The organism is Treponema sp. JC4, from assembly GCF_000260795.1.
Classification (GTDB): domain Bacteria; phylum Spirochaetota; class Spirochaetia; order Treponematales; family Treponemataceae; genus Treponema_D.
Genome location: NZ_AJGU01000020.1, coordinates 1 through 43,791, shown reverse-complemented (window position 1 = coordinate 43,791; position 43,791 = coordinate 1). Strand labels below are relative to the sequence as shown.

General features: G+C 40.1%; 62 protein-coding genes. 37 read left to right on the top strand and 25 right to left on the bottom strand.

Translation table 11 applies throughout. The features are described 5' to 3' along the window. The first annotated feature begins 88 nt into the window (after positions 1 to 88). Positions 89 to 1,003 carry a hypothetical protein gene (locus MSI_RS08905; protein WP_009105966.1) on the top strand — a complete coding sequence of 305 codons (915 nt, stop codon included), beginning with the start codon at positions 89 to 91 and terminating at the stop codon, positions 1,001 to 1,003. 22 nt (positions 1,004 to 1,025) lie between these two features. After that, the gene (locus tag MSI_RS08900; RefSeq protein ID WP_009105964.1) at positions 1,026 to 3,629 is read left to right on the top strand and encodes an InlB B-repeat-containing protein; all 2,604 of its coding nucleotides are present in this window, start codon (positions 1,026 to 1,028) and stop codon (positions 3,627 to 3,629) included. Positions 3,630 to 3,749: 120 nt separating this feature from the next. Here the strand turns inward: MSI_RS08900 and MSI_RS14315 are convergent, their stop codons facing one another. Genes MSI_RS14315 through MSI_RS08890 form a run of 3 tightly spaced genes read right to left on the bottom strand, consistent with a single transcriptional unit; the run spans position 3,750 to position 5,143 of the window. After that, positions 3,750 to 4,088: a polysaccharide biosynthesis C-terminal domain-containing protein gene (locus tag MSI_RS14315; RefSeq protein WP_237706500.1), complete on the bottom strand. Its 339-nt coding sequence runs from the start codon at positions 4,086 to 4,088 to the stop codon at positions 3,750 to 3,752. Continuing rightward, positions 4,055 to 4,276: a hypothetical protein gene (locus MSI_RS15010; protein ID WP_237706499.1), complete on the bottom strand. Its 222-nt coding sequence runs from the start codon at positions 4,274 to 4,276 to the stop codon at positions 4,055 to 4,057. The genes MSI_RS14315 and MSI_RS15010 overlap by 34 nt, the downstream gene beginning before the upstream one ends. Positions 4,277 to 4,309: 33 nt before the next feature. Next, on the bottom strand, positions 4,310 to 5,143 hold the full coding sequence (locus tag MSI_RS08890) for a phosphotransferase (protein WP_009105959.1): 834 nt from the start codon (positions 5,141 to 5,143) through the stop codon (positions 4,310 to 4,312). Positions 5,144 to 5,317: 174 nt separating this feature from the next. Here MSI_RS08890 and MSI_RS08885 point away from each other — a divergent pair, with 174 nt between their 5' ends. The 9 genes from MSI_RS08885 (at position 5,318) to MSI_RS08850 (ending at position 11,556) form a co-directional block, all read left to right on the top strand. Continuing rightward, the gene (locus MSI_RS08885) at positions 5,318 to 6,109 is read left to right on the top strand and encodes a MerR family transcriptional regulator (RefSeq protein ID WP_009105956.1); all 792 of its coding nucleotides are present in this window, start codon (positions 5,318 to 5,320) and stop codon (positions 6,107 to 6,109) included. 206 nt (positions 6,110 to 6,315) lie between these two features. Next, complete coding sequence (locus MSI_RS14305; RefSeq protein ID WP_009105954.1) at positions 6,316 to 7,371, top strand: DUF3795 domain-containing protein; 1,056 nt, start codon at positions 6,316 to 6,318, stop codon at positions 7,369 to 7,371. Positions 7,372 to 7,385: 14 nt separating this feature from the next. After that, positions 7,386 to 7,961: a transglutaminase family protein gene (locus MSI_RS08875; RefSeq protein ID WP_009105952.1), complete on the top strand. Its 576-nt coding sequence runs from the start codon at positions 7,386 to 7,388 to the stop codon at positions 7,959 to 7,961. A gap of 43 nt (positions 7,962 to 8,004) precedes the next feature. Next, positions 8,005 to 8,892 (top strand): transglutaminase domain-containing protein, encoded by an 888-nt coding sequence (locus MSI_RS08870; protein ID WP_009105950.1) that lies wholly within the window; start codon positions 8,005 to 8,007, stop codon positions 8,890 to 8,892. Positions 8,893 to 8,913: 21 nt separating this feature from the next. Continuing rightward, the gene (locus MSI_RS08865; protein WP_039924616.1) at positions 8,914 to 9,831 is read left to right on the top strand and encodes a carbohydrate kinase family protein; all 918 of its coding nucleotides are present in this window, start codon (positions 8,914 to 8,916) and stop codon (positions 9,829 to 9,831) included. Between the two features lie 14 nt (positions 9,832 to 9,845). Continuing rightward, positions 9,846 to 10,382 carry a GNAT family N-acetyltransferase gene (locus MSI_RS08860; RefSeq protein WP_202799336.1) on the top strand — a complete coding sequence of 179 codons (537 nt, stop codon included), beginning with the start codon at positions 9,846 to 9,848 and terminating at the stop codon, positions 10,380 to 10,382. A 54-nt stretch (positions 10,383 to 10,436) separates the two neighbouring features. Beyond that, positions 10,437 to 10,961 (top strand): GNAT family N-acetyltransferase, encoded by a 525-nt coding sequence (locus MSI_RS08855; protein WP_009105944.1) that lies wholly within the window; start codon positions 10,437 to 10,439, stop codon positions 10,959 to 10,961. After that, entirely contained in the window at positions 10,962 to 11,096 is a 135-nt protein-coding gene (locus MSI_RS15145; protein ID WP_009105942.1) for a hypothetical protein, read from the top strand. 127 nt (positions 11,097 to 11,223) lie between these two features. Further along, a complete protein-coding gene (locus tag MSI_RS08850) occupies positions 11,224 to 11,556 on the top strand; it encodes a DUF3795 domain-containing protein (RefSeq protein WP_009105939.1) in 333 nt (110 codons plus the stop codon). A 174-nt stretch (positions 11,557 to 11,730) separates the two neighbouring features. Here the strand turns inward: MSI_RS08850 and MSI_RS08845 are convergent, their stop codons facing one another. From MSI_RS08845 to MSI_RS08835, 4 genes are read right to left on the bottom strand one after another with little or no spacing between them, the layout of a single operon-like run. After that, the gene (locus MSI_RS08845) at positions 11,731 to 12,195 is read right to left on the bottom strand and encodes a GNAT family N-acetyltransferase (RefSeq protein WP_009105937.1); all 465 of its coding nucleotides are present in this window, start codon (positions 12,193 to 12,195) and stop codon (positions 11,731 to 11,733) included. A gap of 32 nt (positions 12,196 to 12,227) precedes the next feature. Beyond that, positions 12,228 to 12,332, bottom strand: coding sequence for a 4Fe-4S binding protein (locus MSI_RS15190; protein WP_369759195.1), 105 nt, complete (start codon positions 12,330 to 12,332; stop codon positions 12,228 to 12,230). After that, on the bottom strand, positions 12,310 to 12,624 hold the full coding sequence (locus MSI_RS08840; protein ID WP_050983920.1) for a hypothetical protein: 315 nt from the start codon (positions 12,622 to 12,624) through the stop codon (positions 12,310 to 12,312). The genes MSI_RS15190 and MSI_RS08840 overlap by 23 nt, the downstream gene beginning before the upstream one ends. Next, positions 12,605 to 13,321, bottom strand: coding sequence for an HAD family hydrolase (locus MSI_RS08835; protein ID WP_009105935.1), 717 nt, complete (start codon positions 13,319 to 13,321; stop codon positions 12,605 to 12,607). The genes MSI_RS08840 and MSI_RS08835 overlap by 20 nt, the downstream gene beginning before the upstream one ends. Before the next feature lie 173 nt (positions 13,322 to 13,494). On the opposite strand from MSI_RS08835, the gene MSI_RS08830 reads away from it, so the two are divergent. From MSI_RS08830 to MSI_RS08795, 8 genes are all read left to right on the top strand, one after another. Continuing rightward, on the top strand, positions 13,495 to 14,184 hold the full coding sequence (locus MSI_RS08830; RefSeq protein ID WP_009105933.1) for an aspartate/glutamate racemase family protein: 690 nt from the start codon (positions 13,495 to 13,497) through the stop codon (positions 14,182 to 14,184). An 18-nt stretch (positions 14,185 to 14,202) separates the two neighbouring features. Beyond that, positions 14,203 to 14,850 carry a CatA-like O-acetyltransferase, family 3 gene (locus MSI_RS08825; protein ID WP_009105932.1) on the top strand — a complete coding sequence of 216 codons (648 nt, stop codon included), beginning with the start codon at positions 14,203 to 14,205 and terminating at the stop codon, positions 14,848 to 14,850. A gap of 91 nt (positions 14,851 to 14,941) precedes the next feature. Further along, positions 14,942 to 15,367: a hypothetical protein gene (locus MSI_RS08820; RefSeq protein WP_009105930.1), complete on the top strand. Its 426-nt coding sequence runs from the start codon at positions 14,942 to 14,944 to the stop codon at positions 15,365 to 15,367. After that, a complete protein-coding gene (locus MSI_RS08815; protein ID WP_009105928.1) occupies positions 15,364 to 15,822 on the top strand; it encodes a GNAT family N-acetyltransferase in 459 nt (152 codons plus the stop codon). Before MSI_RS08820 ends, MSI_RS08815 begins: the two co-directional genes overlap by 4 nt. Positions 15,823 to 15,829: 7 nt before the next feature. Then, positions 15,830 to 16,045, top strand: coding sequence for a hypothetical protein (locus MSI_RS08810; protein WP_009105925.1), 216 nt, complete (start codon positions 15,830 to 15,832; stop codon positions 16,043 to 16,045). Between the two features lie 3 nt (positions 16,046 to 16,048). Beyond that, complete coding sequence (locus tag MSI_RS08805; RefSeq protein ID WP_009105923.1) at positions 16,049 to 16,489, top strand: GNAT family N-acetyltransferase; 441 nt, start codon at positions 16,049 to 16,051, stop codon at positions 16,487 to 16,489. Between the two features lie 2 nt (positions 16,490 to 16,491). Further along, positions 16,492 to 17,004, top strand: coding sequence for an NUDIX hydrolase (locus MSI_RS08800; RefSeq protein ID WP_009105921.1), 513 nt, complete (start codon positions 16,492 to 16,494; stop codon positions 17,002 to 17,004). 18 nt (positions 17,005 to 17,022) lie between these two features. Continuing rightward, positions 17,023 to 17,472: a GNAT family N-acetyltransferase gene (locus tag MSI_RS08795; RefSeq protein WP_009105919.1), complete on the top strand. Its 450-nt coding sequence runs from the start codon at positions 17,023 to 17,025 to the stop codon at positions 17,470 to 17,472. 566 nt (positions 17,473 to 18,038) lie between these two features. On the opposite strand, the gene MSI_RS08790 is transcribed toward MSI_RS08795, so the two are convergent. Beyond that, positions 18,039 to 19,397: an MATE family efflux transporter gene (locus MSI_RS08790; RefSeq protein ID WP_009105911.1), complete on the bottom strand. Its 1,359-nt coding sequence runs from the start codon at positions 19,395 to 19,397 to the stop codon at positions 18,039 to 18,041. 93 nt (positions 19,398 to 19,490) lie between these two features. Here MSI_RS08790 and MSI_RS08785 point away from each other — a divergent pair, with 93 nt between their 5' ends. The 5 genes from MSI_RS08785 to MSI_RS08765 are packed head-to-tail and all read left to right on the top strand — an operon-like array spanning position 19,491 to position 21,882. Beyond that, a complete protein-coding gene (locus MSI_RS08785) occupies positions 19,491 to 20,123 on the top strand; it encodes a cyclic nucleotide-binding domain-containing protein (protein ID WP_009105909.1) in 633 nt (210 codons plus the stop codon). Positions 20,124 to 20,181: 58 nt separating this feature from the next. Next, entirely contained in the window at positions 20,182 to 20,652 is a 471-nt protein-coding gene (locus MSI_RS08780) for a GNAT family N-acetyltransferase (RefSeq protein WP_009105907.1), read from the top strand. A 4-nt stretch (positions 20,653 to 20,656) separates the two neighbouring features. Beyond that, positions 20,657 to 21,034, top strand: a complete 378-nt coding sequence (locus MSI_RS08775) for a VOC family protein (protein WP_009105905.1) — start codon at positions 20,657 to 20,659, stop codon at positions 21,032 to 21,034. A 1-nt stretch (position 21,035) separates the two neighbouring features. After that, positions 21,036 to 21,488: a GNAT family N-acetyltransferase gene (locus tag MSI_RS08770; protein WP_009105903.1), complete on the top strand. Its 453-nt coding sequence runs from the start codon at positions 21,036 to 21,038 to the stop codon at positions 21,486 to 21,488. A gap of 10 nt (positions 21,489 to 21,498) precedes the next feature. Continuing rightward, complete coding sequence (locus MSI_RS08765) at positions 21,499 to 21,882, top strand: VOC family protein (protein ID WP_009105901.1); 384 nt, start codon at positions 21,499 to 21,501, stop codon at positions 21,880 to 21,882. Between the two features lie 29 nt (positions 21,883 to 21,911). Here the strand turns inward: MSI_RS08765 and MSI_RS08760 are convergent, their stop codons facing one another. Then, the gene (locus tag MSI_RS08760; RefSeq protein WP_009105899.1) at positions 21,912 to 22,937 is read right to left on the bottom strand and encodes a low specificity L-threonine aldolase; all 1,026 of its coding nucleotides are present in this window, start codon (positions 22,935 to 22,937) and stop codon (positions 21,912 to 21,914) included. Between the two features lie 48 nt (positions 22,938 to 22,985). On the opposite strand from MSI_RS08760, the gene MSI_RS08755 reads away from it, so the two are divergent. Next, a complete protein-coding gene (locus MSI_RS08755) occupies positions 22,986 to 23,834 on the top strand; it encodes an MBL fold metallo-hydrolase (protein WP_202799334.1) in 849 nt (282 codons plus the stop codon). Positions 23,835 to 23,838: 4 nt separating this feature from the next. Further along, positions 23,839 to 24,759, top strand: coding sequence for a DUF1848 domain-containing protein (locus MSI_RS08750; protein WP_009105895.1), 921 nt, complete (start codon positions 23,839 to 23,841; stop codon positions 24,757 to 24,759). A 3-nt stretch (positions 24,760 to 24,762) separates the two neighbouring features. Here the strand turns inward: MSI_RS08750 and MSI_RS08745 are convergent, their stop codons facing one another. The 7 genes from MSI_RS08745 to MSI_RS08720 form a co-directional block, all read right to left on the bottom strand. Further along, complete coding sequence (locus tag MSI_RS08745) at positions 24,763 to 25,113, bottom strand: NifB/NifX family molybdenum-iron cluster-binding protein (RefSeq protein WP_009105894.1); 351 nt, start codon at positions 25,111 to 25,113, stop codon at positions 24,763 to 24,765. A gap of 5 nt (positions 25,114 to 25,118) precedes the next feature. Continuing rightward, positions 25,119 to 25,481: a Rid family detoxifying hydrolase gene (locus tag MSI_RS14300; protein WP_081481377.1), complete on the bottom strand. Its 363-nt coding sequence runs from the start codon at positions 25,479 to 25,481 to the stop codon at positions 25,119 to 25,121. A gap of 81 nt (positions 25,482 to 25,562) precedes the next feature. Continuing rightward, the gene (locus tag MSI_RS08740) at positions 25,563 to 26,084 is read right to left on the bottom strand and encodes an HD domain-containing protein (RefSeq protein WP_009105891.1); all 522 of its coding nucleotides are present in this window, start codon (positions 26,082 to 26,084) and stop codon (positions 25,563 to 25,565) included. Continuing rightward, complete coding sequence (locus MSI_RS08735; protein ID WP_009105888.1) at positions 26,081 to 26,725, bottom strand: DUF4405 domain-containing protein; 645 nt, start codon at positions 26,723 to 26,725, stop codon at positions 26,081 to 26,083. Before MSI_RS08735 ends, MSI_RS08740 begins: the two co-directional genes overlap by 4 nt. A 4-nt stretch (positions 26,726 to 26,729) precedes the next feature. Beyond that, positions 26,730 to 27,104, bottom strand: coding sequence for a cyclophilin-like fold protein (locus MSI_RS08730; RefSeq protein WP_009105885.1), 375 nt, complete (start codon positions 27,102 to 27,104; stop codon positions 26,730 to 26,732). 98 nt (positions 27,105 to 27,202) lie between these two features. Beyond that, on the bottom strand, positions 27,203 to 27,544 hold the full coding sequence (locus MSI_RS08725; protein ID WP_009105883.1) for a putative quinol monooxygenase: 342 nt from the start codon (positions 27,542 to 27,544) through the stop codon (positions 27,203 to 27,205). Between the two features lie 8 nt (positions 27,545 to 27,552). Further along, a complete protein-coding gene (locus MSI_RS08720; protein WP_009105879.1) occupies positions 27,553 to 28,101 on the bottom strand; it encodes a flavodoxin in 549 nt (182 codons plus the stop codon). 248 nt (positions 28,102 to 28,349) lie between these two features. Here MSI_RS08720 and MSI_RS08715 point away from each other — a divergent pair, with 248 nt between their 5' ends. The 3 genes from MSI_RS08715 (at position 28,350) to MSI_RS08705 (ending at position 31,681) form a co-directional block, all read left to right on the top strand. Continuing rightward, positions 28,350 to 29,603: an ATP-binding protein gene (locus MSI_RS08715; RefSeq protein WP_009105877.1), complete on the top strand. Its 1,254-nt coding sequence runs from the start codon at positions 28,350 to 28,352 to the stop codon at positions 29,601 to 29,603. A 280-nt stretch (positions 29,604 to 29,883) separates the two neighbouring features. Then, positions 29,884 to 30,732: a hypothetical protein gene (locus MSI_RS08710; RefSeq protein ID WP_009105876.1), complete on the top strand. Its 849-nt coding sequence runs from the start codon at positions 29,884 to 29,886 to the stop codon at positions 30,730 to 30,732. 301 nt (positions 30,733 to 31,033) lie between these two features. Next, the gene (locus MSI_RS08705) at positions 31,034 to 31,681 is read left to right on the top strand and encodes a TetR family transcriptional regulator (protein ID WP_009105873.1); all 648 of its coding nucleotides are present in this window, start codon (positions 31,034 to 31,036) and stop codon (positions 31,679 to 31,681) included. Positions 31,682 to 31,684: 3 nt separating this feature from the next. On the opposite strand, the gene MSI_RS08700 is transcribed toward MSI_RS08705, so the two are convergent. After that, complete coding sequence (locus MSI_RS08700; RefSeq protein ID WP_009105871.1) at positions 31,685 to 32,344, bottom strand: MmcQ/YjbR family DNA-binding protein; 660 nt, start codon at positions 32,342 to 32,344, stop codon at positions 31,685 to 31,687. A gap of 202 nt (positions 32,345 to 32,546) precedes the next feature. On the opposite strand from MSI_RS08700, the gene MSI_RS08695 reads away from it, so the two are divergent. The 3 genes from MSI_RS08695 to MSI_RS08685 are packed head-to-tail and all read left to right on the top strand — an operon-like array spanning position 32,547 to position 34,441. Further along, complete coding sequence (locus MSI_RS08695) at positions 32,547 to 33,215, top strand: CatA-like O-acetyltransferase, family 2 (RefSeq protein ID WP_009105869.1); 669 nt, start codon at positions 32,547 to 32,549, stop codon at positions 33,213 to 33,215. Positions 33,216 to 33,242: 27 nt separating this feature from the next. Beyond that, complete coding sequence (locus tag MSI_RS08690) at positions 33,243 to 33,977, top strand: AAC(3) family N-acetyltransferase (RefSeq protein WP_039924615.1); 735 nt, start codon at positions 33,243 to 33,245, stop codon at positions 33,975 to 33,977. Continuing rightward, positions 33,974 to 34,441, top strand: a complete 468-nt coding sequence (locus tag MSI_RS08685; RefSeq protein WP_009105865.1) for a GNAT family N-acetyltransferase — start codon at positions 33,974 to 33,976, stop codon at positions 34,439 to 34,441. Before MSI_RS08690 ends, MSI_RS08685 begins: the two co-directional genes overlap by 4 nt. Positions 34,442 to 34,458: 17 nt before the next feature. Here the strand turns inward: MSI_RS08685 and MSI_RS08680 are convergent, their stop codons facing one another. The 3 genes from MSI_RS08680 to MSI_RS08665 all read right to left on the bottom strand — a co-directional run bounded on the left by MSI_RS08680 (position 34,459) and on the right by MSI_RS08665 (position 36,365). Then, positions 34,459 to 34,851 carry a VOC family protein gene (locus tag MSI_RS08680; RefSeq protein WP_009105863.1) on the bottom strand — a complete coding sequence of 131 codons (393 nt, stop codon included), beginning with the start codon at positions 34,849 to 34,851 and terminating at the stop codon, positions 34,459 to 34,461. Positions 34,852 to 34,930: 79 nt separating this feature from the next. Continuing rightward, complete coding sequence (locus MSI_RS14880; protein WP_009105861.1) at positions 34,931 to 35,893, bottom strand: GNAT family N-acetyltransferase; 963 nt, start codon at positions 35,891 to 35,893, stop codon at positions 34,931 to 34,933. Positions 35,894 to 35,918: 25 nt separating this feature from the next. Beyond that, positions 35,919 to 36,365 (bottom strand): N-acetyltransferase, encoded by a 447-nt coding sequence (locus MSI_RS08665; RefSeq protein WP_009105860.1) that lies wholly within the window; start codon positions 36,363 to 36,365, stop codon positions 35,919 to 35,921. 158 nt (positions 36,366 to 36,523) lie between these two features. Here MSI_RS08665 and MSI_RS08660 point away from each other — a divergent pair, with 158 nt between their 5' ends. After that, positions 36,524 to 37,213 (top strand): DUF5680 domain-containing protein, encoded by a 690-nt coding sequence (locus MSI_RS08660; RefSeq protein WP_009105859.1) that lies wholly within the window; start codon positions 36,524 to 36,526, stop codon positions 37,211 to 37,213. On the opposite strand, the gene MSI_RS08655 is transcribed toward MSI_RS08660, so the two are convergent. After that, a complete protein-coding gene (locus MSI_RS08655) occupies positions 37,206 to 37,868 on the bottom strand; it encodes a YitT family protein (protein WP_155815551.1) in 663 nt (220 codons plus the stop codon). The genes MSI_RS08660 and MSI_RS08655 overlap by 8 nt on opposite strands. 74 nt (positions 37,869 to 37,942) lie before the next feature. On the opposite strand from MSI_RS08655, the gene MSI_RS08650 reads away from it, so the two are divergent. After that, entirely contained in the window at positions 37,943 to 38,707 is a 765-nt protein-coding gene (locus MSI_RS08650; protein WP_009105855.1) for an HAD family hydrolase, read from the top strand. A 15-nt stretch (positions 38,708 to 38,722) separates the two neighbouring features. Here the strand turns inward: MSI_RS08650 and MSI_RS08645 are convergent, their stop codons facing one another. Both MSI_RS08645 and MSI_RS08640 read right to left on the bottom strand, forming a co-directional pair. Then, positions 38,723 to 39,070 (bottom strand): hypothetical protein, encoded by a 348-nt coding sequence (locus MSI_RS08645; RefSeq protein ID WP_009105852.1) that lies wholly within the window; start codon positions 39,068 to 39,070, stop codon positions 38,723 to 38,725. A gap of 39 nt (positions 39,071 to 39,109) precedes the next feature. Continuing rightward, complete coding sequence (locus MSI_RS08640; RefSeq protein ID WP_009105851.1) at positions 39,110 to 39,451, bottom strand: phenylpyruvate tautomerase MIF-related protein; 342 nt, start codon at positions 39,449 to 39,451, stop codon at positions 39,110 to 39,112. A gap of 218 nt (positions 39,452 to 39,669) precedes the next feature. On the opposite strand from MSI_RS08640, the gene MSI_RS08635 reads away from it, so the two are divergent. From MSI_RS08635 to MSI_RS08625, 3 genes are all read left to right on the top strand, one after another. Beyond that, the gene (locus MSI_RS08635) at positions 39,670 to 39,903 is read left to right on the top strand and encodes a helix-turn-helix transcriptional regulator (protein ID WP_009105850.1); all 234 of its coding nucleotides are present in this window, start codon (positions 39,670 to 39,672) and stop codon (positions 39,901 to 39,903) included. Between the two features lie 84 nt (positions 39,904 to 39,987). Further along, on the top strand, positions 39,988 to 40,344 hold the full coding sequence (locus tag MSI_RS08630; protein WP_009105847.1) for a hypothetical protein: 357 nt from the start codon (positions 39,988 to 39,990) through the stop codon (positions 40,342 to 40,344). A gap of 19 nt (positions 40,345 to 40,363) precedes the next feature. Next, entirely contained in the window at positions 40,364 to 41,053 is a 690-nt protein-coding gene (locus MSI_RS08625) for a hypothetical protein (RefSeq protein ID WP_009105845.1), read from the top strand. Positions 41,054 to 41,111: 58 nt separating this feature from the next. Here MSI_RS08625 and MSI_RS08620 read toward each other — a convergent pair whose 3' ends face one another. Then, complete coding sequence (locus tag MSI_RS08620) at positions 41,112 to 42,605, bottom strand: AAA family ATPase (protein WP_009105843.1); 1,494 nt, start codon at positions 42,603 to 42,605, stop codon at positions 41,112 to 41,114. Positions 42,606 to 42,607: 2 nt separating this feature from the next. Beyond that, positions 42,608 to 43,791 (bottom strand): ATP-binding protein (locus MSI_RS14030; RefSeq protein ID WP_155815549.1); only part of this gene is annotated, 1,184 nt, incomplete at its 5' end.

The window sequence follows — 43,791 nt, the reverse complement described above, 5'->3', positions numbered from 1 at the left end:
TTTTTAATATGCAGATTTTGCCGTTGGCAAAACTGCGATTTCGTACATCCTGTACGACCGCTAACGCGGTGTTTATAAGGTGGTATCTATGAATAAACGAATAATCATTTTAACTATCTCATTTTTGCTTTCAGGACTGCTTTTCGCAAATACAACAATAGATGGTGCTATTACAAAGGCAGCAGTTGATATTACAGAGAAATGCGATGCGAAATCTATTTTGGCTATTGATGATTTTGAAAGCCCAAGCCAGGCCATGACCTTATATATTCGCGAGCAGCTTGCAGATTCTATTTTTGCAGAAGATGGATTGCTCCAGATTGTAACCCGTGAGCATATGGATAAGGTAGAAAAAGAATTGAAGTTTCAGAATTCAGGAGTTGCAAGTGAGAAAACAATTCTTTCGGTAGCAGAACGACTTGGCGCCAGATTCATTGTTTTTGGAAAACTGGAGGAGTTTAACAGCAGTTATATTTTGCGTGTAAGAATGCTTGATGTAAAAACAGGAGCATATCTATTTAGAAGAACATATGAGTTTCAGTACTCTCAGAAAACAGAACAGCTTTTAGGAAGAGCTCCAAATTACAAGAAAGTATCTCTTGGTCTTCTTGTAGAGGCAAATAAAAACTCTCTTGATTTTATATCACCGTCCGTAGGTTTTGCTTTTGATTACAGTCCATGGAGAAAAATATCAATTGGTGCAAAAGCTGCGGCTAGTTATGACATGTATGAGAAGAATAATGATTTAGTAACGCTTGAAGCATTGGGAACTTTCAGGTTTTATATTGTCTCTCTTACGGGAGAGCCTGTTACTGGTATTTATACTGAACTTCAGGCAGGAACTTCGTTGTTCTTTGTTAATTCAAATATTAAACCCGCATTTAATGGTGGTGCTTCAATCGGATACAGGTTTGCTTTAAACAATTTCTATATTGAACCGGAAATACGTTTTGGATATCCGTATCTTTTTGGATGCGGAATGTATGTAGGAATGAGATTCTAGAACAGGGTGTGGAGGTTGTATTATGAGAAAATCAATTATTTCAGTTATGTCAGCTTTTTCAGTAATGCTCGTACTTATTCTTTCTTCCTGTGAGAATCTTCTTCTCATAGATGAAGTTCAGTTATATGAAGTGTCTTTCGAGACAAACGGAGGAACTCAGATTGAACCATTCCGTTCCTGTAAAATTGAAAAAGCACCTGAGACTCAAAAAAATGATGCTACATTTAGCGGCTGGTATCGGTCAGCTGATTTTTCAGGGGAACCTGTATCTTTCCCATATGAACCTGCTGAGGATACTACATTTTATGCAAAGTGGACTCAAAAGTATTCAGTACATTTTGCTACAAATGGAGGTTCTGAGATTGCTGCCTATAAGACAGATGTAATAACAGCAGCTCCTGATACAACTCGCGATGGATATTATTTTGTCGGATGGTATGAGAGTTCAGATTTTGGCGGAGAGCAAATCCAGTTTCCATATTATCTTTCTGAATCAATTACGCTTTATGCAAAGTGGATAAAGATCTGCCATGTTCAGTTTGAAACAAATGGTGGAAGTGAAGTTACTGCTTTGGATACCGCAATAATTAGTGCCGCACCTGAATCTATAAGAACTGGTTATGTTCTTTTAGGATGGTATAAAGAATCCGAATTGCAGAACCAGATTTCTTTTCCATATGTATTAACATCTGATTCGACCTTCTATGCAAAATGGATTGCAAATACAGATACTATTTATAAAGTTGAACATTACAAGCAGAATACAGCACTTGAGACTAACCTCGAATCATATGTTTATGTTGAATCAGAGAATCATGCAGGTAAAACAGATTCATTAACTCAAGCTGTTCCAAAAACTTACGATGGTTTTATTGCAGATTTATATTCTCAAACTAAGATCGCTGCAGACGGCTCAACAGTGGTTAGAATATATTATATTAGAAGAAAATATATTGTTTCATTTAATTCAAATGGTGGAACTGGAGAGGCAATTACTCAGGAATTTTACTATGGATGTCCTCAGCCATTAACAGAAAACAGTTTTTCAAATACTGGTTATGTATTTGTCGGCTGGTCTTCGTCCGCATCGGGTAAGGTCGAGTATTCTAATAAGTCAAAATTTGAAACTTCTCGTGATATTACATTGTATGCTGTTTGGAACGAACCTAAAACAGTTACTTACAAAGTACAGCATTATAAGCAGACAACTTCCCTCGGAAATAACTATGAACTCGTAACTGGTGATACACAGAATCTGTCTGGAAAAACAGGGGAGAAAACACAGGCAGCAGCTAAAACTTATACAGGATTTACAGCTAAGTCATTTTCACAAGTGACTATCAATGAGAGTGGTAACTCTGTTGTAAAGATTTATTATGACAGAAATACATATACAGTCTCTTTTAATGCTAACAGTGCCAGTGGAACGATGACTTCCCAGATTTTCTATTATGGGGTTCAACAGACAATAAAAGCAAATACATTTGATAAGCCTGGATATACATTCAATGGATGGGCCACGAGTAGTAATGGCCAAGTTGTTTATGAAAATAAGGAAACTGTCTCTGTCGATAGTGATTTGGTTTTATATGCTCAGTGGTATTATGGAATCACAGCTACAGCTTCAACAGTTGAAGACTTAAACTTATCTAATCTTACAGATGCTTTTACGGTAAAAGTTACTGGTAATATTTCACAGACGACACTTGTGAGCCTGGCGACTAAAATCGCAAAATCAAATGTTGAAATTACTCTCGATTTGTCAGAAACTCAGGGGCTGGTAACAATAAGTCCTGCAAGCAGCAATACTTCTGTTTTCAAGGATTGTAAAAAACTTGTATCTGTCGTTTTCCCTTCTAGCCTGACAACGATTGGCAGCTATGCGTTTTATAATTGTGATGGATTAAAGGAGATTTCAATACCAAGTAGCATAAAAACAATAGGAACTTGGGCCTTCAGTTCTTGTGATGCTTTGAAGACGGTTGAAATTATTGGTCCTGAAACAATTGGAAACTATGCATTTAATTATTGTAGAAATCTTGAAACCGTACACTTAAAGAATATAAAAACTATTGGAACAAATGCCTTTTGTTCATGTCAGAATTTGCAAACTGTATATCTGGAAAACATAAATACTATTGGTGCTTATTCGTTTGGTTCTTCAACAGCTGGTGATTATTCTGGTAATAATAAAACGCTTACAAGTGTAACTCTCAAGAACATTATAACAGTAGGAAGTTATGCATTTGGTTATGCAATTAATCTCAATACTGTTGATATAGTTGATGTTACAACAATAAAAGAATTTGCTTTTATGGGATGTTCTACTCTTTCTGCTGTATCGATTGATGCAATAACTGTTGAACAAGGTGCGTTCAAAAATTGTACCTCTCTGACAGCGGTAACGATTGGGAAGAGAGTGCAGGAATTGTTAAACTATTCAAGCAATGATACTTACGATTGTGTATTTTATGGTTGTTCAGTATTAACATCTGTTACGTTTGAAAATATTAGTAATTGGAAAAAAAGATATTCAAGTACAAATTCTTATCAGATAGATGTAAGCAATGCAGCAAATAATGCAGAAAACTTACGATATGAAACAAAACCATGGATTAGGTTATAACTGAGTAGTACTTGAATTATTCTATTTCTCAGATAATTCAAGTACTACTTTAATGAAAAATGCTTGCCATAGTGTTTTCCTGTTGGCAAACATTTGATTACAAAAAGAGGACGAAGTCAGTTATGCAGCCTGAGTTTTCAGCATCAGTTTTTCTTCTTTCTTCTGACTGTAGTTCATCATCAAAAGGCAGATGGCAGTAAGGATGATTTCTACAACTGGCTGAGCTGCAATGGCACCGTTTATTCCAAAGAGTGCATTCAGGATGAAAACTCCCGGAATAAAGAGGATTACGTTTCGGAGCATTGTGATTTTGAGTGAGCTCTTTGCTTTTCCGAGTGCCTGGAAGTATGCAGTGACCATGTTCACAATTCCCAAGAAAGCAGCTGATAGGCAGAGCACTCTAAGGAAACGGGCTGAAAGTTCAATCAGTTCGCTGTCCTGTAAGAAGATGGAAACCAGAGAACGACTGAATAAGAGGAAGGCAACAGTGAAGATTGCTCCAAGAATGATTCCATATTGGTTGCAAATGCAGTAAATCTCGGTGCATTCTCTTCCGTAAATCCAAATTCATCTGCAACGGTCAAAAATGCTTTCTTTATAAGGCTTACACAGTCCGGTATTTCTTCCCTTTTTACTTCTCTGATCATTTGTTTTCTACTCCACTATTTACAGAAAATATTTCAAACCCTCGGTTGAAGTTTTTTTAGGTAATTGATGTTCTTCCTGATGATTTTTATTAACCACTTCTCTTCATTAGGAATATTGTCAGCTAATCGTGAGGCGGCAATTATTGAATACCATTTCCTAAGCTCTTTTTTCTTCAGTTTGGTAAGTTTCAAATACTCATTCATATAAACATGACCAAGTATATTTTTATAAATCCTGAACAATATTCTTATGATTCTTCCGGCGGGAAAAGGAATATATGGCGAAACTAACATCAAATAACTTCGTATCAAATCGCCTTCTTTATTTCCTGCATAACAATTCATCCAGTCTATCGCTACATAACCTGAGCTGTTTACTATTATGTTTCCCGCATGTAAATCACCATGACAAATACAATTATCCTGTTTTATTGATTTCAAGCCCTCAATCAGGACATCTTTGTATGATTCTATTCCAGTTGATTTATTAATCAGATAGGAAAAACGGTCAATTTGGCTTGTAATATTGTTATTTCTTTTTTGATTAATGCTGATTTGGGTTTGTGCTAATTTTTTTATCAGCTTTATGCCTTGCGGCAAGGAAGATTTTACCAGCAGGGAAAACAGTAATTCACCTTCAACATATTCATAGACTATACCATTTTGCCCGTTGATTATAATTGTCTGATAAAATTTTGGCGCAGTGATGCATGAGTCATTAATCTCTTGTGCGATTTTAGCTTCATAATTAACAGCGTTAATGTCATAATCATTGTTGAATAACTTAATGATCTTGTTCTTGTCATATAAATAGACATTTGCCGTTGCACCGGAGCCTATAAGCTGTAAATCATCTATCTTAATCATATTTCCTTGTATAATTATTATGATATTTTTCTATGAAGAACAACTGATTTCAGACAAGATGCATGGATTGAGCGATGAAATGCATGAAAAAATTCTCAGAATATTTTAGAATCTTTCTTGACTCTCCCCTTAAGGGATAACTTAGACTTCATATCAGTTGGAGGACGAAATCTTATGCTGAAAATCGGTGAGTTTTCAAAGCTGTGTCAGATGACTGTAAAGGCACTCAGATTCTACGAAAAGGAAGGCCTTCTGATTCCTGCTTCCGTTGACGAATGGACGGGATACCGCTTTTACACGACTGAACAACTGAGGCAGGCGGCAAAAATCAAATCTTACCGCCAGCTTGACTTGTCGATTGAAGAAATCAAGGCAATTTTTAAAGGAAATAATGCGCGCAAAATCCTTGAAGAAAAAGCCCTGCAACTCCAAGTTCAGCAAAAAGAAATTGACGTCCGTCTTTCAATTATCAAACATATTTTGGAGAAAACTACTATGAAGTATCAGGTTACAGTAAAAAATATCCCGGAGCAGATTGTCTACATTGCGGAAAAAAGACTCGCAAAATATTCAGATATGATGCATGTAATTCCTGCAATTGGCGAAGAATTCAAAAAGCTCAATCCAAACCTAAACTGTGCGGAACCGCCTTACGAATTCTGTGAATACCCAGATGGCGAATATCGGGAAAACAACGTTCTTATCCGCCATGTGGAAGCCGTTACCGACTTTGGACAGGAGAGCGAGAATATCAAGTTCAAAAAACTTCCTGCCGTAAAAGTCTTAAGCATTTTCCATAAAGGAGCTTACGATCAGATTGGCGAGGCTTACGCTTTCATTATGAAATATGCCGAAGAAAATGGCTACAAAATCGCAGGACTCAGCCGCGAATGTTACATCGACGGAATCTGGAACAAGGATTCTGTTGACGACTGGCTTACAGAAATTCAGCTTCCGATAGAGTAATGAAAGTTCCCGTCTGTCATACGGCAGACGGGTTATACTTTTTTACTTTTTGCCGACTGTATTTCATCTGTACAAATATGCATCTTATCTGAAAGCCGTTCTATTTAATAAAGCTATTATATATAATGCCAGTATTAAATGATTGGGAGATTTTTGGTATGAAGGATTTTATAGCTTACTAATGAATATTTATAACGGAGCTTAACATGGATAAAGAATGGTCAGAAAAAAATAAAAAAATGCAAACTCTCATTTCTAAGGAAGCGACCTTCTCTGAAGGCATAAATCTTCTTCTTGAATTACGCGGCAACTTGTTTGAGCAGATTACTTCTATTGTAAAAACATTTCCTCCGGTAGCTTTTTATCAGCTTCCCTTTGGTCACGGCGACAAAAATCATAATTCAACTCTCGCATGGTCGCTCTGGCATCTTTTCCGCATCGAAGACATTGTAGCTCACACATTGATTTTGAATAACAGGCAGATTCTTTTTGAAAGCAATTGGATAGAGAAAATAAGCAGCCCGATTATTACAACCGGAAACGAGCTTGCCGGCGAGGCGATGATTGATTTTTCAAAAAAGCTCAACGTAAAAGCCCTTTATGACTATTGCAAGGCGGTGATGGATTCCACAAATGAGCTTTTGAAGAGCCTGCGATTTTCAGACTTAAAGCGGAAGTTTTCGGTTGAGGACAAAGAAAGACTTATTGCAGGCGAGTGCGTCAGTGACGACGATTCTGCTTCCTGGCTGATTGATTTCTGGTGCGGTAAAAATGTAAAAGGCTTGATACAGATGCCATTTTCCCGCCACTGGATTATGCACGTGGAAGCAATGCGTCGAATCAAAAACAAGCTGTGTCAGGAGGCAAAAAAAGGCGTAGACCAGATTGCCTGCTGCGGGCTTTCCTGCAATCACTGTTTTCTTACGGCCTGGTGCGGTTCGTGCAGGACAATTTACAACACCTGTTCGTTCGCGACCTGTTCCCCAGACGGTGTATGCCCCAACACAGCCTGCTGCAAAGAAAAAGGCCTTGACGGCTGCTATGAATGCGACGAGCTTTATGATTGCAAAAAAGGCTTTTACTCATTGGGCAAAGATACAAACGCCATAAGGGCGATGGCTCTTTTCATACAAAAACACGGCAAAAAGGAATTATTGAAAGTTCTCGACAGCCTTCACAAGAAAAAGAATTTCCAGAAAATTCAGGAAGTCCTTGGCGAGGAAATCGAAGACGGCCTGAGGATTCTTGAAGAGAACAGGTAGGGAGAAAAAGCTTAATGGAAGATTTATCTGAATTCTTAAGGGAAACGGACTGTATTGATTTTTCAAATCCGCTGCTTGTGCAGAAAGCGGACGAACTGAAAGCAGCTTCTTCTGATGAGGTGGACTACATCGAAAGGGCATACAGATTTGTGCGCGACGAGATTCCCCACAGTTGGGACGCAAGGCTCACCGTGGTCTCAAAAAAGGCAAGCGACGTGCTCAAAAACGGAACCGGCATCTGCTGGACAAAATCATGCCTGCTCGCAGCCCTGCTTCGTGCAAATAAAATACCTGGCGGAATAAGCTACCAGTATCTGACACGTGCCGATGATGCAAGCGACGGCTATATTATCCATGCATTGAACACTGTCTATATCGATTCGTTGCAAAAATGGATTCGCCTTGATGCACGCGGAAACAAAGCCGGGGTAAACGCTCAGTTCAGTCTCGAAAAAGAAATTCTTGCCTTTCCCGCCCGCCCTGAATTTGGCGAAAAAGATTACTGCGACAACCACACTGATTTGGACGCGCGGCTTAAAGAAATTCTAAATACGAGCGGCAACATTCTTGAAGTTCGCGCGGAATGGTGAAACGACATTGAATAGGATGAGGTAATAAAATAGGGAGCAAAAAATGAAAAAGGAAATCTGCGAATTTTACAAAAAAACAAGCCCTTTTACAGAACTGGGACTTTACCGGGATTTTGCCAGAAATCTTCCTGATGATATCAATGAGCTTTGCATTTTACAGAGAAAGCAGACAATTCATCCTGTAGGACTTTTGAATCCTGCGACAAGGATGGAAAAAGATGGTTTCTGGGGAGATTTGAGCCAGGTTCCTTTGACCCGCCTTAATTTTGAGGAAGACTGGTTTCCAAATGCCCTGAGCATGTTTGCTGAACTTTTGCGTCTGAACCCTGAATATTCGGTAAATCGAAGCGCAAAGGACAAGATTCATATCACATGCCGCTGTCAGGCAATCATGCTGGCTGCAACTTTAAAAGCAAAAGGAATTCCAGCCCGTGTTCGAAGCGGATTTGCGCCTTACATCAAGGAAGATGGTGAAAATCGGGACCACTGGATTACGGAATGGTACGATCAAAAATCTGATTGCTGGATTTTGACCGATGCAGACATTCACCTTGACCCCAACATCAGTTTTGATCCAAACAATATTCCTCGAGAACGATATCTCACAGGCGGTCAGGCATATTTAAAACTCCGCCGGGGAGAACTTTCCGAAAAACAGGTGTCCTTTGCTTCCTGGCCGGTTACTTACGGACTTGCGGCTGCAATACGCGCTCTTTTTTATGACTTTCACTGCCTTATGAACGAGGAAATAATTTTTCTTCATCAGCCGGAATATGTTGTATTTAAGGATTTTAAATTGAGCGAAGAAGAACTCGATGAACTGGACAAGCTTGCAGAACTAATGCTGGAGCCGGACAAAAATTTTCCTGCGCTCTGTCAAATCTGGGAAAATCAGACAAAGTTCAGGATTTTGCGCGGTGGTTTAAATTAAATTTTCATTGAAACAGGGGAGATGAGAAAAGTTATGGAAGCTTATTTGTTCGGACAAGTGCTTGGAACTCATTCATTCTTGCTGAAAGGCGGTTTTTTGCAGCCTGACGAATATTCTGAAATCAAAGATCAGTATTTTCTTCCGGGCGGTGAGACTGGAACTGCTGCAACAGTGCTTGATTCTCTTGGCGTTTCGGTTCGCATGGACGGTACATGGATTGGTACAGAAGTCGCGCCCATGCTCAAAGCCTTTTATGAAAAAAAGAACGTTGACCTGTCGCTTCTCAATTTTGTAGAGGATGACAAGGGCGTTATGGATTATGTTGTGATCGCAGGGCTTGTTCGCTCACCGATGGGAAGATTCCAGACACTTTTTTCGAGTGGGAAAAGATGGTGGAGCGTTCCCAAAAAAGAAGACATCGCCGGCTGTAAGGTCGCTGCAATAGACCCTTTCTTTGGTTCTGAAACATTGCTAGCGGCTGAACTCTGCCAAAAACTTGGCGTGCCTTATGTCACAATCGACAGCCCTCATGATTCGCCTTTGCACAAGAATTCGGCAATCAACGTCGTTTCCAAAGAATGCACGTCCCAGCACTACAAGGGAATGTCTGCCGAAGAAATCATGAAACTCATGCAGGCAGAGAGCGAAGGCCTCACGATTATCACTCAGGGTGGCGGTGAAATGCTTTATGGGCGAAAAGGCGGCAAAATCCACCGTATGAAGCCTTTTTCTGTTGAAGTCAGAAGCACTTTGGGAGCCGGAGATACATTTAAGGCTGGATGTGTGTACGGCCTGCTTCACAAAATGAGCGATGAGAAACTTGTTCGGTTTGCAAGCGCATGTTCTGGCATTGCAATTTCAAGGTTCCCGCTTCCGCTCAATCCGCCTAAGCTTGAAGAAGTACAAAATTTGATTAAAACTCTTGGAAGCGAGAAGTAAAAATGAACTGTCGAATGAAAAGATGTTCCGGCAACGATAGTGATTTTATAGAAAATTGCTACCTTTTGGATTTGGATTTAGACAGGCGGCTTGGAAGGGTTGTCGAGCGTAAGCAATATCACCAATACAATCTGCTTGATGATATAAAAGAAGCTGTTGTCGTTTATTCGGGCGATGAAGTTGTGGGGGCGGGAGCTTTGCGAGAATATACTTACGATGATATAGAAAATGCCGTAGAACTCAAAAGAATCTTTGTGCGAGAAAAATTTCAGGGGCATGGAATCGGAACAAGGCTCGTTCAGGAGTTGATTAACTGGGCAAAGGAGCTTGGTTTTAAGAATATAATCCTTGAGACCGGCGAATTGCTGCAAGAATCCTGCCATGTGTATAAAAAGCTCGGATTTGAAATCATAAAGAATTACGGGCCTTATGTTTCCATGGCCGACTCGCTTTGCATGAAAAAAATTTTAATTGCACAGCGATCTGGATTCCCGCCTCAAAGAAATTTTGAAGGAAAGCCGCAGCATCCTGGAAGTCCGAGCGGATTTTGAGATATAGGAAGGAGAGAAAACAAAAATGAAAAAACTGGGCTGTCGGGGGAGCGCATGAATAATCTTGTAAAAGCATCTGCCTCGGATTTTGAAAAAATAAAGTCGGCATACATCGACATAATTAACCGCACGCCGAGTATGAAGGAATACGCCCGCTGGGAATACGGAAAGCATCCAACCGACGAAATGATTCAAATGTACATCGACGGTGGAAACATGTACCTGTTTATGGAGGATGGGAATCTTGCGGGAGTGATCGCAATCACGTTCTCTCAGGGAGAAGATTATCATCCTGTAAAATGGCAGGTTGAGGCAAATGATGACGAGGTGATGGTACTTCATATTCTTGGAATCATGCCGGATTTTCAGGGAAAAGGAATCGGAAAGAAAATGATTCAGTCTGCGCTGGAACTTGGACGGACTAAAAAAATGAAAGCCTGCCGCTTTGACGCACTTTCTTCAAATCTTCCTGCTCAGAAACTGTACGAAAGTCTTGGTTTTGTATTTTGCGGGAAGCAGCATTGGTTTGCCGACAACACCGGCTGGACTGATTTTTATTTGTATGAATTAGGATTGTAAGTGGAAGGAATCTATGGAAAAAATGAATATGGAATCTGCGCGAGCGGAACAATCGAAGAAGTTACCGACCAGAGCGTAAAAGAAGACTTGTGGCAGACTGGCTGGCTTTTGTATTATCACAAAGAATACTCTTAAATTGCAAGGAAGCGGAATGAGTTTGGACTGATTGCATTTCATCTTGAAAAAATGCATCTTGTCTGAAAAACAATCCCTTTCTCCGCTTCCTGTACTATAATTGAATCAAAAAGAAAGGGGTACTATTATGAAAAAACTTATTGCTTACTGCGGCTTAGACTGCGAAAAATGCGACGCTTACATCGCCACACAAAACAACGACCAGGCTTTGCGTGAAAAAACTGCGAAATACTGGAGCGAACTGAACGGCGTTGAAATCACACCGGAAATGATAAACTGCGACGGCTGCCGCATGGACGGACGTAAAACGCCATATTGCGAAAGCATGTGCCAGATAAAAAAATGCGCCCAGTCAAAAAAGATGGAAACATGCGGTTCTTGCGCTCAACTCAAAAACTGCAAGACCGTCGGAATGGTCACCATAAACAATGACGAAGCAAGAAAAAATCTCGGGATATAAAGAAAATGCTGGATAAAGGAAGGCTTGCGTGAAAAATATGATTCGTCTGGCTATCTGCATTCTTTCGGCAATCATACTGCTTTTTATTTGCTTTATGATTCTGCTTCCTGCTCCGGGTAAAGCTTATGCTTTGCCAAGTTCGGTCTGAGTAAGTTTTTTTAGTACGCAATTTTTCTATTGCAAAATGTTCTTGTACAGGCTTACATGAGTTTCAAGATTGTTGAATCCGTTTTTCAAATAAAACTTGAAGGCCGGCTTATCGCTGTCAGTCTGAAGGAAAATTCCGTGGCACCCTTTTTTCTTTATTTCTTCTGAAACCAGTTTTAAAAGACGAGTTCCGATTCCCTGTCCCTGAAGAGCCGGGTCAACGCAAAGCTCTTCGATGTTGTAGTTCGTCCCTTCCCACCAGTGACGGACCATTCCGAGCGTCATTGCAGCAAGCTTTCCGTCGCGGATAATACCGTAGTTGAGTGCATTGTATCCGCCTGAAATTTCCTTTACATATTCCAAAAGCTGAGTGCGGTCGCTCCAGTCGTCGTTCCATGGTTCGCCTGCAAATGCTTTCTTAAAAAGGTCCGCCATTTGCTCAATGTATGATTCGTCAAGCAATGTTAAGCTGTCTTCAATTGTATTGCTCATTTTGAATTTCTCCTTTTTGCTTTTTTAGTTCATTAATATAACACTTCTTTCGGACATATGTTTTTACATTCCATGCAAAGAATGCATTCAGTTCCGTTAACTCGCTTGCGTGAATTATCTGTAATCTTTACTTCCATCGGGCACATGCGTCAAAAATAATGCTGTTACAAAAATAAATGAAGATGCGAACAGAACGTATCTTATCCATCCGATATGCTTTGGCTTTTTTGCTGATTTTTCCGGTACTTTGTAAGGAAGAAAATCAAGCACCATTGCAGTCCAGCAGGCAAATCCGCACCAGCCCCTTCCAAAAATTAGTGGCCCAAAAATTTTTGCAACCGCATAATGAATCGCAGATGCTTCAAATGCTCCGATAAAAATATAATACCAGAAGCCTTCAAGACCTGCCTTATTTTTTATTATTTTCAATAATTTTCCAGGCTTTATTAAGCGAGCCGACTTCAAAATATGCAGGCTTTTCCTGATGACAGATAAGCGCATCGCCATCAAGCTTGCGGTTCAGGTAAATTACATTCATCCCGAATTTTAACGCCGGCTCAATATCGTGAACCGGGCTGTCTCCGATATACCAGGAGCTTTCTTTGCTGGTGGCGGCTCGCTCGAGTGCAATTTCAAAAATGTGAAGATCAGGCTTGCTTACGCCAACTTCGCCCGAGATAATAATCGGATCAAAATATTCTTTAAGATTTTCCTTGTTGAGCTTCCAGTACTGGTTTGACGGATCGCCGTTTGAAATAAGGCCTGTCGGAATATTATGATTTTTCAGGTTGTCAAGAATGCCGCGCGTATCGGGGAATAAGGTAACGCCCTTTTCGTAATTAGACCAGTAAAGCTGGAATCTTTTTTCCAGTTCTTTTTCATCAAGGATGCTGCCGTTCATCTCAAACATTCTTTTAACCCTCAGATGCCGCTGTTCGTCAAATGTATGGAGTCCGGCTGAATATTCGTCAAAAGCCTTCTGTGCGGTTTCTTTCCATTTTAAGCGGAATTCAGGATAGTCCATTTTTATTTCGTCGTTATAAGTATCGAACACGGCTTTAATTCCCATGTCTTCGCCAATCTCAAAATCCATCAGTGTCCTGTCTAAATCAAAAAAAACAGTCATTTCTATATCTGCCTCCGTAAGTATAGCTGGTATATTATCACAAGACGTGAAAAAAGAATTGCATTTCATCGTGTAAAATATGCATCTTGTGTGTTTTTTATTTCCAGTCACAGCATTCTGGCATATACTGAATCCGAAATTAAAAATGCGGAATTCAGGAGACGCGAGAAGGTATGAAGACAATTGGATTAATCGGTGGAATGAGCTGGGAAAGCACGGTTACATATTATCAGGTTATTAACGAGACTATAAAAAAAGAACTTGGCGGATTTCATTCATCAAAAATTTTAATGTACAGCGTTGATTTTGCTGAGCTTGAAAAAAACATGTCGGAAGGCAACTGGGATGGCAACGCAAAAATTCTTGCGGAAGCTTCCAAAAGACTTGAAAAAGCCGGCGCTGATTTCATCGTAATTGCAACAAACACGATGCATAAGCTTGTGCCTCAGATTGAAAAGAAAATCAACGTTCCGATTCTTCATATTGCGGACGCGACTGCGAATGTCATAAAAAGGGACGGCCGCCGCAAGGTCGCGCTTTTGGGAACGCGCTTTACGATGACTCAGGACTTTATCAAGGAACGTCTTGTTAAGGCAGGACTTGAGGTCCTTGTTCCCTGCGAAGAGGACATTGCGATTGTTGACGATGTGATTTTCAACGAACTTTGTCTTGGAAAAATTATTGATTCGTCGCGCGAAAAGTATAAATTGATTATTGAAAAGATGAAGGCGCTTGGTGCAGAAGGCGTAATCCTCGGCTGCACGGAAATCGGAATGCTCATCAGCCAGAAAGACAGCGTTCTGCCGGTTTACGACACAACTTTGATTCACGCAGCAGAAGCGGCACGGCTACAGCTTGAATAGTTTTAAGGAGGACTAAAATTGAACTACAAAGTAATTAATCAGGAAACGTATTACAGGAAGGGCGTGTACCGTCATTTTACGGAAGACTGTAAGTGCTCCACATCCATCACGGCAAGAATCGACGTTACGGCTCTTGTCGCATATTCAAAGGCGAAGGACACAAAGTTCTACATCAACTTTCTCTACATTCTTTCAAAAGTGCTCAACTCGCGTGACGATTACAAGATGGCGTATCTCTGGCAGACAAAGGAACTCATCTGCTACGACAGGATAAATCCGATTCAGTATGTCTTCCACGAAGATACCGAAACCTGTACGCCGGTCTATACAACTTACAGCGAAGACTACGAAATTTTCTATAAAAATGCGCTGGAAGACGTTGAAAAGGCAAAGAAAACCCGGGACTACGGACTTGATGCCGCAAATCATCCCAACTGGTTTGACGCATCCTACATTTCCTGGCTTTCCTACGACTCACTGAACATCGAGCTTCCTGACGGCTATCCGTATTTTCTTCCAATCGTCAACTGGGGAAAATACCGCGAAGAAAACGGCAGGCTTTTGATGCCTGTTTCCGTTCGCCTCAATCACGCTGTTGCCGACGGATTCTTAATCGCCAACGTGTTCAGGCTTCTTGAAAAGGAAATGGCAGACTTTGTAAAATGAACGGAATTTTCTACAAGGGCTTTACTGATGATGAAATAATCCGATTCGAGGGGCTGCTGGAAAGAATACTCTTAAATTGCAAGGAAGCGGAATGAAAAACATGGAAGTCATTAAAAAATTAGTCGGAGATTCGATTACAGAGTCAAACTTAAAGAATGTTGACTGCTATGCATTTAGAAATTTTGCCCTCTTCATTCAGTCGATGGGCTTTTGCGAATTTGCCGTAAAAGAACAGCATGTTCATCCGTCCTATATGATAATAATAGAATTCGGGACGGATGATTTCTTGATTCCCCCAAGAATCGAACTGAAGAAAAATTATTATCTTGCCTCTATTGTCTCTCCCAACATCCCCCACGAAGACAAGGCCGTCGAATTTCCGAATTATTACACAATCATGATTGATAAGGAATATTTTGAAAGCCAGTTTTTGCTTTATCAAAATGAAATTCCAAGATATGCAGGGCAGCGGACAATCTATTACGGTCACGGAAAGCATACGGAGAATAAAATATGAAAATTGATTTTCGAAAAGCCGAGATTTCGGATGCTGAACGGCTCGTAGAAATTTACAATTCCTCGTTTTACGCGGACTTCATAAAATACGGCGAGTGTCCTGCGTATGGAAGAAGCAAAGAGATGATGGAGAAGTCGATAATTGATTATCCTAAATTTCTGATTATGAATGACGGCAAAGCGGTCGGCTGCATTTCCTGCAAAGAAATCGAGAAAGGAAAGTTTGAAGTTGGATGTTTGTGTGTGATTCCAGAGTTTCAGGGCAGAGGAATTGGAACTGCTGCCATGGAATTTGCAAAATCATATTACAAGGATTGGAAGAAATTCACCCTGGTTACGCCTGCTGATAAAAGTCAGAATGTAAAGTTTTACACAGAAAAATGCGGCTTTAAAATTCAGGGCTCTGAGATGGATGGCGATGTAAAAGTGTTTAGATTTGTTTTGGAAAAAGAATAGAGAAAATATGAATGAAGAAATAATTGAAGCGGCAAAAACTTATATACATGATTTGTTCAAAGAAGCGGAACGGCTTGCAAAAGAGGAAGGCAAGAGCGCGCTTTACGTTTCCACAGACCATATTGGCCTGTACGAAAAATACGGCTTTGCCTTCCGCGAAGAAGCGCAAAGTATTTACGGCGAAAGCTCCCGCGTGTATGAAAAAAAAATTGAAGTGAGGTGAAAAATGACAACCAAGAAAACAGAGAATGGCTTTACAATAAAATACAACGAGCTTAACGCAAAGGAATTCATTTTTCTGTGGGAATCCGTGTGGGGCGAGCCGCCTTCTTTGGAGCAGACGGAGCTTGCGATGAAAAACACGCTCTTCAAGGTGTCGATTTTCGACGGCGAAAAAATTGTGGCGATGGCAAGGGCGATTGGCGACAAGGGTTTGTGCTATTACATTAAAGATGTCGTTGTCCATCCCGGCTATCAGGGAAGGGGTTTGGGAAGAATTTTGATTGGCGAAATTCTTGAATACATTAACGCCAACGGCGCGGAGGGAACGGAAATTGCCGTCGAACTTTGTGCAATGCCTGACAAGATTCCTTTCTATGAAAAGTTCGGCTTTGCGGCGAACGAGGCGCAAAGGCTGAGGATAATGCATAAAGTGAAGGTGGAATAAAAATGGCGAATCCGTGGGAAGAAATAAAACTTGACGACTACGAAAAGCACATGAGCCTAGATTTTAAAAACATGTCTTTGCATAAAGTGTTCGGTGCAAAGGAAAATGCGGAATATGTTGACAGGAAAGGTGCCTATTTGATTCCTGTAAAAGACGGCAAGGTGGGAATAGTAAAAACACCCAAGGGATTTTTCTTTCTTGGAGGCGGAATCGAAAAAGGAGAAAGCCACAACGAATGCATAAAACGCGAGTGTCTGGAAGAAGCTGGTTTTGAAGCGGCGGTCGGAGAAAAAATCTGTTCTGCCGAGACCTATTTCCTGCATGAGACAATCGGCTATTTCCATCCGATTCAAACATATTATGCGGGAAGTCTAGCTGAGAAAATTTCAGAGCCGACGGAAAGCGACCACAAATTTATGTGGATTGACTATGACGAGCTTAGCGGCAAGATGTATCTTGAAATGCAGAATTGGGCATTAGAAAGGGCATTGGAGCTTAAGGCAAAGTCGGAATAAACTGAGGAGTAATAAATTATGGAAATTCGAGAATTGAACGAAGGCGATTTGGATTCGCTGATAAAATTGTACGAGCAGCTTGACGGCTCGAACGAAGGCTTTTCGGTGGAAGACGCTCGCCTGGTTTGGAAAAGCGGAATTGAAGGCAACAAAAACATTAAATACTTTGGCGCGGTCGAGGACGGAAAAGTCATTTCGACCTGTTTCTGCCTTATAATCCCGAACCTCACCCGGCTTGGAAGCTCCGCCTGCTTTGTCGAAAACGTTGTCACCGACAAGGATTACAGAGGCCAGGGACTGGGCAGAAAAGTTATGGAAAGGGCGATTGCCTTTGCCCGCGAGCGAGACTGCTACAAGGTGATTCTGGAAAGCGCAAGCTTCAGGAAAGAAGCCCACCAGTTCTACAGAAACCTGGGCTTTGACGGTGATGCCAAAAAAGCATTCATCATGAAGCTCAAGGATTATTAAAATTGACTATACAATCCGCATATCTATAAGTCAAATACTAATTGGTTTTTGTAAGAACCTGGTGTAAGATTTTGATTGTAATTTTATCTTGCGGTTTTATAGACGATGACAAATCGGGATTTGACGGGGTGATGCTTTGAATAGCCTTCGAGACCTTCTTTGATTTAGGGTTTATTACAAACCCTAAAAACGGCTGAGTCAAGGCTTTAAGCGAAGCGTGCCTTGACCAGACGTATTCCGGCTTTTACAGATTCTTTTTCAGAATCGCTCATTTCTTTTAATGTCCATAAGATTATGTGCTTTACCATTTTTCTTGTCCTCTTATATATCAGATTAAATCATATTGCAGCCGGATTTTCTTTCTTCCGGATGCGCCAGCCGCGAAAGCGGCGTGTTAAATAATTTCTACTCATGCAAACGAGCGCAGCGAGTATGTGCTACTTCAAAGCCGCAGTTGGCTTCCATATTGAGTTCGCGCTGTTCACGGGTTGTGTCTTTAATCAAAATGCTTGCCATAGTGTTTTCCTGTTGGCAAACATTTGATTACAAAAAGAGGACGAAGTCAGTTATGCAGCCTGAGTTTTCAGCATCAGTTTTTCTTCTTTCTTCTGACTGTAGTTCATCATCAAAAGGCAGATGGCAGTAAGGATGATTTCTACAACTGGCTGAGCTGCAATGGCACCGTTTATTCCAAAGAGGGCATTCAGGATGAGAACTCCCGGAATAAAGAGGATTACGTTTCGGAGCATTGTGATTATGAGTGAGCTCTTTGCTTTTCCGAGTGCCTGGAAGTATGCAGTGACCATGTTCACAATTCCCAAGAAAGCAGCTGATAGGCAGAGCACTCTAAGGAAGCGGGCTGAAAGTTCAATCAGTTCGCTGTCCTGTAAGAAGATGGAAACCAGAGGACGACTGAATAAGAGGAAGGCAACAGTGAAGATTGCTCCAAGAATAATTCCATCGAGGGAAGAGAAAGTCATTGCTTTTTTGAGTCTGTCTTTCTGATTTGCACCGTAGCAGTAGCCTAGCAGAGGTCCAACTCCCTGACTCAATCCTACGCCGAGCATAATAGGGAAGGTATCAATTTTGAAGGCAATTCCGTAAGCTGCAACCGCATTTGAACCGTAACCACCGATGCAGTTATTGAGTACGATGTTTGAAACGCTGAGCATGATTGTAATAAGGCTACCTGGGATTCCGATTTTGATTACATCAATTCTTGTCTGGGGTTTTACCTTAAAATATTTTGGTGAAAGAGAGAAGAGCTCGTTCTTGTGTAAGATTTCAATGAACATGCAGAAGAATAAGTAGATTGTTGCGCAGAAAAATCCGATTGAAGTTGCGAGGGCTGCTCCTGCTGTTCCCATATTCAAAAGAACGATGAATACCCAGTCCAGAACAATATTAATTCCATTTCCAAGAATAATTCCGGTTGTTGCCTGTTTGATTAATCCGGCTGAACGGAAAATATGAACAAGTCCGTTTGAAAGGATGATGAAAGGAGCTCCAAGGAAAATCCAGAAAAGATAATCACAGGTGAAGCTCATGTTTTCTGCATCAGCACCTGCAAGACTGGCAATAGGCTTGAGCAGTACCAAGCCGATCACAAGAACAATGATTCCTGAGAGTGCCATAAGGTATGTGCTGTAAGTGATTGTGCGCTTTGCATTTTCGTGCTGTTTTTCGCCAAGCAGGCGGGCAATGACACTGCTTCCACCCATTCCGAAAATACTTGAAATTGACATGATAATCAAAAGGACCGGCATACAAAGGGTGACTGCTGCAATCTGTGCAGAGCTTTTTGTGAGGGAAACAAAATAGGTGTCGGCCATGTTGTAAATAAGAGTTGCGAGACTGCCAAGCATGGCAGGAATTCCCAGCTTAATGATTGCACGCTGGATATTTTTTTCTTCAAAAACTGTCATAATCAGCCTCCTGTAAAAAATCTGTTGAAAGTATGTTTATTGTAAATTAAAATTAAAATATCAAACCGGACATATGTCCTGTTGAGGATTTTTATGAAAAGAATTTACGATAAAGCAAAAATCTCTGCTGCAATCTCAAATAGCCGATATAGGGAAGTTCTGGAAGCATTGGATGGAAAACTTTCAGGGGGATTTTTTCTTACTGAATATGAGACAGGCGAGTTTGTTAGTGCTCCAGATGCAAAAAATGAATTGTTTCAGATTGTTGTTTCCGGACTGGTTTCGATTTATTTTATCCGTAATGATGGAAGTTCTTATTCTCTGGCTTCTTCTGAATCAGATGTAATTATTGGTGTGTCGGAATTATTTGATATTGAAAATGCTGGAGTTTTCGCAGAGGCTAACGAGAAAGTAACCTGTCTTTCCTTTTTGATGAATGAGAATCGGGAAATGCTTTTGGATAATAATTTGTTCCTGCGAATGATAGCTAAATCTTCTTCTATAATCCTGGATGTAGTTACAAAAAAAGAGGCCGTTCCTACTTCGTTGAAAGAAAGACTCCTTGCATATATGCATTATAAATGTCCTGATCAAATTTTGAGGGGAGTGGAAAAAGCAGCCTTCCAGCTCCACTGCAGCCCGCGTCAGTTACAGCGGGTCTTGAATGAACTTACCGATTGTGGTGAGACAGAAAAAATCGGGAAGGGGGCGTATAGACTGAAATAAAAGAAGATTAATGTGTCTTGTACAAAAGTCTCTGCTATAATAAATCAAGAGGTTAAAAATGATTGATTACAAAAAAGCAGAGTTGAATGAACTTGAAGAAATTATAAGATGTCGTATGGAATTTATCCGCGAAGACATTGGTCCGCAGACTCAGGAAATGGAAGCGACAATTCAGGCACAGCTTCAGGAATATCTTAAAAACCATCTGAACCGCGATTGTTATGTTTTTGCGGCAGAGGAAGAAGAGCGTATCATTTCAATTGCTTTTTTGCTGATTCAGGAAAGGCCTGCGAATCCGAGATTTCCTCATGGCCGAACCGGAAATATCATGAATGTTTATACGTTTCCAGAAAAACGACGCCAGGGAATTGCAGGCAATATCATCAAACAGATTATCGATTTTGGAAAAACTCAGAATCTTGATTTTCTCGAACTCAAGGCAGCCCCTATGGGATATCCGCTGTATAAAAAGCTTGGTTTTGAAGATGCCTGCAGTCGTTGCAAAGAAATGAATTTTAAGTGGGAGTAAAAAAATGATTAAAGGAATCCATCACATTTCAATGAAATGTGGAACGGCAGAAGAGCTTGCTAAGGTTCGCGAGTTTTATATTGAGTTACTTGGCTTAAAAATCGTACGCGAGTGGGCTGAGGGTATGATGATTGATACGGGTAACGGCCTGCTCGAGATTTTTACCAATGCAGATGGAACTCACTGCCTTGGCGCAATCCGTCATATGGCGCTTCTTACAGATGATGTTGATGAAATTGCGGCGAAGGTAAAAGCTGCCGGCTACGATCTTTTTATTGAACCGAACAACAAAGATATTCCTTCTGATCCTGTGTATCCGATTCGAATGGCATTCTGCTACGGACCGCTTGGAGAGCAGGTAGAGTTTTTTATGGAGAGATAAATTGGAAATCAGAAAAGCAAATGCTAATGATATAGAAACTTTGATGGAAATCCGGCTTGAGATGCTTCGCGTTGTGAATAACCTGAGTGCGGATGCCGTGTTTGATAAAGTTATTGTGGACTGTTCCCGCGAATATTTTCTTCACGGTAATCAGACTACAGTTCTTGCAATTGATGGTGGAAAAGCAATCGGCTGTGCTTCAATCAGCTACATAAACATAATGCCAACGTTTGACCATCCCACTGGAAAACGAGCGCATCTTATGAATGTCTACACAAACAAAGAATACCAGAGGCAGGGAATCGGCAAAAAGATGGTGAACATGCTCATTGAAGAAGCCCGCAAAAAAGGTTGTACGGAAATAAGCCTTGATGCAACGGAACAGGGCCGATTCCTTTATACTCAGCTGGGCTTTACTGCAAATGAAAGCGGAATGGTGCTGAATCTGAAATGAGGGTACAGATATGAAAATCGAACACATTGCACTTTATGTAAATGATTTAGAAAAGGCCAGAGATTTCTTTGTGAAATATTTGGGCGGAAAGTCGAATAACGGATATCACAATCCTAAGACGGATTTCCGCTCATATTTTATTTCTTTTGAAGATGGTGCCAGATTAGAAGTGATGACTAAACCTGGTCTTGTAGATGATGAAAAACATTTGAATCGTACGGGATACGCTCATGTCGCCTTTAGTCTTGGCAGCAAGGAAAAAGTTGATTCTCTAACTGCAAGACTTAAGGCCGACGGCTACGAAGTTGTCAGCGGTCCCCGAACAACCGGCGACGGCTATTACGAAAGCTGCATCGTGGCTGTTGAAGGAAACCAGATTGAGATTACTGAATAAAGATGCTGATAATAAATGTCAGCTTATCTTTATAATATTTTTTCCAGTTCTGAAATCTTTTCACTTGTGGTTGCCCAGCTTGTTGCAAATCTTACGACCGTGTGAGTGTCATCGTATTTTTCCCAGAAAGCAAACTTTACTTTTTTCTGAAGCTCATTGAGTTTATTGTTTTCAAGAATTACAAACTGCTGGTTAGTCGGAGAATCCATAAAAAACTTGTAGCCTTTTCTGGTAAAGAGAGACTTTAATTCTTCTGCGCGGTCAATTGCATTGCGGCTGATTTCAAAATACAAATCATCAGTAAAGAGTGTGTCAAACTGAATTGCTAAAAGTCGTCCTTTTGCCAGAAGAGCACCGTGTTTTTTTACCAGATGTTCAAAATGAAGAGGCATATTCTTTTTTGTAAAAACGAGGGCTTCACCGCACAGAGCTCCGACTTTAGTTCCGCCTATGTAAAAAACATCACAAAATTCTGCAATATCAGGGAGAGTCAAATCTGACTGTCTGCTCATAAGACCGTAGCCAAGTCGTGCCCCGTCGAGAAAGAGCGGGATTTTATGCTTTCGGCAGACTTTTGAAATCTCTGTCATTTCTGTTTTTGAATACAAGGTTCCGTATTCCGTTGGATGAGAAATATAGACCATTCCCGGAAAAACCATGTGCTCGTGATTTCCATCCTTGTAAAAATCAGAAATATAGGAATCAAGTTCTGCGGCGTCAATTTTTCCATTGTGAGAGGGGAGTGTCAGAACTTTTCGGCCGGTATATTCAATGGCTCCGGCTTCGTGGACGCTTACATGTCCGCTCTGAGCTGCAACAACGCCTTCATACTGATGAAGCATGGTGTCGATTACAATCTGATTAGTTTGAGTGCCGCCAGTCAAAAAAGCAATCTGTGCATCTGGCAAAGCGCAGGCAGCTGCAATCTTTTCTTTTGCAGCTTTTGTATATTCGTCGGCACCATAGCCCGAAAGACTTCCCATATTTGTTTTTGCCAGTGCCTCCAGAATCTTTGGATGTGCACCTTCAATATAATCACTTTCAAATGACAGCATTCGTTTCCCCTTTTTTATCTGCTGATATAATATGATATAATAAGAAAAATGGAAACTGAAATGCGGATTATAAATCTTGTAGAAAATGAACCAGGCGATAGCGGCTGCGAGGCGGCTCACGGACTTTCGTTTTATGTAGAAACCCAAGCCCATAGGTTTTTGTTCGACACAAGCCCGAGCGAGCTTGTGATTCGTAATGCCCAGAAGCTTGGTGTAGATTTGACTTCTGTTGATACTGTGATTTTAAGCCACGGACATTATGATCATTCAGGCGGAATCCTGCCGTTTGTGGAAATTAATCCTCGTACTAAGATTTACATGCAGAGTAATGCCGGTGGTGAATATTATGCCTTCGACGGGGAAGATAAGGGCTTCCGCTATATCGGGATTGATAAAAAGATTCTCTCGCTGCCCCAGGTTCAGCTTCTGAAGGGTGACACAAAAATTGATGATGAGCTTCAGCTTTTTACTGTTGATAATCGTACCTTTCCGCTGCCTTCTACAAACAAGCGTCTCCGTCAGCTTTGCAACGGACAGTATATTCAGGATGAATTCCACCACGAACAGAATCTGCTTTTGACAACCGGCGGAAAGAAAATCCTTTTCTGTGGCTGTGCGCATAACGGCATTCTGAATGTGATGGAAACGCTTGAACGGAAGTTTGGCCCGGCCTCACTTCCAGATCTCGTAATCGGCGGTTTCCATCTTATGAAGCGCACCGAGTTCTCCGAGGCAGATACTGCCGAAATCACAGAAATCGCAAATCGCCTCAAATCCTATAAATCTCACTTTGCAACCTGCCACTGCACGGGCCTTCCAGTTTTCAATCAGATGAAAGAAATCATGGGCGGGCAGTTGAGTTATGTTCGGTCTGGGGATGAAGTTCTTGTAGAGTAGAAAAATGATAATCCAGACAGGACAGCGAACAGACATTCCGGCATTTTATTCTCTCTGGCTTTTGAACCGGCTTAAAGAAGGGTATGTGATGGTTAGAAATCCCTTTTATCCTTCATCTGTTTCGCGCTATGAACTTAATCCTCAGATTGTTGATTTGATTACTTTCTGTACTAAAAATCCCCTGCCGGTTTTGAAAAATCAGGAACTCTGGAATGAGCTTTCAAAATATAATCAGTGGTGGTATGTTTCGCTCACACCTTATGGGAAAGAAATTGAGCCTAATGTGCCGCAAAAGGTTGATGTCGCAGACGGCATTATTGAACTTGGAAAACGCCTTGGACCGGAAAAAGTCGGCTGGCGTTATGATCCGGTTTTTATCTCCGAAAAATATACGATTCCATATCATCTTAAGGCATTTGAAAATATTGCCCGCAGGCTTTGTGGCGCAACGAAGACTGCCGTAATCAGCTTCATAGATTTATATCCAAAGGTGAAACGTAATTTTCCCGAAGCCCGCGAGGTGACTCAAGAGGAGAGGCTTACTCTTGGAAAAGCTTTTGTTGAAATTGCCGCTAATTATGGAATGACTTTGCGTCCTTGTGCCGAAGGAAGGGAACTCGAACGGTTTGGTGCGGACTGTTCCGGCTGTCAGACTGTTGCAGTACTCGAAAATGCTATTGGTAAAAAACTTAAAGTTCCTAAAAAGAATTCTGCAAGAAAAGAATGTGCCTGTTTTTTAAACGGGGATATTGGAGTTTACAATTCCTGTGCTCATCTGTGCCGATACTGTTATGCAAATGCAGATTCCAGACTTGTTCTGGAAAATATGAAATTACACAATCCTGCTTCTCCGCTTTTAATCGGCGAACTGAATTCTGATGATAAGATTTTTAATACAACACAGAAAAGCTGGATTGTGGAATAAAATCTATTCGTGATGATGATGATCACACTTAGCTGCAAAGTTAGGCTTGAGTTCACCCTTTGCAAAAAGCTCTGCGGCGTCGTCGGCAGAACCGGTAATTCCTGGCATTTCTTTTAAGCCGGCAGCGGCAATTGCATCAACGGCACCCTGGCCACGGTTTCCAAGAATCAGAGTTTCTACTCCAAGGCTCTTAAGGTATGGAGGAAGCGCGTGATGTCCGTTTCCGCCGTTATCAATTACTTCTGAAGAAACAATCTTTCCATCTTCAATCTGATAGATTTTAAAATACTGAGTTTTTCCAAAATGCTGGAATACGTTCCCGCTTTCTTTTTCGTATGTTACTGCGATTTTCATGCCTGTTATTCTACAACAGCCACTGCCTCGATTTCAACAAGTGCGCCTTTTGGCAGAGCTGCAACTTCAAAACAGCTGCGGGCAGGCTTTGAAACAAAGTACTTTTCATAAACCGTATTGAAGGCAGCAAAATCTGAAATGTGGGCGAGGAAGCAGGTAGTCTTTACAACTTTAGAAAAGTCTGTTCCTGCCGCCTTAAGAATTTCTCCGAGGTTCTTTATAGCCTGTTCAGCCTGAGCCTCAATAGAGCTTCCTTCGATTGCCCCGGTTTCAGGATTGAGCGGAATCTGTCCCGAAGTATAAAGAAATCCGTTTGCAAGAATTGCCTGTGAATAAGGCTTTCCATCGCTTATAAGCGCCAGGTGCAGAACTTTGCATCGGGACAGGGTATCTATAATTTCATCAAAATCTTTTACTTCGCGGTCTTTTCTTCTTATTTTTACCTCGTATCATTGTAATAATATTGATTTAATCAACTTCTTACCTGCAGCTGTCTTACAGATTCTTTCAAGAAAATTTTCAATATTTTCTTTTGCATAATTATTTTCAATCGCATTCTCAAGATAATCTGCTTCAAGAAGAATCTGATAATCTAATCCATCTACATCGTTGAAAGTATGATGGTGGCCAACAAGATATGCAATCCTGTCTATCTGATGTGATGTAAAATCTGTAGCAGAAAGAAAATCCCGGGCAAGAATTTCTCCTTCCTTTTCCTGCATTTTTCCATTTGTATTACCATATTTTTCACGGCAAAGCGGACAGGCAATGTCGTGGACGAGCGCTGCCGCCTCAAGAATAAACTGTGTTTCCTCATCCAGTCCTTCCAGATTTCCGATGGTTTTCGCAAACGCCCAGACCTGAAGAAAATGAGTTATATCATGCTGGTTGCCTTTTGAAAAATCAATCATTTTCTCTGTAAGTTTTGCGATAATCATTGTTTTGTCAGATGTTTCTGAAGATATCTTCATTTTTTGCCTCTTGTGAAAAGCTTTCCGATATAATACGACACTGTTCCAAACAAAACAATTATCGAAATGTAATCCAGTACGAACAGCATATAACCGCGTTCAAAATCAAAGAAGAAAAACTGCTGAAGCCCGAACATGTATTTCCACAGGCCTCGTGCGATAAAGGCGTAAACGCCATACAGGCTGATTAGGATACAGATTAAGCGCGGCACAATCCCTCGGATTTTTATTTTGGTTGCAATCATTGAGGCATGTAATCCGATATGGAAGGCCATGAAAATGTAATACCAGTGAGAGGCGAGCAGGTGAGTAGTTCGGGCAAAACCAAGTGCTCCGCCGACCCAGTCAGCCGGAATAAACCACGCCATCAAAAGGTCGCTTATCATAAGGAACAAGGCACAAATCAAAACGCCGCAATTCACAACAAGCTGCATGATTCTGTACGGCTGATACTTCCCTTTGAATAAACTGCTATACCAGCGTCTGTTCAACACAATGTGAACCACCCATAAAACAATCAGCGATATTCCACAAATCTGATGAATGCGGTCATCCGGGAAAAGGACAGTACCGCCCATCAAAATTATGGAGAGTAGAGTCATCAAAATGTCGAGCGGCATACGGAGCTTGTTTGTATTCATATTCCTAATCCAAAGTGTTAATTGAAAGCACGGCAGTCACATTACCTTTTCCCAGAATCTTTTTGAGTTCGGCTTTTGTTATGCCGTCAATTTTTCCAAGCAGGGTAAAGTTCCAGCTGTTTGTGTCGTAGTAAATCGTAATCTGATTTCCCTGATAGAGGATGATGTCACCTGGTTCAGTTGTAATCTGCGTGTCGTTTCGCGGAAGCGATGTCTGAAGCGAGCCGACTTTTTCAAAATTGCCGTAATCGTGCATGTCGATTGTGAGTTCGCCTTTTTGAAGAAGTTCCACCAGCGCGTGCGAAGATGAATTGTCGTAAAGTGTTGCTGTAAGAGTGTGTTTGCTCGTTCCGTTATCAATCTGAATGTATAGCTTCATGGGGAGAGCTCCTTTTGTTGTTGGGGCAGTATTGTTTCCAGCGGCGCAAGCCATAGCTATGACTAAAATTGCAGGAAACAGAATCGAAATCAATCTTTTCATTTTCTTATGAATTCCTTGTCACTTTCTGGGACACCGCCTTCATCAGCTACAAATCGCTCTACCGTCATGTGAAGGTCGTACTTTTCGCGAAGCCGTGCGATTTCTGCCATCATCGGTGAGGCATGGTGAATGTCTATCGCTTCTTGATTTTCCCACTGGTCGATGAGAAGCACGGTTTTGTCCGGGCTGACATCAAAAAGACGCTGATAATACTCATAACGAAGGTTTCCTTTTTCAGCACGGATTTTTTCAACTACGCCGCTTTCTGTCATTTCGCGGGCAAAATCAATTGCGGCATTTCCTTTGCCTGTGTATCTAAGGTTTACTGTAATGCTCATATTTTCTATTATTTCAAAAGTCCTTCAATATATTTCTTGATTTCATCAGCCTTGCCACGTGTAAAATCTTTACCACCTAAGAGCTTTGCTCCTTTTGCGTATTTGGCAAGATCGGTGCCGCTGCGTCCAAGACCGCCTCCGCCTGATGTACAAAGAGTGACGATTTTCTTGCCTTCCCACTTCTGGCTTTCTACAAAGGTGTACATGATTTTTGGAGCATATGCCCACCAGATGGGGTAGCACAAAATTACAGTGTCGTAACCTGAGATGTCGATCTTGTTTGCAATTGCAGGTCGGCTTTTCGGGTCGTTGCATTCAATTGATGAGAGTGATTTTTTGTCGTGCCAGTTTAAGTCAGCGCTGGTGTATTTGTGAACGGGCTCGATTTCAAAGATGTCTGCACCCATTGCGGTTGCGGCGTTTTTTGCCATTCGCTCGGTTGTGCCTGTTGCACTGAAATATACAAACACCACGGTCCCTGAGCCCGTCGAAGGGTTAGCAGATAATCCTGTCATAACAAATGCTCCTATTAAAAGTGATAAAATAAGTTTTTTCATATGAATCCTCCTGGTTTAAAATCACTGCCGTCATTCCGAACTTGTTTCAGAATCTCCTTTTTTATAAGTTACACAATGTCACTAAGCAAAACTATAACAAACGTAATATCGCTTGTCAAGAAAAAGATTGAAATATGTGCAGAATAAAAATATTTAATTCTGATTTAAAAAACATAAGGTATTTCCAGACTTTTTAACTTGTATGTTAAAAAGTTGACAATTAAATTTTTTGGATATAAACTATCGGTATGATAGACTTTCGTGATACTCCGCTTTATAAGGAAGACTCTTATTTTCGCAAGGAATATGTTGAAAAACTCCTTTCCTGGCAGGATCAGCATGTCATTAAAGTTATTACGGGCGTAAGACGTTCCGGAAAATCAGTTATTCTAAAAGAAGTCTGCAAAGAGATTTCAAAATCTGCATCTGAAAATCAAATTTCATTTTTCAATTTTGAAATGCTCGAAAATGAAGATATTACGGATTATCATAAATTACATTCTGTTCTGAAAGAGCATATTCAGGAAGGTAAAATGAATTATATCTTTCTGGATGAAATACAGCTTGTTGAAAAGTTTGAAAAGGTTGTAGATTCTCTTTTCATTCTTCCAAATGTAGATATTTATCTAACTGGTTCAAATGCTTCAATGCTTTCCAGCGAAATTGCAACACTTTTGAGTGGCCGTTACATCGAAATAAATATACTTCCATTTTCTTTCATTGAGTTTCAGGCCGCATATAAAGAAAAGTTTTTTCAGGATAGTTTTGATTTGCCAACATTATACACAAAGTATATTACTTTTGGTGGATTCCCTTATCTTCATAATATCTATGAAAAGAACGATGCTATTAGAGAATATATTGCAGGTTTGTATTCAACAATTGTTTTGAAAGATATTCAGCAGCGCAAAAAAATTGCAGACACAATCCTTCTTGAAAAGATTGTAAAGTTTGCCCTCGTTCATACTGGAAATCTGCTTTCTCCAAAGAAAATCTGTGACACATTTGTTTCAAACGGTAGAAAAACTTCATCAGCAACAATAGATAATTGCCTTTCTGCATTGTGTGAAACTTATCTTTTTTACAAACTTAACCGCTATGACATTCGGGGAAAAGAAACTCTAAAAACTCTTGAAAAATATTATGCCGTAGATATGGGCCTTCGCTTCTTTATGCTTGGTGCAAGAGGTGGCGATGAAGGTCATATTCTTGAGAATATAGTATTTCTTGAATTATTACGACGCGGTTATGAATTGTCTGTTGGAAAAATAGATGATATGGAAATTGATTTTATAGCACAAAAAGAAGGTGCCCTTAATTACATTCAGGTCTCACTTTCTGTACGTGATGAAGCAACCTTAAAAAGAGAGTTGAGACCACTTCTTGCTGTAAAAGATAATTTTCCTAAAACTTTGATTACACTGGATAATGCACCACTCATATATCATGACGGAATCAAACAGATTTATGCTCTTGATTTCTTAAACGGGGAATCTTTATAAACCAAAGTGTTACAATGTTTTGGAATATTTAGTTTGTTTTTTGATTTTCTGGGCGTTTCCGCTGCTTCGCATCGGTCGGGCTTTTCGGGGTTCCGCCATTCGGCTCCATTCCTTCGGAACAGCCCTTTCAGGGCTGCCCCTACAATCCCTAACGCTTTTAATGGATTTTATAAACGATGCGTGAATTTTGGAAAATATGATATAATTTTATTAAGAGTTTATTCTGGATAAGGATAAATAATGTTATACGGACGCCCACACTGGGGCGCAGGAACGAAGAATGGAAATTGATTACACTTTTTATGCGAAAGAGATAATTTCGGAGATGGTATCTCGTATATTGGATACTAATTTAGTTGAAAAATCAATTTCGTATAGTGAATTAGCAAATGACATAAAATTTCCCGAACCCTATCAAGGAAGTTTATTTTCTGGAAACATCGGAAAAACTCTTGGAGTAGTTGGAGAATTATTAGAAAGTGTAAAAATAAAAGATTGGAATCAACCCATTCCTATCTTGCAATCAATGATAATAAGTAAAACAACTGGCTTACCCTCATACGGGTTACGAGCTTTTGTTCCTGGATATGACAATCTCCCCAAAATTGAACAAAAGGCTTTTGTTATTGCAGAACATGAAAAAATATTAAATTTTGGAAATAAATGGTTAGAAGTATTAGAGGCATTAAATATTAAATTGTTATCTAAAGTGACTTCTTCTAAAAAACAATATAATCCTTTTGGAAGTGAAGGTTCTCCAGAACATAGAAAAGTAAAAGAATACATAAAAGAAAAACATCATCTTCTTGGGTATCGTGGAAAAGCCGAGGCTATAGATGAATATCCTCTACTTTCAGGAGATAAAATAGATGTTGTTTTCAGAGATGATGATACAATTTATGCATATGAAGCTAAATCAATTCGTTCAAGTTTAGATGATATCCAGCGCGGTATTTTTCAATGCGTAAAGTATAAAAATGTAATTGAAGCCGAAACAAAAGTTGGTGCACGAGAAACAAAAAAAGTAATTTGTGCATTAGTAATAGAAAGAGAATTACCTAAAAATTTACAAAAATATTGTGAACAACTGGGGATAAAATATTATGTTGTGAAAGTGAATATCACATAACAAAGGTTCGTAGCCGACAGCGGGTCAAGCCCGCTGCGGTACAACCAGTTGTTACCAATTTGTTAAACATATCTAGTAAATTGCGCAAGGGTATGGAGTGGTGGCGAAGCCAGCGACCGCAACGAAGTGAGGACGCCGAGGGAACCGAGCCACGGAACACCCGACCCGAAGCGAACAAAGTGAGCGCAGGGATGCGCCCAGATTTAAAAGAAAAATCCTAAGCAACACTCTGTCCCTAATTTCCATAATAACCTACGCATTTTCACTTGTAAAAAATCCCTTTTTGAAATATCCTAATCCCATGCCAGACTATAAAAGAGCCCGCACGGACGAACAGAAAGAAGAAAGAATGTCTCAAATCAAAAAGGCGGCCGATGAGCTTTTTAAATCAATGCCTTATACCGAAATCACACTTTCTACAATTGCAGAAAAGCAGGACTGGTCGCGTGCAAATCTTTATAAATACGTAACAACAAAAGAAGAAATCTACCTCGAAATAACTCAGGACAGAATGACTGAATATCTGAACTCACTTTTGACGGTGTTCCCGGAAGGCTGCAAGTTCACGCCGGAAACAGTTGCCGAAATCTGGACAGCACAGGTTGCCAGCCACGAGGATTACTTCAGATATGTTGCATTCCTTCTTACAATTATTGAGCGCAATGTTACTGTTGAACGTCTGACGGTTTTTAAGAAAACTTATTATGACCTGGCTTTTGTTTTGCAGAAGCGGCTTTCATATGCACTTGGAATTACGGAAGATCAGGCCGACAATCTTTTTCTTGCCATAATGAATTATGGAGCAAGCTATTTTTCCAACTGCCTTGTAAATCCACTGATTATTCAGGCTCTCAAAACACTCAAGATAAAGCCAAAGGAATTAGATCTTGCCCGTGATGTAAAAGATTTTATTCTTATGAATATTGATTGGATGAAGAAGGGGAAATAACGCTTATTTAGTTACCAGTTCCCAACTCTTCTGCGTCAGCTCGCACAGTTTTTCAAAATCAGTTGCAGCGGTGAGCAGAACTGTAATCCAGTGCTTTTTGTTCATGTGCCAGGCTGGGAAGATTGATTTTTTGTCGATTAGGTTCGGGATTTCGTCCTGGCTGGCCTTCATGTTTACGACCCAGACTTCTTCGTCGCCGGTAAGACCTAGCTGGCGGTACTTTATCCTCATTACAAGTGCAAACCATTTTTCATTTTGGCAGCGGAAAACGCAATAGTCGGGTGTGTCCGGCCACGGGTAATCCGGCTCGGCTCCAAACTGAGTTTTAATCCATGCGATATAATCATCTTTCAAGTCGCTGGTCTCAAAGCACTTTGATTTGATTTCATCAATAAGCTGCTGAACTTCTTCGCGAAGTGAAGCTACAAAAGCGCCGTGTGAATTCGGCATGTCAAAGAGTGCATATTTTTCGCTAGTAGCTGAATCAAAAAGATGGACGGTAAGAGTCTGATCGGAAAGCGAAAGAGTGATGTCTGCATTGAATGCTCCTTTGGAAACTGTCTGGTTCATGGAGAAAGTGTTGCCATCAGTTGTCGTAAAACCAGCTGTTTCCAGAGATTCCTTCTTAATTTTTGCTGAACGGAAAATGTAGCTGTAGTCCATGGCTTATTATAGCATAAGTTTAATGCGTTCTCTCAAAATCTTATGTAAACTTATCTTATGGGATATAGAAAAGTATATTTCCCTAGTATTTTGTGAACTGCAGGTGTGGTTGTGGTGGTAAAAAAATCGCATCACATAACAATGGCGAAGAAATGAATCTTTATATTTGAGATTTTTATACAAGCCATATACAATTAAAAATATGGATAAAGAAGATTTGGGAAAAATGCCAATAGAAATAATCCCAGAAAATACAACTCGTGCAATGGCATATAAACTTTGGATGAAAGCTCCAAACCCAATGGTAACTTTCTTTAAAACTTTTGATGTAACAAAGCTCGTCAAAATCAGCCGAAAAAAACATTTGAAGTTCAACATGCTGCTCGACTGGTGCATTGGAAAAGCTGCCACTGGCATAAAGGAATTTTACACTCTTCCTGTAGGTGACAAGCTGCTTCAATATGAAAATCTTGCAGTCAACACAATTGTAAAAAACAAAAATAGGCGAAGTAAATTCTTGCGACATACTTTTTCAGAAAACCTGCAAGTCTTCAACAGCTCTTACTTAAAGCATACTGCAAATGTCGCAGAAAACTGCAAGGACAGGGATTTATCGGAAACCTGTATGGTAATCGGAACATCAGCAATTATAGATACCGAAATAGACGGGGCAGTAGGAATGAACTCAGGAATTTTCAACAATCCCTTCATCATCTGGGGAAAATACAAAAAAAAATGGTTTCACTATAAGCTCACACTTTCATTCCAGTTTCACCATACGCAGATGGATGGAGCACATGCAGGAAAATTTCTCGCAAATCTTCAAAATGAAATTAATAATTTAAAGAAAACACTTAATATGGCAAAGTAAGTTCTATTGTAAGGGAGAGACAAAGTGGTGACAAAAAAAGAATTCAAAGACGCGCTGATTAATCTTGGCGTTAAAAAAGGAATGACTCTTGAAGTGCATAGCTCGTTGAGCAGCTTTGGAAAATTGGAAGGCGGAGCGGAAACCGTGATCGATACGCTCAAAGAAATCATCACTAGTGAAGGAAGCATTTTTATGCCAGCACTAAGGCTTTCCAAGGAGCTTCCGCTTACGGAAGAAGATAAAAAGCTTGGTCTTACGGTAAAAATCAAAATACTTCCGCCGGAAGCCGACCGAACGGCTATGGGAATTATCGCCGACACATTTAAAAGAATGCCGGATGTTTTTTACGGCGCTGACTTCATTGCGACCGCCGGCTGGGGAAAACATGGTGAAGAAGCGGTAAAAGGCGGTCTGGATTACGCCATACATAACGGCGGAATGGCCCTGCTTTTGGGCGTAGACATCTACAAGCTCACGGCAATGCACTATGTTGAAGATTGTACGCCAGAAGATATTAAAAACGCATTCGCTTCTAGCGAGGAAGTAAATAAAATCTATCCACCAAACGAATGGTTCACCGAATGCGGCCATCCGCCGATAAAGGCCTGGTACACCATTCAGAAAATGGCTTACGAAAGAGGTCTCATAAAGGAAGCGATGATTGGCAACTGCAAAGCCATGTTCTTCAACATTTGGGACGTGGTCTCAATTTACGAGAATGAATTGAAAAATAATCCTTATGAACTGTGGGGAATAAAATGATTGAACAGATTGAATCTCCTGACACAAAACAGATAATAGCAAGAAAAATACTCGAAGGTTTACACGACTGGTTTGAAGTTGATGAGAGCCGGGAAAAATATATTTCAGATTGCACGAACTGGATTTTCCTCGCCGCAAAAGAAAAAAATGAATACGTTGGTTTTCTCTGTCTTAAAGAGACCGGGAAAGAGACTGTAGAGCTTGCGGTAATGGGAGTGCAGAAGGATTTTCACCGCAAAGGTCTTGGTCGGCAGCTTTTTGACTCAGCAAAGAAAATTGCAATCAAAAAAGGCTATTCTTTTATGCAGGTAAAAACCGTTCAGATGGGCGTGTATCCGGATTATGATGTTACCAACCATTTTTACCTTTCCTGCGGATTCAAAGAACTGGAAGTCATCAAAGAAATCTGGGGCGAAGAAAACCCCTGCCAGATTTATATTATGTCTTTGAATCAGAAGTGTTAGTAAAGTCTAGTGAAGGCTTATTCTTTCACGAATGAGCCGATTTCAATCAAGTTGCCTTCCGGATCGGCGATGTAACAGGTGCGCTGGCCCCATGGCTCCGTTGTTGGCGGCATGACTGGCACAGCTCCCTTTGCTGTTACTTCCGCAAAGGTTTTGTCAACAGCGGCGTAGTTTTCCACGCCCAGAGCAATTTCAAAGTGCCCGCTGATTTTTTCGGCGTAGTTGAATTTTGAATTGGTCATCTTTTCAATGTCATTTCTGCCGTACAACAAAAACAAGGTGCCGTCTTTTTCAAGAAAAACGTTCGTTGTGTTCTCGTCTTCCTTGATTCCAAAGCCAAGAACGTCGCGGTAAAATCGCACCATTGTTGCCATGTCCTTTACGAAAATTCCAAATCCCTCTAGTTTCATATTACCTTCTTTAACTGCTTGTCTATATTCTATTTTCTTACGCTTTTTGATTTAATACGCGTCACTGAATGACATCGGCTCACCTTTTTTTCTGGTAAAATACGAATCCATCCTCAGTTTTTATGATGCGATAGCCTAATTTTTTGTAAAAAGCGTTTGTCCGCTCATTCCAACATGGGGTATCCAGATTAAACTCAGCAGCGCATGGGAAATTATTTTCGATGCATTCCATCAGGCGAATTCCGTAACCTTTCCTATGATAGACGCTATCTATAAATATTCTGCCAATGTATATGCTTTTTTCTGTTTCATTCGGGAATACAATGGCAGCACCGACCAAATCGTTTCCTATCATCGCTTGATACAAATGCCCCTCCCGAGCCATTTGTTTATGCCATTCCACTGAATCAAATTCAGGCGGACAATCACCTTTTGCTCCGCCAACATTTATATCTGTTTCAAAAGCTCTGACAGACATATCTACGATTTTTTCTACCTGATCTTCCTCTGCTTTGACAATATGCATCACAGGACAAATCATCTGAAGGTCAAACGGTTCTTTTTCAGCAATTTCCTTTATTGGATTGCTTGCAAATTCGCTTCCCATTGCTCTGTAAAATGCTATCGTCTCCTCAGAGGAACAGGCAGATATGTACAAGGCCTCCGCGCTGGCTTTTCTTGCTTCCGCTTTTCCAGCTTCAAATAATTTTCTGCCGATGCCTTGTCCCCTGCATTCAGAAGATACATGCATCATATCAAGAATCATGTATGGCCCGCTAAGCTTTTTTAACAGTCCTATAAAGCCGACCACTTTATTATTTTCCAATGCAAGATACGCGATGCATTCATCGCCGCTTATTTTCTTTGCCACAGAACGCTTTTTTTCCAGGTCCCAGTCTTCGGTATATTTGCATTCTACTAACTCATATTCCCCGTCTATTCTGCGGTATACCTTATTTACATCCTGTTTTCTGTTGTATGAATCCAATGATGTCAAAGAGAAATTTGTTTCTGATAATAATTCAATTTTAATCTCATTCATTATGATTACCCCCACAAATTCCGATTTATCTTTCCATCATTATCGCATATTCGGGCGTGCCTTCCTCAAGTTGTCTTTTCCCGTTTGCTTTAAATCCATGCGCCTCATAAAACTTTATCGCGTCAACATTCTTTTCCAAAACCCACAGGAAACGAACGTCATGCTTTTCCCTGGCAAACTCTATGAGCTTGGCTCCGATGCCTTGGCTCCAAAAGAAATAATCCACATACAATTCAACAATTTCTTTTCCTTCTATATGAATCATTCCCTTGACAATCCCGTCATCGTAAACCCAGATATTATCAAGTATTTTGGGATTTCCATATTTTTCTACGAGCTTAACTACCTGCAATTCATTGAATGAATAATCATCGTTATTGAAAATCGCTCTATATTTAATTCGCTTTGCAAACACCAGAATTTCAGCGATTCTTGACAGGTCTTTCGCTTCCGCCTTTCTTATATTACTCACTTGAATTCTCCATGCAAATTTTATTATATGGGGCAAGACTATATTTGTAAAATGTAAACCGTTTGAGGATATATGCCACCTCCCGCTGACATTTTTGCCGTCAAAAAGCGGTGTGAATAAATCCTTGTCTGTGTTAGATTATAGTTAGTGAGGTCAATATGATTATAGGCGAAAAACTTATATTACTCAGAAAGCAGAACGGATATTCGCAGGAAGAACTTGCAGAAAAACTCAAGATTGCCCGACAGACTATAAGCAAGTGGGAAAATGGGCTTGCAGTTCCCGAGCTGGACGGACTAATTGCGCTAAGTAATCTTTATCATATTCCCATTGACCGCATTGTAAAAAATGATGATGACTGCAACATTCCTTTAACAAAAGGCACAGATAAAACCGACCGTGCAGAACTAATCGCCTTTTTGCAAAAAGCAAAACAAAAGACCTATGCAGGCCACGGAGCAGAAACTACCTCTTGCCGTCCGGCTTCCCACGATTTGCGCTACGAAGAAAAAACTCCTTCAGGCCTTCTCCTTTACATAGACACCTATCTTGGCAGTAAGGATTTTTCTGGAGAAGAAGCCCTCTGGCGCGATGGCCTGCCTCTCTGGTCCATGAACTACTATGGACGCGTAACCGGAGAACCCTTTTCCGGTGATTTTCTTAAGGCTGCCCTTTACGAAGTTCCATCAGATAAGCCTTTCCGCGGCCCGGATATTTTCCGCCAGGGAGATTACACCTACCACTGCCAGACCAGCGGCGACTTTGAATGGTTCCAGGGCTACGAAGATATTTTCTATCTGGACAAAAAGATTTACGAACTACACTTCCACGGCGGAATAATTATTTAGAAAGAATCGGCCGCGCAATGTGAACATTAAAAAATTCAATCAGCGGCCCCATAAAGAATGCAGTTATGATTGTTCCAGCTCCAGCGATGGTCAAAATTGCAGCAGCTCTTCCTCCTGCAATCAGAAAGAGAGAAACTCCCAGAATTACGCAGACAAAATCTGTAATCGGGCGAACAAACTGAAATTTGCCCTTTTTCCATGTATTGCAGATTATCAGAGCAACCGCATCATATGTTGAAACTCCAAGATCAGCAGTGATGTAGAAAGCCGAACCAAAACAAATGATTACAACGCCCACAAGAAGGCAGATAATACGTACAAAAATTGAAGGATTTACAATTATAGTTTGGAAAAATTCATAAGAAAACTGTGTGATGTATCCTAGTAAAAAAAGATTGATAAAAGTTGCTATGCCAATATAGTGACGGTCAAAAATCAGTGCAAAAGAAAGCAGAATTACATTTACGATTATGTACAAAAGTCCAAAATCAAGAGGAATCAAAACATCAAGTCCTGCCATAAGAGACTGAAAGGGATCAACTCCTAAAGCTGCAATTTTAAAAATTCCTACGCTGATTGCGCAAATGATTACTCCAAAAAAGGACATTGCAATCCGTTTTGCAAGATTTTTTCTTTCCACCTTAATTTCCTCCATAATTTATGCTAATTATAATAACAGATAAATCTTAAAACAGTAGAAAAAAAATTGAAAATAATACATATTTATTTATGGAAAACATATCTTTAATCCTTTCTGACTTAGACGGAACTTTATTCCACGACGACAAATCAATTTCTGATTTTACCAGACAGACAATCATACAGGCACAGAAAAAAGGTCTTCTTTTTGGAATTTCAACTTCCCGTGCTCTTGTAAACGCCACAAAATTTTTAGACGGAATCAATCCTGATGTCCTGATTACAAATGGCGGCGGAATGGCCTTTTATAAAGGCGAAAGAATCTATACTTGCGAATTTTCATCAGCCGAAACTCAAACACTCATCAAAGCCGCTTTTGACGTACTTGGAAAAGATGCCGTAATCTCTATAGATAATGAAAATGGTCTATATTCAAATTCTAAAGAAGAACTTGGTGACAAATTCTGGACTTATAATGATTTTTCTAACTTTAATGAACCTGCCATGAAGCTTTGCATTAAGACACTCGACAAAGAAGCTGTTACAAAAATCGCTTCCAGCATCGGTATCGAAAATGTTGATATGCTTCCATTTTCCGATATTCCATGGTACAAGCTCAGTAATCATAAAGCTACCAAAGAAAAGGCCATTCAGGCGCTGTGCACGCACTTAAAACTTCCTGCTCAAAAAATTGCCGCCTTTGGAGACGATTTCAATGACATCGGTATGCTCAAACTTTGCGGAAAAGGCATAGCAATGCAGAACGCCATTGCCGAGGTAAAAGCCGCTGCCGACGAAACCTGCCTTGCAAACCAGGAAGACGGCGTTGCAAAATGGATTGAAAGGCTGCTTTAGGATTCTTAAAAAAGCTTAATCTGAAGCTTGGGCAGAAATCAAAGTAACTGTATAGGAAAAGGGATTAGACATTTTTATAAGCCGGCAGTCTACTGTGATAATTTTTCCCTCCAGTTTTTTTAAGGCTTTATAAGCTTTTTTGTTACTGCCTTTCTTTTCAATTTTGAACGAAGTAAGGCTTTGTGTTCCCTCCTTTTGGAGTATAACAAAAGACTTTGGAGTTTTCCTCAATCTGCCAGTCAGAGAGAATTCGCTAGTTTGCAGGCTTTCTTCTTCTAAAGCAGAAGTAGAAAATGATTGAGGAAAAGCCTGAATATTTAAAAACGAGATAGAAAGAATAAATATGAAGACAAATTTTTTCATAAACTACCTCTTGTGGCCGAAGAATAGCATGTTTACTTTCTAGAAATTCGAGCCGTTCCAGCCCCAATCTGAGGTTCCGAAATAACTGACGTAAACTGCATCGCCAGGGATGCCTAGTTCCTTATCAAGTATTTCACAGACTTTTGCGGTCATCTTGCTGCTTGCTCCGGAATCTACTGAACCAAGAACTTTTACTTCAATGTAAGCGCCTTTATTAAGCTTCTTTCCGCCGAAATACAAATCCTGATTGTCCTGAAGGTTAATCATAAGGTAGCTTTCCGGCTTGTTCATAAGGCTGATTGCTTTTCCGAACTCGGCTTTAAGTACATCTCTTTTTTCTGCTGGTAACGAACTTGTTACCTTTGCTTCTATCATTGGCATAGTGGTTTCTCCTTTTGTAAGGCGGCCGGTCAGGGTCGCCAGAGTTTTATAATTCAATTTTAATATTGGTTGGTATGCAAATTCAACTGGGGAATTTATGATACAATGGTTAAGTAGAGTAGCTAAAGGAATCTCATGGATTATCGCAAATAGATAAAATCAAATTCAATTAATACTTTAATGACTCCACCAACAGGCAGATATAAGATAAGTCCATTATGGATGAAAAAAATAAACCTGTAATCAATTTAGAAGCAACTGCAGCAAATATTAAGGATTTTCGCCTTCGTAAAGGTTATTCCGTCCGGGACCTTCAAAAAATATTTGGATTTTCTTCAGTTGAAGCAATTTACGGCTGGGAAAAGGGAAAGTATCTGCCTTCAATTGATAATCTGATTATTCTTGCTTCAATTTATGGAGTGAGTGTAGATGACATAATAATCAAAGGGTAGGGTGGGAATTCAAGTGGCACTTTAATGACAACATCTATGGCAGACCAATATAATGGAATTGTAAATAATTAGGGGAGTATAAAAATGAAAAATAAGGCAATCGTAATAATATCTTCAATAATTCTATGTATTCTGATTTTGGGCTGCCAGAGAGATGCAACTGAACTGGTTGTAGAATCGCAGACTGATAATTACACGATTCAGGAAGTTTATGTCAGAAAAGCAGGCACTCTGAATTATAATCTTGCCTGGTCAGCGGCAAACAGCGGAATAAAGTGGACACACGCAAATATTTCTTTGGAGCCGGGAACTTATCACGTATATGTCAAAATGCTTTATTATGATTTGTTTACAACTTATGCTACCAGTTTTTCGACAGTTACAATAAGTGAAGGCGAATCGAAATTTGTTTATGTACGAGGAATTCAGCTTCTGCAGTAGGCAGTAAGGAGTTAGCGGTATGGTCGGACAGGGAACTTATTATAAAAATATTGATGACCTTTTAGAGATTGGAGAAGCTGAAATACAGCTTATGTATGTTCCTTTATATTGCATAAATCATAAGACGGAATGTGAAATCGGAACCGGAACAAGAGCCTTTAAGGATAAATATGTTGCTTCCGAACATGAAGAAGTTATTCCAGAAATAAATGAAAGATTCACCTTTGCAAAGCATGTAATGGAAGTCCAGGCTCCGTCAGACAAATATTTTTACGATGCAGAAAAACCTCTTGCAGAACAGAATGAATACATAAAAAACTGTATTTTTGACCACAAATCCCTTCAAACTTTGTTTCAACTTGAATTCCGAAAATTAAATGAAATTTTAGACAAGAAAATACTCGAAGAAAAAATATCAGACACAAAAACATTTCTTGATGCAGAACACAAGAAATTCTACGAAGAAAAAAAACAAATACTCCTTAAACTTCAAAATGGCAAAGAATTTATTTACTTTATAACCTATCAGACCCCAACCCGTAATATGGATCTTGCTTCTGATTTTATCTGCTGGACTGGTATTTACGGAATGAAAACAGTAAATCCTAAATATGATTTTGACTACCTGTTTTTTGATTATTCTGAACATGCAAACCAAATTCATATTAAATGCTTTCATAATAAAACAGGTAAAGAAATACCGTGGTAAAGGAATATCCTTCTAACAAACTCAGCAGGGGGATATAGATTTATATCCCCCTGTTCATTTACGATGCGGTATCCCATTTTTCCATATCAGAATTATAATTTTCAAGATAATCATCTATATTAAATGGTTTTTCCTTATCCTCTTTTTTAGGCTGAAAGGGCAGGGGCAATTGCCAGTGTTCTTTGGAAATCAGAGGCCAGCCGCGATAGTTTTTCCAGCCGTTCAGAAGTTCCTGAGGAGAAAAGAGGGCAATCTGTTGCTTGCTTTCAGGGTCTGTTGTGCAGGTGTCGTTGTAAACCTGAACAAGGGCGTCTTCTATGCTACGGGTATCGCTATGACAGTAATCAAGAATCCTTTCTTTGATTTCTTCTGAGAGGACTGCAGGAAGGAATTCCCTCCGCATATTGTTATTGCTAAGCCATTTTTCATAGAAATTGTTAAGCACGTTGTCTTTGAGCTGCTTATAAGTGTAATCAGCAATCTTGAATACTTTCAGTCTGTTGATAATTGCTTCAGGAATTGTTTCAAGGTGATTTGCCGTAAAAATATAGTTTATCCCGGAAGCATCCACGTTTATTCCTATGTAATTATCAAAAAAGCGTTTTGAATTACTTTTTTCCAGCATAGAATAAAAAACGCTTTCTACGCTGTAGGTTGCCTCGTGCTTTATTTTGTCCAGTTCATCAAGATGGATTATTGGATTTTTTAGAGGATGACCGTCTTTATCAGAAAACATAGCTTCAATGATAAGGCCGTGTCTTGCCAGCTTGAAACTAGGATCAGAGCCGGAAAGTGTAAAGTTTGCAACGCTGTTTCCAAGGTCAAGTTTCAGAGCTGGCTTATCCATTATGAGCTGGCAGAGTTCTGCCGTAAAGGATGATTTTCCACAGCCTGGCCCGCCGACAAGAACAATCGGCTTAAAAGAGATTTCCTTGTTTTTCCTGATTGAAGAGGCTTTGATATTCATAAGAATATAATCGATAACTTCTATCATATTAGGATATTTGTCCTTCAACTCTTCAATTTTTTTTGTTTTTTCCGGATCAATCTGAATATACTTAGGAGTACCTTTTAAATGCGAGATAATTGTCTCTATGCGGTCCTTTGTGTCTTCCTCAATGGTATCAAGTCTTTTGGAAAGTTCGCCTTCATCAAATAGGGATTCTTTTTTGCTTCCAAGCCAGCCAGGAATTTTATCTTTTGCAAGATACCTGACAGAATTTGATTTGCATAAAGGACAAAGGGTTTCGCCTCGGGCAAGGGTTTTTACAAAAGTAAAATTCCTGCATTTGTTACAGTGAATAATGCTTGCCTGGATAGATTTATTCTCTTTATCTTCTATAAAAAAACTGCCATCCGGCTGAATTTTTACCAGCGCGTGATTATTTTCAATTGCAAAATTTCTGACTATACCCGGAATATTTTTTTCATATATGTAACTCAGATTACCCTTGAGTTCAAAATATCCCGGTTCCGGCCAGTATTCTGCGTCAATATGAAGTGATTCCAGCACTTCTGCTAATCTTCTTTGTGTGTCTGTTGAAAATTCCATTTTTATCCTCCAAATCCAATTTTATGTTTTTCCCAACTGCGGGTTTTACCCTCAACAATTTTGCATAGTTCCTCAGTGATATATTCAGAAGTCAAAGTTTCCTTTTCCAAAAATCTGATTCTTCCGTTTAATGCACCAAAGTCTCCCGGTGTAACGTCTCCGGCACGATATATCCTGTTAATCTGCTCTTCCGAAAGCTTGAAATTATTGAAGTAACTTTCGCATAAGAGAGTAACGCCTTCTTTAGTGAGGGGCTTAAAGTCAACCTTAAAGTGAAAACGTCTGTCGGTAGCCTTATCAAGACTTTCAGCAAGATTTGTATTGCAGAACAAAATGCCCGGAAATCGTTCCATCTGAACAAGAAATTCGTTTACTTTAATATCATTATGACGGTTTATAGAATCCCCGCGTGCGTGGATAAAAGAATCACACTCGTCAATTAAAAGAATTGCCCTCTTTGCTATGGCATCATCAAAAGCGGCCTTTATGTTCAATTCTGTCTCTCCAACATAGGGGCTGAGAATATCAGATGCCCTGAGTATTACCAGCGGCTTATTAATTTCTTTTGATATCTCTTCTACATAAGCTGTTTTTCCGGTTCCTGAAGGCCCCAGAAGCAGAACCCTTATGCCAGATTCCGCATCAAAACTTTCTGTCTGATAGTTATCTGCGTTTTTAAGCGCTTTTGTGAGGAAGTGGATGGATTCAGAAGTATTAAGTGCTTCAAGACAGTAATGAGAGTTTTTTCTTACATTTTTATTTTCCGGTGACTCATACTGATTTTCCAGAAGTCTTTCTGCTTCCTCTTTTGAAAGCGTTTTTGCATTATCCAGCGTGTCACAAAGTTTTTCCCAGTTTTCAGGCCCGATTCTGAGCTTCATACATTCATCAACTGCAACCGGAAGCAGATTTACAGGAATTTTTTTCTCTGTAAAATAACGGAGGACTTTATCCTTATTCTTATCATTCGGCAGCTTTAAGTCCGTGCTGAAAAGAACATCAATACCCTGTTGCTTAAGCATTTTTTTTGTGTCCGGGGTAATTCCTGTAAGCGAAATAACAACAGGACATTTTATGTGCGAAAGAATTTTGTTCTGAAGAGGGATTTCCGGTTCATTCTCTTTAAGAAGATACTCTTTTGCAAAATCCTGGCTGAGGTAAAGCACGCTTTTTTTCTGACAGAGTT

What these genes read in the sequence shown, in the direction of transcription:
- MSI_RS14305 (WP_009105954.1), top strand. Translation starts at nt 6,316, where the DNA reads ATGGATAAAGAATGGTCAGAAAAAAATAAAAAAATGCAAACTCTCATT.
- MSI_RS08890 (WP_009105959.1), bottom strand. Translation starts at nt 5,143, where the DNA reads ATGATTAAGATAGATGATTTACAGCTTATAGGCTCCGGTGCAACGGCA.
- MSI_RS08865 (WP_039924616.1), top strand. Translation starts at nt 8,914, where the DNA reads ATGAGAAAAGTTATGGAAGCTTATTTGTTCGGACAAGTGCTTGGAACT.
- MSI_RS08645 (WP_009105852.1), bottom strand. Translation starts at nt 39,070, where the DNA reads ATGAAAAAATTTGTCTTCATATTTATTCTTTCTATCTCGTTTTTAAAT.
- MSI_RS08785 (WP_009105909.1), top strand. Translation starts at nt 19,491, where the DNA reads ATGAAAAGAATTTACGATAAAGCAAAAATCTCTGCTGCAATCTCAAAT.
- MSI_RS08745 (WP_009105894.1), bottom strand. Translation starts at nt 25,113, where the DNA reads ATGAAAATCGCAGTAACATACGAAAAAGAAAGCGGGAACGTATTCCAG.
- MSI_RS08725 (WP_009105883.1), bottom strand. Translation starts at nt 27,544, where the DNA reads ATGAGCATTACAGTAAACCTTAGATACACAGGCAAAGGAAATGCCGCA.
- MSI_RS08705 (WP_009105873.1), top strand. Translation starts at nt 31,034, where the DNA reads ATGCCAGACTATAAAAGAGCCCGCACGGACGAACAGAAAGAAGAAAGA.
- MSI_RS08710 (WP_009105876.1), top strand. Translation starts at nt 29,884, where the DNA reads ATGGAAATTGATTACACTTTTTATGCGAAAGAGATAATTTCGGAGATG.
- MSI_RS08700 (WP_009105871.1), bottom strand. Translation starts at nt 32,344, where the DNA reads ATGGACTACAGCTACATTTTCCGTTCAGCAAAAATTAAGAAGGAATCT.
- MSI_RS08845 (WP_009105937.1), bottom strand. Translation starts at nt 12,195, where the DNA reads ATGAGCAATACAATTGAAGACAGCTTAACATTGCTTGACGAATCATAC.
- MSI_RS15190 (WP_369759195.1), bottom strand. Translation starts at nt 12,332, where the DNA reads ATGGAAGTAAAGATTACAGATAATTCACGCAAGCGAGTTAACGGAACT.
- MSI_RS08875 (WP_009105952.1), top strand. Translation starts at nt 7,386, where the DNA reads ATGGAAGATTTATCTGAATTCTTAAGGGAAACGGACTGTATTGATTTT.
- MSI_RS08900 (WP_009105964.1), top strand. Translation starts at nt 1,026, where the DNA reads ATGAGAAAATCAATTATTTCAGTTATGTCAGCTTTTTCAGTAATGCTC.
- MSI_RS08620 (WP_009105843.1), bottom strand. Translation starts at nt 42,605, where the DNA reads ATGGAATTTTCAACAGACACACAAAGAAGATTAGCAGAAGTGCTGGAA.
- MSI_RS08850 (WP_009105939.1), top strand. Translation starts at nt 11,224, where the DNA reads ATGAAAAAACTTATTGCTTACTGCGGCTTAGACTGCGAAAAATGCGAC.
- MSI_RS08795 (WP_009105919.1), top strand. Translation starts at nt 17,023, where the DNA reads ATGGAAATTCGAGAATTGAACGAAGGCGATTTGGATTCGCTGATAAAA.
- MSI_RS08630 (WP_009105847.1), top strand. Translation starts at nt 39,988, where the DNA reads ATGAAAAATAAGGCAATCGTAATAATATCTTCAATAATTCTATGTATT.
- MSI_RS08905 (WP_009105966.1), top strand. Translation starts at nt 89, where the DNA reads ATGAATAAACGAATAATCATTTTAACTATCTCATTTTTGCTTTCAGGA.
- MSI_RS08715 (WP_009105877.1), top strand. Translation starts at nt 28,350, where the DNA reads ATGATAGACTTTCGTGATACTCCGCTTTATAAGGAAGACTCTTATTTT.
- MSI_RS08860 (WP_202799336.1), top strand. Translation starts at nt 9,846, where the DNA reads ATGAAAAGATGTTCCGGCAACGATAGTGATTTTATAGAAAATTGCTAC.
- MSI_RS08755 (WP_202799334.1), top strand. Translation starts at nt 22,986, where the DNA reads ATGGAAACTGAAATGCGGATTATAAATCTTGTAGAAAATGAACCAGGC.
- MSI_RS08660 (WP_009105859.1), top strand. Translation starts at nt 36,524, where the DNA reads ATGATTATAGGCGAAAAACTTATATTACTCAGAAAGCAGAACGGATAT.
- MSI_RS08735 (WP_009105888.1), bottom strand. Translation starts at nt 26,725, where the DNA reads ATGAATACAAACAAGCTCCGTATGCCGCTCGACATTTTGATGACTCTA.
- MSI_RS08720 (WP_009105879.1), bottom strand. Translation starts at nt 28,101, where the DNA reads ATGAAAAAACTTATTTTATCACTTTTAATAGGAGCATTTGTTATGACA.
- MSI_RS08685 (WP_009105865.1), top strand. Translation starts at nt 33,974, where the DNA reads ATGATTGAACAGATTGAATCTCCTGACACAAAACAGATAATAGCAAGA.
- MSI_RS08835 (WP_009105935.1), bottom strand. Translation starts at nt 13,321, where the DNA reads ATGACTGTTTTTTTTGATTTAGACAGGACACTGATGGATTTTGAGATT.
- MSI_RS08625 (WP_009105845.1), top strand. Translation starts at nt 40,364, where the DNA reads ATGGTCGGACAGGGAACTTATTATAAAAATATTGATGACCTTTTAGAG.
- MSI_RS08780 (WP_009105907.1), top strand. Translation starts at nt 20,182, where the DNA reads ATGATTGATTACAAAAAAGCAGAGTTGAATGAACTTGAAGAAATTATA.
- MSI_RS14880 (WP_009105861.1), bottom strand. Translation starts at nt 35,893, where the DNA reads ATGAATGAGATTAAAATTGAATTATTATCAGAAACAAATTTCTCTTTG.
- MSI_RS08815 (WP_009105928.1), top strand. Translation starts at nt 15,364, where the DNA reads ATGAAAATTGATTTTCGAAAAGCCGAGATTTCGGATGCTGAACGGCTC.
- MSI_RS08855 (WP_009105944.1), top strand. Translation starts at nt 10,437, where the DNA reads ATGAATAATCTTGTAAAAGCATCTGCCTCGGATTTTGAAAAAATAAAG.
- MSI_RS08805 (WP_009105923.1), top strand. Translation starts at nt 16,049, where the DNA reads ATGACAACCAAGAAAACAGAGAATGGCTTTACAATAAAATACAACGAG.
- MSI_RS08760 (WP_009105899.1), bottom strand. Translation starts at nt 22,937, where the DNA reads ATGCTGTCATTTGAAAGTGATTATATTGAAGGTGCACATCCAAAGATT.
- MSI_RS08655 (WP_155815551.1), bottom strand. Translation starts at nt 37,868, where the DNA reads ATGGAGGAAATTAAGGTGGAAAGAAAAAATCTTGCAAAACGGATTGCA.
- MSI_RS08775 (WP_009105905.1), top strand. Translation starts at nt 20,657, where the DNA reads ATGATTAAAGGAATCCATCACATTTCAATGAAATGTGGAACGGCAGAA.
- MSI_RS08635 (WP_009105850.1), top strand. Translation starts at nt 39,670, where the DNA reads ATGGATGAAAAAAATAAACCTGTAATCAATTTAGAAGCAACTGCAGCA.
- MSI_RS08810 (WP_009105925.1), top strand. Translation starts at nt 15,830, where the DNA reads ATGAATGAAGAAATAATTGAAGCGGCAAAAACTTATATACATGATTTG.
- MSI_RS08820 (WP_009105930.1), top strand. Translation starts at nt 14,942, where the DNA reads ATGAAAAACATGGAAGTCATTAAAAAATTAGTCGGAGATTCGATTACA.
- MSI_RS08650 (WP_009105855.1), top strand. Translation starts at nt 37,943, where the DNA reads ATGGAAAACATATCTTTAATCCTTTCTGACTTAGACGGAACTTTATTC.
- MSI_RS08765 (WP_009105901.1), top strand. Translation starts at nt 21,499, where the DNA reads ATGAAAATCGAACACATTGCACTTTATGTAAATGATTTAGAAAAGGCC.
- MSI_RS08800 (WP_009105921.1), top strand. Translation starts at nt 16,492, where the DNA reads ATGGCGAATCCGTGGGAAGAAATAAAACTTGACGACTACGAAAAGCAC.
- MSI_RS08750 (WP_009105895.1), top strand. Translation starts at nt 23,839, where the DNA reads ATGATAATCCAGACAGGACAGCGAACAGACATTCCGGCATTTTATTCT.
- MSI_RS08740 (WP_009105891.1), bottom strand. Translation starts at nt 26,084, where the DNA reads ATGAAGATATCTTCAGAAACATCTGACAAAACAATGATTATCGCAAAA.
- MSI_RS08870 (WP_009105950.1), top strand. Translation starts at nt 8,005, where the DNA reads ATGAAAAAGGAAATCTGCGAATTTTACAAAAAAACAAGCCCTTTTACA.
- MSI_RS08680 (WP_009105863.1), bottom strand. Translation starts at nt 34,851, where the DNA reads ATGAAACTAGAGGGATTTGGAATTTTCGTAAAGGACATGGCAACAATG.
- MSI_RS08885 (WP_009105956.1), top strand. Translation starts at nt 5,318, where the DNA reads ATGCTGAAAATCGGTGAGTTTTCAAAGCTGTGTCAGATGACTGTAAAG.
- MSI_RS08640 (WP_009105851.1), bottom strand. Translation starts at nt 39,451, where the DNA reads ATGCCAATGATAGAAGCAAAGGTAACAAGTTCGTTACCAGCAGAAAAA.
- MSI_RS08830 (WP_009105933.1), top strand. Translation starts at nt 13,495, where the DNA reads ATGAAGACAATTGGATTAATCGGTGGAATGAGCTGGGAAAGCACGGTT.
- MSI_RS08730 (WP_009105885.1), bottom strand. Translation starts at nt 27,104, where the DNA reads ATGAAGCTATACATTCAGATTGATAACGGAACGAGCAAACACACTCTT.
- MSI_RS08790 (WP_009105911.1), bottom strand. Translation starts at nt 19,397, where the DNA reads ATGACAGTTTTTGAAGAAAAAAATATCCAGCGTGCAATCATTAAGCTG.
- MSI_RS15010 (WP_237706499.1), bottom strand. Translation starts at nt 4,276, where the DNA reads ATGATCAGAGAAGTAAAAAGGGAAGAAATACCGGACTGTGTAAGCCTT.
- MSI_RS08695 (WP_009105869.1), top strand. Translation starts at nt 32,547, where the DNA reads ATGGATAAAGAAGATTTGGGAAAAATGCCAATAGAAATAATCCCAGAA.